The organism is Rhizobium sp. GR12 (genome assembly GCF_036596185.1).
Lineage (GTDB): Bacteria > Pseudomonadota > Alphaproteobacteria > Rhizobiales > Rhizobiaceae > Agrobacterium > Agrobacterium nepotum.
Genome location: NZ_JASXTH010000007.1, coordinates 173,015 through 229,401, shown reverse-complemented (window position 1 = coordinate 229,401; position 56,387 = coordinate 173,015). Strand labels below are relative to the sequence as shown.

Sequence of the window (56,387 nt, the reverse complement as noted above, 5' to 3'; positions counted from 1 at the left end):
CGAACGTTCCGCCTGCATGTTGTGCCGGGCAGACGCCGCCAATGCGGTGATCGCGGTCGACAATCTCGATGTCGCCTATGCCGACGGCCGGACGATGGAGACGATGTTTCCGGAAGAGTTTCTGGAGGAAAGACCTGTCCTCACCCTTGAGGACTTCATTTCCTCCAATATCCTTTTCCGCTCCACCTTCAACTTCGGCTATATGAAGCCGATGTTCCGGCGCGATTTCCTCAATTCGGAAGGCCTGCGCTTCCAGGAAGATATTCGCATCGGCGAAGATTATATCCTGCTGGCCTCGGCGCTTGCCGCCGGGGGTCTATGCGTCATCGAGCCGAAACCCGGCTACGTCTATAATATTCGAGAGGGCTCGATCTCGCGTGTGCTCGAAATTCATCATGTCGAAGCGATGATGCGGGCGGATCAGACGTTTCTGAGCCATTACACGCTGCTGCCCGCCGCCATGGATGCGCAGCAGGCAAGAAGCCGCAGCCTGCGGCTGGCACATAATTTCCTGACATTGGTGGAAGACATCAAGCGTCGCTCGATTATCGGCGCTCTGAAGACCACGATCAGAGATCCTGCCGTGCTGGGGCACTTAAGAATGCCCATCGCCGCACGGCTGAGGAGGTTGCGGAACGCGATGTTTGCGCCCGCAGCGGATACCGGGGTGAAAAGACAGATTTCGTAAAATCTGTGAGCGGACAAATCTGTAAGCGGACTGGGGAAAGATCAAATCTTGATGAAGGAGAACGCGATGGACCTGAACAAAACTGTCAGAAAAGCCGTCATTCCCGTAGCCGGCAACGGCACGCGGTTTTTGCCCGCCACCAAGGCGATGCCAAAGGAAATGCTGACGATCGTCGACCGCCCGGTCGTGCAATATGCCGTCGATGAAGCCATGCAGGCCGGCATCGAGCATATTATTTTCGTGACCAGCCGCAACAAGACCGCGATCGAAGACTATTTCGACAGCGCACCCGAGCTTATCAACACGCTGACGCGCTCCGGCAAGACGGTTCAGGTGTTGCAGCTTGAAAAGATGCTGCCTGTCGCCGGCACCGTCAGCTACACGCGCCAGCAGGTGCCGCTCGGTCTCGGCCATGCCGTCTGGTGTGCGCGCGAACTGGTGGGCAAGGAGCCCTTCGCGCTGCTTTTGCCAGACATGGTTTCCTATGGCGCGCGCGGCTGCATTGCCGGGTTGATGGAGCTTTACGATGAAGTCGGCGGCAATATTCTCGGTGTTGAGGAATGCCTGCCGGAAGAAGTGTCGTCCTATGGCGTCGTCGGCGTGGGTGAGAAGGTTCATCACGGCTTTGCGGTTACCGAAATGGTCGAGAAGCCGGAACCATCCAAGGCGCCTTCGAATTATTACCTGAACGGTCGTTATATTCTGCAGCCGGAAATCTTCGATATCCTCGCCAAGCAGGAGCGCGGCGCGGGCAATGAAATCCAGCTGACCGACGGTATGAAGCGGCTGGCGGAAAAACAGTCCTTCCATGCGCAGAAATACAGCGGACGCACATTCGACTGCGGCAGCAAGCAGGGCTTCATCGCCGCCAATGTTGCCTTCTCATTGATGCGTGCCGACATGGAGGCGCAGGTTCTCGCTTCCGTGAAGGAACTGGTTGCAAACCATGAAAGCCGCGTTCAGGCGGCCTGATTTTAATCGCGCCGCCGGGGAGGCGGTCGGCGCACCAATAACGGGGGGCGGGAAGTCGAGCGTGGCTCGGCTTCCCGCGTACCATTTTTTTCACAAGGTAGGTCCATGCACCACAAGACCTTTAAATCCAATATCGGCTTTCCGGATCCCGGCAAGGATGCCGACACGTTCATCGACCTCGACCGCCTCTGGGCCGCCGTGGTTCGCCGTGCCAATGTCATTGCCGCCTCGGTCATCGCCGCTGTGGTTCTGGCTGGCCTTTATCTGGTGCTTGCGACCCCCGTTTACACCGCGATGACGCAGGTGTTGCTGGATGAAAGCCTTTCCCGCTACGCGGAAGAGGAATCGCCGGTGCCCGCCGCCCAGATCGTTGACAACCGCATCGCCAGCGCCGTGGAAATCCTCAAATCCAAGGAAATGGCGCTGACCGTGGTCGACAAGGCCAAGCTCGACGAGAACGATATTATCGTCAATCCGTCGATGTCGCCGATCGAACTCGTAAAATCCTCCGTGCGCGGTATCGTTGATCTGATCCTGCCGGGGGATCCGCCGGCCTCCGAAGCGGCAATCCGCGCCGGACGCCGCGAAAAGGCCGCCGCCGTAATTCAGCAATCGCTGATAGTGGAGCGTGTCGGCCGCAGTTCGGTCATAGCCATCTCCACCCGCTCGACAGACCGGCAGCTTGCCGCGCAGATCGCCAAGACCTATGCGCACGCCTATCTCACCGAACAGCTGAACGCCAATTTCGACGCCAGCGAGCGCGCTTCCGTGTGGTTGCAGGAACGCATGACCGACCTTAATCAGCGTGCCCAGGCAGCCGAGCTGGCGGTGCAGAAATTCCGGTCGGACAACAATATCGTCTCCTCGCGCGGCGAGCTGATGTCGGAAAGCCAGTTGGCCGATCTCAACGGCCAGTTGATTGCAGCGCAGGCGGACGTCGCGACGGCTGCGGCCCGCTATGGCCAGTACAAGTCCATCATCGACCGTGGACCGGATGCGGCCGTTGACAATGCGGTCGTTTCCGCACGGGATGCCGATAATTCGGTTATTCAGGACCTTCGCAAACGCTACATTACAATCTCGGATCGATTGCAGGGCGTCGTGCAGCAATTCGGCGCCGATCACCCGCAGGCCGCCGCCCTGGAGGGCGAGAAGAAAGAGATCGCAAGGCAGATTTTCCAGGAATTGCAGCAGGTCACTGGCAGCCTGAGGAACGAATACGACGTCTCCAATTCCCGTGTGCAATCGCTGCGGGACAATATCGACCGCGTGGCTGGCCGCAATTCGCAGGCCAATATCACCATGGTGCAATTGCGCGAGCTTGAGCAGCGGGCAACCGCTCTGCGCACGCTTTACCAGTCCTATCTCGGTCGTTTCGAAGAGGCATCCCAGAAGCAGTCCCTGCCAATCGCCAAGGCTCGCATCATCTCCGAAGCGGGTCTGCCGACGGCACCTTCCAGCCCGAAAAAGACCATGACCATGGCGCTTTCGGTCATTCTCGGCCTGATGCTGGGCGGCGGCATCGCAGCGCTTCTCGAATTCCGGGATCGCTTTTTCCACACCGGCAACGATGTGCGCGACAATCTGCGCATGCGCTTTCTGGGTTACCTGCCCTTTATCGGAGAAAGGGGCGTGGAACCGGCAAAAACCGGCACCAGCGCCGCCACCCCCGTCAGCGAGAACACCACACTCGATGAAAGCGGCCAGGTTTCGTTCCAGAAAATGCTGCGCCTTGCCGTCGATAGCCCGCGCTCCAGCTTTGCGGAAACGCTTCGCAACGTGAAGCTGACAGCGGACGTCGTCATTCAGGAGCGCCAGTGCCGGGTCATCGGTGTCATTTCCTGCCTGCCGAACGAGGGCAAATCAGTCGTTGCGCTCAATCTGGCCGGTCTTATCGCCTCCACCGGCAAGCGCACGCTCGTGGTGGATGCCGACATCCGCAATCCCGGCCTCAGCCGCATGCTGACGACGCGGCAATCCGCAGGTCTCGTGGAGGTCGTCCTCGACGAGATACCGTGGACGCAGGCGGTAAAGGTCGATACGCGCACGAAGATGGGCATCCTGCCGGTTTCCACCAGCAACCAGTTCGCGCATTCGAGCGAGCTGCTGGCTTCCTCCGGCATGCGAAAATTCATCGAATCGGCGCGTGAAGCCTGCGACTACATCATCGTCGACCTTGCACCCGTCGTTCCCGTCATTGATGCGAAAGCCTTCGCGCCGCAGGTGGACGGTTTCGTCTTCGTGACGGAATGGGGCAAGACGCCGATCCAGATGGTGCAGAACCTGATGGCCAATGAACCGCAGATCGCCAACAAGACGCTGGGCATCGTGCTGAACAAGACCGATATGACGGAATTGCAGCGTTATGCCGGCCCCGGCGGTTCGGAACACTACCACGAGACGTTCGCGGCCTATTACGGCGACGCCAAACCGGCAGTAAAAGAAAACGCCTGAATGGTGTAACGGCCCGGTGAAAACCGGGCCGTTCTTTTTGCGGCACAAATTCCGACGTCCCGCCTATGGCATTGCCTGCAAAATTGCGCATTGATGGTGAAAAGCCCAATTGCCAGCAAGCAGGACCAATTTCATGCCATCACCCATCGCCTTTGTGTCAAGGATGAATGCGCAGGCGGAGGCCGTCTGGAAAGACGCACTTTGCGCTGCCATGCCGGAAGAGAAAATCCTCTCCTTTTCCGAACTGAGCGGCGAACAGAAACGGACGGTGGAATTCGCCATCGTCGCCAATCCCGATCCAGCCGACATTGCCGCATTGCCGGGTCTCACCTGGATTCACAGCCTGTGGGCGGGTGTCGAACGGCTCGTGCTGGAACTGGGGAGCAAGGCCCCGCCGATCGTCAGGCTGAAAGACCCGGAGCTTTCGCGCGTCATGGCGGAAGCCGTGCTGGCATGGACCTACTATCTGCAACGCGACATGCCGGCCTATCGCGAAAACCAGCAAAAAGCCCTCTGGCACGAGTTCGATTACCGCCATCCGCGCGAGATGACCATCGGCCTCCTCGGCCTTGGCGCACTCGGAACGGCCGCTGCGGAACGCCTGCTCCACGCGGGCTTCAACGTTGCGGGCTGGAGCCGCTCCGCCAAAGCCATCGAGGGGGTGGAAACGCTGACGGGCGACGACGGGCTGCAAGGATTACTCGAGAAAAGCGACATCCTCGTCTGCCTGGTGCCGCTCACCGATGCGACGCGCGGCCTTCTGAACGCCGGCCGTCTCGCCGCCATGAAAGAGGGCGCCGCCCTCATCAATTTCGCCCGTGGAGCCGTCATCGTCGCCGACGATCTAATCGCGGCGCTTCACTCCGGCCAGCTTTCGCATGCGGTTCTCGATGTCTTCGAACAGGAGCCGCTGCCTGCGGCTTCCGTATTCTGGCAACACCCGAAAGTCACCGTCCTGCCGCATATTTCCGCGCCGACAAGCCGGGAAAGTTCAGCGAAGATCGTGGCCGGCAATATCAGAACATGGCGCGAGACGGGCGTGCTGCCGGAAACGATCGATATGACGCGCGGCTACTGAACCGGCGGCCGCGTGTCGCAAATTTTACAAATTCAACGGCAGAGCCGGGCGATTGATTGATAATTGCCATCCTCAATACGCCAGAAACTGCCGCAAACGGAACGGCAACAAAGGAATTATTAACGCTCAATACGGGGGCTGACGGTGGCGGTGCCGTCTGCATCCGGGTCTCCGCCACACCGCGACCAGAGGGAACAAAAATGAAAATACTTTTGGGTGCCACAATTCTTTCCGCCGGCTTCGCCTTTTCAGGCGGCGCGGCCTATGCCGCCGAATGCGGAAACGTCACCATCGCCAGCATGAACTGGCAGTCCGCCGAAGTCGCGGCCAATCTCGACAAGCTCATTCTTGAAAAAGGCTATGGCTGCTCCGCCGAAATCGTCACCGGCGATACCGTACCGACATTGACCTCCATGGCCGAAAAGGGCCAGCCGGATATCGCGCCGGAAGCCTGGGTCAGCCTGCAACCGGAAATCGTCAAGCAGGGGCTGGAAGGCGGCAAGGTCGTCGCCGCCGCCAAGATCCTGTCGGACGGTGCCGTTCAGGGCTGGTGGATTCCGAAATATTTTGCCGACGCAAATCCCGGCATCAAGAGCATTCCGGACCTCTTCAAACATCCGGAACTTTTCCCCTCGCCTGAAGACAAGGCAAAGGGCGCCGTATTCAATGGCCCGCAGGGCTGGGGCGGCACGGTCGTCACCGCCCAGCTTTTCAAGGCATTTGGCGGTGAAAAGGCTGGCTTCACCCTCGTCGATACCGGCTCCGCCGCCGGTCTGGACGGCTCTATCGCCAAGGCATACGAGGCCAAGCAGCCATGGGTTGGCTATTACTGGGCACCCACCTCGCTGCTCGGAAAATATGAAATGGTGAAACTCGGCTTCGGCACCGAATATGATGCGGCCGAATGGAAGCGCTGCACCTCGGTTGCCGATTGTCCGGACCCCAAGCCCAATGCATGGCAGGTTGACGACGTGCAGACGCTGGTCAGCAAAAGCTTCGCCGACCGTGCCGGCCCGGCCATGGATTACCTGAACAAGCGCGCCTGGACCAACGCAACCGTCAACAAGCTGATTGCCTGGATGACCGACAATCAGGCGACCGGCGAAGATGGCGCCAAGCACTTCCTGAAGGAAAACGAAGCCCTCTGGTCGGGCTGGGTTTCTCCTGACGTCGCGCAAAAGGTCAAGGCCGCCCTGTAAGGAGGGGCGACATATCTGCCCGGCAGAAGGCGTCCGCCAATGGCGGCGCCAGGCCGGATCGACGCTGAACCCCGCTTGCGGTTTTTGCAGGTGATGAAGCGCCGGTTCAACAAGATAGGGCGTCCCGTCTGGCGTATAAGCAGATGTGCGGCGCTCTGGCGATTTTACTCCCGGAGTGCGGAGGATATCGATCCCCGCCTCCGGTTCGTCATGGAGAACAGGATATGGATTGGCTTTTTAAATTTCCGGCCATGAATGATGATGCCCTTCGCGCGCTCAAAAAAGTGATCGACGAGGGCTTCCGGGCATTTACCCGGACCTATGGCAGCGCGATAGAGGGGTTATTCACCCCCCTTCAGAGCTTCCTCATCTGGGCGGAAAGACTTTTGATCGGCGCACCCTGGCCGGTCGTTATTGTTATTGTCGGTGTGCTCGCCTGGTTTGCCAGCCGTAGCGCGACTATTGTTGCACTCTGTTGCGGTATTCTGTTTGCCATAGGCTGGTTCGGCATGTGGGAAGACACGATGAAGACGGTCTCGATGATCTTCGTCTGCGCCGTGTTATCCATCGTCGTCGGCCTGCCGATCGGCATCGCCATGGCGCGGTCCAACCGCCTGCAGAGTATCGTCAATCCCATTCTTGACGTCATGCAGACGATGCCGAGTTTCGTCTACCTCATTCCCGTTGTCATGCTGCTTGGCATCGGCCGTGTGCCGGGCGTCATCGCCGTCGTGATCTACGCCATTCCGCCGATGATCCGGCTTACCAATCTCGGCATCCGCATGGTCGATCGGGACGTTCTGGAGGCGGCCGACGCTTTTGGCTCCTCCAAGCGCCAGAAGCTGTTCAAGGTACAGCTGCCGCTTGCGCTTCCCACCATCATGGCGGGCATCAACCAGACAATCATGATGGCGCTCGCCATGGTCGTCATCGCCTCCATGATCGGCGTGCAGGGCCTCGGCCAGCCGGTTCTGAAGGCCATCGCCAACCAGTATTTCACGCTCGGCGTATTCAACGGCCTCGCAATCGTCGGCATCGCCATCATCTTCGACCGCATCAGCCAGGCCTATGGCCTTCGTCTGCAAAAACACCGGGAAGTGGCGCATGGCTAGTCAATCGATCGAAATCCGCAGCCTTTACAAGATTTTTGGCTCCAAGGCGGAAAACTACATCGACGCCGTAAAGGGCGGCATGTCCAAAACGGAACTGAACGCCAAGCACGGCCATGTGCTCGGCCTCAGCGACATCAACATCACCATGCCGGGTGGCCAAATCACCGTGATCATGGGCCTTTCCGGCTCCGGAAAATCGACGCTGATCCGCCACGTCAACCGACTGATCGACCCGACAGCGGGGGAAATCCTTTATGGCGGCACCGATGTCTGCCGCCTGAACGAAGCTGAACTTCTGGAATTCCGCCGCCACAAGACGGCGATGGTGTTCCAGAAATTCGGCCTGCTGCCGCACCGCAACGTGCTGCAAAATGTCGTCTACGGCCTTGAGGTTCAGGGCATAGACAAGGGCGAGCGGGAAGAAAAGGCCGATGTCTGGATCAAGCGTGTGGGGCTGGAAGGTTTTTCGAGCCATTATCCGAACCAGCTCTCCGGCGGCATGCAGCAGCGCGTGGGTCTTGCCCGGGCGCTGACCAACAATGCCGAAATCCTGCTGATGGACGAGGCCTATTCGGCGCTCGATCCACTCATCCGCGTCGACATGCAGACGGTGCTGCTTGAATTGCAGAAAGAGCTGAAGAAGACCGTCGTCTTCATCACGCATGATCTGGACGAGGCCCTGCGGCTTGGAGACAAGATCGCCATCCTGCGCGACGGCGAGATCATCCAACAGGGTACGGCCGCCGAAATCGTGATGAGCCCGGCGGACAGCTATATCGAAGCCTTCGTGGAAGAGGTCAATCGCGGCCGGGTCATTCGCCTCGGCGCCATCGTCCAGCCGGAGTTTTCCGGCCAGTCGCGTCTTCAGCTCGGTGCGGACATGACCGTCGAGGAAGGCTTGCGCGCACTCGTCAGGGAGGATGTCGGCAGCGCCGTCATTATCGGCGAAAACGGCAAGGCACTCGGTTCCGTCACCACGGATGCCATCATGCGCTGCCTCGTCAGGACCACGCCAGGTACGGAAAAAAAAATGGCCGAGGCCGGTTAGGCCAAGCCTTCGAGCCATTTGGCCATGCCCTTGGCGGCGGCCTTGCCGGTGGCAAAACAGGCAGTCAGCAGATAACCGCCGGTCGGCGCTTCCCAGTCCAGCATTTCCCCGGCAACAAATATGCCGGGGAGTTTTTCCAGCATATAGTTCTCATCAAGACTGTGCCAGTCAACGCCGCCGGCCGATGAAATCGCTTCGGCAATCGGTCTTGGCCGCAAAAGCGGTATCTCCGCATGTTTTATTCTTGCGGCGACAAAGTCATCGGGCATAGCCGATATATTGGGAAAGATTTCCCGCAGAAGTCCGACCTTGATGGCGGACAGGCCGGCGGCCTTGCGCATGCGGTTTGCGAAGCTCTCCTTGCGGCCAAGCTTTGCCAGATCCCGGCTCAAGCGCTCCACGGTGCGTCCCGGCGCCAGATCGATGGCAAGCGAGGCCTTGCCCGTCTCATCCAGCCGGTCGCGCAGTGCGGCGGAATGGGCGTAAACGATGCTGCCCTCTATGCCGTGTTTCGTTATTACGAACTCGCCCTGAAAGGCTCCGTCCGGGGAAATGGCGATGACGGATTTCAGGGCCTCACCCGCAAAACGCTGCCGGAAGACATCGCTCCAGTCGACGTCGAAACCGCAATTGGCAGGTTTGAAGGGATTAAGCACCACACCTTCAGCCGCAAGTGCGGGCACCCATGCGGCATCGGAACCCAAACGTGGCCAGCTTGCGCCGCCGAGCGCCAGGAGAACGGCATCGGCCTGGATGGCAACCTCGCCCTCCGGCGCGACGAAAACCAGCCGGTCGCCGGAAAAACCCACCCAGCGCTGGCGCGTCCTGATAACGACGCCCTGCGCTTCCAGCCGGGCGAGCCATGCCCGCAACAGCGGCGAGGCCTTCATGACGGTCGGAAACACCCGGCCCGATGTGCCGACGAAGGTCTCCTGCCCCAGCCCATGCGCCCAGTCGCGCAGCATGTCGGGCGTAAAATCATCAAGGGCTGCGCGCAGCCTCGGCTCCGCATTGCCAAATCGGTGGAGGAAATTTCCGTAATCTTCGGCATGGGTGATGTTGAGACCGGATTTGCCAGCCATCAGCAATTTGCGCGCGACAGTCGGCGTCGCCTCGAACACCGTCACGGCATGGCCTGCCGCCGACAGCATTTCAGCCGCCATCAGACCCGCCGGCCCGCCGCCGACAATCGCGACCTGCCTTGCCTTGCCCAAAACCCTCTCCATCGCCATCTTCGCCATCGTGGCCTTATACCGATTTCCGCGCGCGAATATATGCGATATTGAAACGCGCATGTTCACGCTCGACCGCCCCGTCACCTTTTCGCAGGATATCAAGAAAAGCCGCTTCATCGCCTTTGCAGCACCTGTGACAGGCGAGGAAGATGCGAAAAGCTTTCTCGCCACGCATTCCGACCCCGACGCGAACCACAATTGCTGGGCGTGGCGCGCAGGGCAGATCTATCGTTTCAGCGATGACGGTGAACCTTCCGGCACGGCGGGAAAACCGATCCTTCAGGCCATCGACGGTCAGGCGCTGGACAATGTCGCCGTTCTCGTCATCCGCTGGTTCGGCGGCATTCTGCTCGGCAGCGGCGGCCTCATCCGCGCCTATGGCGGCACAGCGGCGGCCTGCCTGCGGCTCGGCGAAACCTCCCCCGTCATCGCCTATGTCAGCGCGACGCTGAGCTGCCCGTTTTCCGATCTGGCACTGGTGAAATCGCGCCTCGCCGCCACGCAGAACCTGCGGGTAGATAGGGAAGATTTCACCAGCACCGGCGCCGATATGCTGCTTTCCGTTCCGGCTGAAGAGGCGGAGCGCCTGTCGCGGCTCATCAGCGACCTGACCAGCGGGCGCGTCAATCTTCATATTCCCGACTAAATAATATTGCGGGGGCACGCATCTGGCCCCATGCCTGATTTGTGCTAAGGAAGCACAATGTCATCTATGCTTTCGGACCCCGTCTATAATCCGCCACTCGACCCTTGGCTGACCATCGTGCACCGGGATGACGATCTGCTGGTGCTGGACAAGCCGAGCGGGCTTCTGTCGGTGCCGGGGCGCGATCCCGCACTCTCCGACAGCCTTTTGACGCGGGTGCAGAAACGCTTTCCAAAAGCGTTGATGATCAACCGGCTGGACAAGGATACGTCTGGTATCGTGCTGATGTCGATGAACCGCAAGGCGCATGCGGCGGTCGCCGCCCAGTTCGAAAACCGTCAGACGCGCAAATCCTATGTCGCCGTCGTCTGGGGAGAGGTCGAGGGTGAAGAGGGCGAGGTCGATCTACCGCTGGCGATCGATCCAGAAAACAAGCCCCGCCACCGGGTGGACCACGAACACGGCAAGCCGGCGCAAAGCCTGTGGCGGGTACTGGAAAGATCGCCGCTTCCCGCAACGCGGCTGGCACTTACCCCCCTCACCGGCCGCACCCATCAATTGCGGGTGCACATGAAGGCTCTTGGCCATCCGATCCTCGGTGATGAATTTTATGCCGAAGGCGAGGCGCTTGCCGCAGCGCCGCGCCTGATGTTGCATGCAGAAGAGGTTGGTTTTCGCCACCCGGATGGCCGCGACGTCACCTATACCGTGCCCTGCCCGTTCTGAGGCCTGCGATGAAAGAACAAGACGAAAGCTTCGTGGTGGATTTTGTGGGCGGTGCGGTCGGTCACCGTTTCCGCTCCGGCGAAGGTCGCGGGCAGGCTCTGCCAAAAGCCGCTGGCTTCACAAAAGGCCGCACGCCAAAAATCGTGGATGCTACGGCTGGGCTCGGTCGGGATGCCTTCCTGCTCGCATCCTTAGGGGCCGATGTGACGTTGATCGAACGTTCGCCCGGCATGCACGCTCATCTCGCGGACGGCATTCGCCGCGCATTGGAGGCGGGCGGAGCCTATGCCGAGGCCGCCTCACGCATGACGCTGCTGCAGGGCGATTCACGGCATCTGCTGAAAGAGCTTTCTCCCGAGGTGGTGATCATCGACCCGATGCATCCGCCGCGCCACAACACGGCGCTGGTGAAGAAGGAGATGCGGGTGCTGCGCGAACTTGTGGGCTCCGATCCGGACCAGATCGAACTGATGGAGGCGGCGCTTGAAAATGCGACGAAACGGGTGGTTCTGAAATGGCCGCTACGCGCTGACCCTATGCCCGGCATCCGGAAGCCATCCCACCAGATAACGGGCAAGAACACCCGTTACGACGTCTTCATGATCTTCGGAAAATCTTCCGATCTTGAGGAATGATCAGCGGAAGCTCGGCTTGCGCTGCGCGTTCATCAGAAGTTCGTGCTTCGATGCGAATTCGCCGAACAGTTTTCTGAGCCGGGCCTCCTCGGCCTTGTCCAACCGATAACGGTGGCAGAATTCCGCAACGCTCAGGATCGGCTTGGTTCTGTTCCCGTCTATGCTCTTGTTGTCGATGATCTGCATGGTACCCTCCGTGTAACCACGTAACATTTTGGGGGAAACGTGATGGTGGGCCGGCGGTTCCTTGTGAATTCGCGTGGATGAAAAAGAGCATCCCGCCGTACACGGCCTCATCAAGTTTTCTTGAAACTATCGAACGAAACGAAATCCTCCCCAAATTGTTTCTGCTGATGCAGACGAAGGAAGGGAGACCCATGTTCCGCAACAACCTATTTCTGAGCTCGACGATATTACTCGCTCTGATTGCAATACCGCTTGCCGGTGCGGCTCAGGCACAGACCGCCACAACTGCGGAGACGAAACGGGCCAATGCACCGGATCAGAAGCCGGCTTTCGAGGGGCAAACCCGCGCGCCGCAGGCCGCCACACAGCCAAACATTGAAAAGACAGTCATTGCCGAGGGCCTGCCACATCTCTGGTCTATGGAGTTCCTGCCAGACGGCCGCATGATCGTTGCGGCCAAGGAAGGCGGCATGCATATCGTTGCCGATGGCAAGGCCGGCCCTGCGATCGCAGGCGTGCCAGAAGTCGCGTCCGCCGGACAGGGCGGTCTTCTCGACATAGCGCTTGCGCCCGATTTCGAAACATCGCGTACCATCTTCTTCTCCTTTTCCGAACCGCGCGATGGCGGCAACGGCACCTCGGTGGCCTCGGCCAAACTGACCGAGGAAGGTGGCGCGGCCAAACTTGAAAATGTTTCGGTGATTTTCCGCCAGACGCCGACCTATGACGGCGATAAACATTTCGGTTCCCGTCTGGTCTTTGGGCCGAACAACGAGCTTTACGTCACCGTCGGCGAACGTTCGGATGCGACGCCGCGCGTGCAGGCGCAGGATTTGTCCAGCGGTCTCGGCAAGGTCTTCCGCATTGATGCGCAAGGAAAAGCCTTCGAAGGCAATCCTTTCGCCAGCCAGCAGAACGCCCTTCCCGAAATCTGGAGCTACGGCCACCGCAACTTGCAGGCGGCGGCGCTCGATGGTCAGGGAAGGCTCTGGACCGTGGAACACGGGCCGAAGGGCGGCGATGAGCTGAACTTGCCGAAAGCCGGCCTGAACTACGGCTGGCCAGTCATTACCTACGGCATTGAATATAGCGGCCGTGCCGTCGGTGAGGGTGTCACCGCGAAGGAAGGCATGGAACAGCCGGTCTACTACTGGGACCCCGTCATCGGCCCCTCCGGTATGGCCTATTATGACGGCGACCAGATTCCCGAATGGAAGGGCGCCTTTATCGTTGGCGGCCTGGTGAGCCAGGGCCTCGTCGTCCTGCACCTCGAGGGAGACAAGGTCGCAACTGAAAGCCGGCTCCCGCTTGAGGCGCGTATCCGCGACGTGAAGGTCGGGCCGGATGGCGCGCTTTACGCCGTGACCGAAGAGCGCGGCGGTGGGGAATCGCAAATTCTGCGGATCGCCAAGGCCGGCTAAGAGCAAGGATGATTGAAGAGACGGGCCGCCGGAACGAAGGCGGCCTGTTTTTCGTTTGCGCAGCATGAAACCTGCCGGAAAAAACGATGCCACAACCGCCTGCCCGCCTTCTCGCAAAAATCGGACTTACCTATGTTAGCGATCAGGAACCCGGAATAGCCCGCGAAAAGCGCGGACGTGGTTTCTGCTATCGGTTGCCGGGCGGCGAACTTCTGTCCGATGGCGTCGAACTGAAGCGCATCAAATCGCTCGGCATACCGCCCGCCTACAGAGACGTATGGATCTGCATCGACCCATCGGGGCATTTGCAGGCCACCGGCTTCGATGCGCGCGGGCGAAAGCAATATCGTTATCATCCCGACTGGCACGCGCTGCGGGGCGAAACCAAGTTCTTCCAGCTCAAAAGCTTCGGCAAGGCGCTGCCAGCGATCCGCCGCCGCGCCATCGCCGATATCGAAAAGCAGGATCATGGGCAGGAGATGACGCTGGCTGCCCTGACGTTGCTTCTCGACGCCGCCTATCTGCGCGTCGGCAACCGTTCCTATCTCGAAACCAATGGCACCTATGGCGCGACGACCTTGCTCAAACGGCATGTCTCTTTCGGCGAAACCATCGAGTTGCGGTTTGCCGCAAAGGGCGGGCAGAAGGTGAAGCGTAAGCTGCGCCACCCTCGCCTTCAAAAAATCCTCGAGGAAATCGCCGATCTGCCCGGCAAAGAACTGTTCGTCTGGCAGGATAGCGAAAATCGGGTGCATTCCGTCGATTCAAGCGATCTCAACGCCTATCTTTCCCGCATCGGCAGTGACGGCATTTCCGCCAAGACCTTCCGCACCTGGGGTGGAACGCTGGCGGCCTTCTGCCACGCGATGGAGCGCTTGGCGTCCGGCGAAAAACCCAGCATAAAAGGCATGTGCCAATCAGCAGCGACGGAGCTTTCCAACACGCCCGCCATCTGCCGCAAGAGCTATGTCCATCCCGCCGTTCTCGACATAGCGACGGAGGAGAAGGCGCGGAAAAAGCTCGACCGTATCTTGAAGGTCGGCGCAAAGCCCGTCTCCGGCCTCAGGGCGGATGAAAGACGGTTGCTTGCCTTCCTCCCCTGACGATCAGCGGCTTGTCGCCCACTCGCCAAGCTCCCGCTCTGCCTTTTCCAATGCGCTGTAGTTCAAAAGCTTGCGCAGGAAAGCCACCGTGACGGCGCGGGTTCTCAGATTATACCGCCCTTCGGCCTCGTCATCGCCGGCCGTCTGGTGCACGTTCAGCTTCTCATAGAGGCTTTGCAGGCGGTTCTGCACGCTGCGCAGCGACAGGTTGCGACGGCGCGCAATCGCCTTGTCAGTCAGGCCGAGCGCCACATCGATCAGGATTTCATATTCGGAATCGGTAAAGCCATGCGCCTTGCCGAGGCTCTTTTCCTGCAGTCCGCGCACTTCCCGATCGATCACGCATTGCGCCTCGATGAAGATGCTGCGTAGCGCCAGCCGCAACCGATCATCGGATGCCGATTTCAGCACGTAACCATACGCGGCCCCTTCAGGAACGATGCGGGAGACGCCACGCACATAGGCCTCGTCGGAATAGTTGGACCAGAACAGGATGCGGGTGTCCGGCCTCTCCTTCCAGATGGTGCGCGCCGCCTCGATGCCGTTGCGCTCGTTCATCTGCAAATCCATGACGATATGCGCGGCCCGGTTTTCCCGCGCCAGCTTTTCGCCGGTTCTGCCGTTTGCCGCCTCCAGCACATTGTCGCATTCCGGCAGGGCGGCTCTCACCGCCTCGTTCAGATAGGCGCGATGCAGCGCATCGTCCTCGACGATCAGCACATCCATGTCATAAATCCTCCCGCCGGTCGAAGGCGCTTTCCGGCAACGTCACGGTGATGCGGGTTCCAGCACCTTTGCCATTGCCGCCAATATCGAATCTGGCCGAAATCAGCCGCGCCCGCGTCTTCATATTACCAATGCCGAGGCCGCCGGAAGCGCCGCTTTCCCCGCCGCCGCTGCCATCGTCGCTGACCGTCACCCGCAAGCCGCCATCGATAGTCGAAAGTGTCACCGTAATGGTTTCGGGCTGGGCATGGCGAATAGCGTTGTTGACCGCCTCCTGCACGATGCGGAACAGCGAGATCGCCACCGTCTTGTCGAGCGTTTCGACCAGCCCGTCCGTCTCATCCGTCACCGACCAGTCGATCGCAGAGCCGCTATCGCGCACGGAACGGTCCACATAGGTTTCGATCGCCTGCACGACACCGAACAATTGCAGGATGGAGGGTTTTGCCTCCTCAATGATCTCGCGCAAATCCTGCATGCAATGCTGCAGGCTGCGCACCACCGGCTCCAGCATCTCGCCCGATACGTCGGATGTATGGCTCATGCGCTCGATACGCCGCGCAAGCCGCGTCAGATCCGCCAGCGTCTGGTCGTGCAAATCCATGCCGATCCGCTGCCGCTCCGCCTCCAGCGCCTCGGTCAGTTGCAGGGCGCCCAGCCGCAAACCCTCTTCACGGGCATTGGCGCGCGCCTCTTCAATGGCCGACCTCTTGGCCTGTTCGGCAGCGCGAATGGCGTAGAAATAAGGTGCCAACAAATCGGCAACCGCGCGGGCATTGCCAACATCTTCCATCGTGTAAGCATTCGACTGGTGCGAGGAGCAACTCAAAGCACCGATAATGTCGCCATGCACCTTCATCGGCACATGCAGGCGGCTATGCAGGTCCAGTTCGATGATGGGGCTGGAAAATGCCCCTTCGAAATGAAAGCGCGGATCGGCGCAGGCATCGCCGCTTAGGAGATACTCAACCTCGCCGGAGAGCACGGAACGGATCGGGCTGCCGGTTAAAAGCGCCGGCGGCTGTCTGCTCCAGGCGCTTGCCAGACCGCTTTCATAGGCGATGTGAAATTTGTCATCCAGCTGCTTGATGCAGACATCCAGGTGGACGTGCGGAATGATATGGGTGATCTCGGTCGCCACCGCCTGAATGATGGCGTTGAATTCGAGCTGCCCGGCAAGCAGCCGCGAAATGCCCATATAGTGGTGGAAAAGAGCGCTTTTCGGCGTATCCAGCATGTGCGGACACCCTCCCAAGCGTCTGCCTTGTCGACTTGTACGGAGCAAACCAGAAGCATCAGTCCGCCGTGTCAGCCATTCTGCGCCCGGCGGTGCCGTTTCGTCCTGCGGGTTCCCGCAACCTTTCTGCGGAAACCCGCAGTAAGATTGCCGTGATCCGCCTGTACAAGCCAAATCTTCTTGGTCATTCTCGCTTCTACTGGGGAAAGGAGCTCCAGTGCAAAGGAATTCCGCCTGCCGCCGAGGAGATTTGCGGGAAAGCGGGTTCCGAGCTCAAAAAGGGCAAGCCACCAGGGAGGAAAATCAATGGCTTTCAGAAAGATGCTTCTGGCATCGGTCGCTGTCGCATGCGCAGCTTTGCCGATCACAGCTCACGCCGACACGTCGGCTAAAAAAATCGCGCTTTCGAATAATTACGCGGGCAATTCCTGGCGTCAGGCAATGCTGACGAGCTGGGACAAGATCACCAAGCAGGCAGTCGCCGACAAGCAGGTTGCCAGCGCCGACGCCTTCACGACAGCCGAAAATCAGGCGACCGAACAGGCGGCGCAAATCCAGAACCTTATTCTTCAGGGTTATGACGCCATCGTCATCAACGCCGCCTCGCCCACCGCCCTTAACGGCGCGGTGAAGGAAGCCTGTGACGCCGGTATCATTGTCGTGTCCTTCGATGGTATCGTGACGGAACCCTGCGCATGGCGTATTGCGGTCGACTTCAAGGCCATGGGTGCAAGCCAGATCGACTATCTGGCGAAGGCCATGCCGAAGGGCGGCAATCTGCTCGAAATCCGTGGCCTCGCAGGCGTTTCGGTGGATGATGAAATCCATGCCGGCATCGCTGCCGGTGTCGCCAAGAACCCGCAGTTCAAGATCGTCGGCTCGGTCAACGGCGACTGGGCGCAGGACGTCGCGCAGCGTGCCGTCGCCGGCATTCTGCCAAGCCTTCCCGAAGTCGCTGCCGTGGTGACACAGGGCGGTGACGGTTATGGCGCGGCACAGGCTTTCGCCGCTGCCAAACGTCCGACACCAACAATCGTCATGGGCAACCGCGAAGACGAACTGCAATGGTGGAAACAGCAGAAGGATGCGGGCGGCTACGAGACCATGTCGGTTTCCATCGCCCCCGGCGTCTCCACGCTCGCTTTCTGGGTGGCGCAGCAAATCCTCGACGGCAAGGATGTCAAAAAGGATCTGACCGTTCCTTTCCTGCGCATCGACCAGGGCAATCTTGAGGAAAATCTCAAGAACACCCAGAAGGGCGGCGTCGCGAATGTGGAATATTCACAGGAAGACGCTCAGAAGGCCATCGCATCGGCCAAATAGGCCGGATCGGCTTAGAGCCTGAATATTGCGGCGCTCCCAGAACGGGCGCCGCAATAGCCACCGATATTATCCTATTTTCAGATCACTGGCGTATCGTTCATGAATGACATCATCGAGGCGGAAGAAGTCGTCGCCGCGCGCGGCGTGAAGGTCGTTTTCGGCGCGGTGAAAGCGCTTGATGGGGCCGATCTCGTCATCCGCGTGGGGGAGTGTCTCGGGCTCGTGGGCCACAATGGCGCGGGAAAATCCACCATCGTCAACGTCATCAATGGCGGACTGACACCGCATGAAGGTTCCATTTCCTATCGCGGCGACCAGAACCGTCACGGCATCGCTGCGGCGCGTGCCGGCGGCGTACGCTGCGTGTTTCAGGAATTGTCGCTCTGCCCGAACCTGACGATCAGCGAAAACGTCCGCATCATGCATGCCGCAATCACCGGGCGGAACTGGCGCGGTCGCGCGCTCACCATGATCCGGCAGACGCTGGACGAGATTTTCCCCGGCCACGGCATCGATTGCGAACTGACGATCGCCGAACTTTCCATCGCCGAGCGGCAGATGGTGGAAATCGCCATCAATTTCTGTCGGACACCGGACGCGCCGAGATTGGTCATCCTCGATGAGCCGACCTCCTCGCTCGATGCCGGTCTTGCCGAACAATTGATGGATTATGTCCGCCGTTTCGTGCGTACGGGCGGCTCCGTTCTGCTGATCTCCCATATTCTCGGCGAAATTCTTTCGACAGCCACCCGCATCGTCGTCATGAAGGACGGCCGTGTGGTCGCCGACCGGACGGCGGGAGAGTTCACGACGCGCACGCTGGTGGAAGCCATGGGCAGCGTCGTCAAGGAACAGGACAGGCAGAAAGGCGAAAACCGCAAGGCGGGAGAGAAGGTGCTTTCCATGCCTGCGCGCAGAGGCAAAGGCCTCCCCTTCGAAGCGTTTCGCGGCGAGATCATCGGCCTTGCCGGTCTCGGCGGCCACGGCCAGACCGAAGCCCTCCTCGATCTTTATCTTGCCCGCAACAGCAGCTGGCTACCCACGCGCAAGACGGATATCGCCTTCGTGGCGGGCGACCGCAGTCTGAACGGCACCTTTCAGCTTTGGAGCATCCTGAAGAACCTTTCCATCGCCTCGCTGCGGGATATTTCATCCGCAGGCATGGTGGACAGGGGCAAGGAAACCGAGCTTGGCGCGCAGTGGAAAAAGCGCATCGAAATTCGCACACCCGACATGGGTAATAAAATTCTTTCGCTCTCGGGCGGCAACCAGCAGAAGGTGCTTTTCGCCCGCGCGCTCGCCACCACGGCCAGCACCGTGCTGATGGACGACCCGATGCGCGGCGTCGATATCGGCACCAAACAGGAGGTCTACGATATCTTGAGAACCGAAGCCTCCCACGGCCGCACCTTCATCTGGTACTCCACCGAGATGGACGAAATCCGCCTGTGCGACCGGGTTTATGTGTTCCGCGACGGCGCCATTCAGGCGGAACTGGTGGGCGAGGAAATCACCGAGCAGAATGTGCTGGCCGCCTCCTTTTCCGGAGAAGCCCACGCATGAAACTCTCCGCCAGCGCCCTTCGCCTCATCATTCCCGCCGCCTCGCTCGCCTTCCTGCTCGCCGCCGTCTTCTATATGCAGCCGCGCGCCATAAGCTATACCGGCCTCAACCTGCTGTTTAATCTGGCGGTGCCGATCGCACTCGCAACCATCGCGCAGATGCTGATCATGTCCGTCAACGATCTCGATCTGTCGATGGGCACCTTCGTCAGTTTCTGTGCCTGTGTCACCGCCACTTTCCTGCAAAGCACGCCGCTTCTCGGCATCGCGATTTTTGCCGGCGCGATCGCGGTTTATGCGGTGCTTGGCGCCGTCATCCACATCCGCGCCCTGCCCTCCATCGTCGTCACACTTGGCATGAGTTTCGTCTGGGGCGGCCTTGCCGTCCTCATCCTCCCCTCGCCTGGCGGACAGGCACCGGCCTTCATCCGGGCGCTGATGACGGCAAAGCCGCCGCTCGTGCCGATCGCCATCATCGCCAGTATCCTGATTGCGGTGGTCGCCCATTATATTGTCATGCGCTCCTCCTTCGGCGTGCTGATGCGCGGCGTCGGCGGCAACTTCCGCTCCGTCGAGCGCTCCGGCTGGTCGGTTATCGGCATACGCGCCGCCACCTTTGCGCTTGCCGGGTTCTTCGCCGTGCTGTCTGGCATCGCACTTGTCGGGCTGACGACATCGGCTGATGCCAATATCGCGCTTCGCTACACGCTGCTGTCGATTGCAGGTGTCATTTTAGGCGGCGGCGAATTCGTCGGCGGCCGGGTTTCGCCCATCGGTGCCGTCATCGGCGCACTGACGCTGACCCTTGCCGGCTCGTTCCTGTCCTTCATGCGCATTTCGCCGGACTGGCAGATCGGCGCACAGGGCGCGATCCTCATCATAGTGCTCGCCCTGCGCCTCCTGCTCAACCGTCTCGAAAAGCGGGAGAAAAACCAATGAACGGGCTTTCGTCTCTCTCGAAAAAACCATGGATCTGGTCTTTTGCCGCAACGGCTGCGGTCTGGATCGTCACCGTCATGTTCACCGGCGGCGCAAGCTCCTTCGGCCTGTCGCACGCGGCTCTTACCTTCGCGGCCTTTTCCGTGATCGTCGGCATCGGCCAGATGTTCGTCATCACGCTCGGGCCGGGTAATATCGACCTCTGCGTTCCCGCAACGATGACGCTTTCCGGCACGTTGGCCTTGAAATTCATGGATGTGTCCGATGGCCTCATCCTGCCCGGACTGCTGATCGCCATCCTGATCGGCATCGCCATCGGTATCGCAACTACACGCTGATCAAGCTCCTGCGCATCCCTCCGATCATCGCGACGCTGTCCATGAGCTTCATCGTGCAATCCATCGCCATCTGGTCCAACCGCGGCCTACGCATCAAGCCGCCGGAAACATTGGCCACTTTCGCCACCTCCAGCTCTCTAGGCATACCGAACGTGGCGCTCGTCGCGCTGCCGCTCTCGGTCATCGCCTGGTTGCTGCTAGATCGCACCTTTTACGGACGCTGGATTTCCGCCATCGGCCAGAGCACCTTCGCTGCCCGCATGACCGGTATTCCGGTGGATGGAACACGTTTCATCACCTATGTGCTTTGCGCGGTGCTGGCGGCCATCGCCGGTTATCTGCTCGCCAGCTTCTCCGGCGGCGCAGCACTCAATATGGGATCGGAATATCTGCTGATGTCCATCGCCGTTGTTGTGATCGGCGGTACGGCGGTGGCGGGCGGTGATTCCAACGTGCCCGGCATCTGGGGCGCCTCGCTCTTCATGTTCCTGGTGGTCTCGATGCTGAACACCTATGGTTTCGGCGCGGGCATCCGTCTCATCCTCACCGGCCTCATCATCATTTCCGTCATTCTTCTGGCAAGCGGCCCCAAGGCCACGCGCTGAACCCCGAACGACAAGCCCTCAAGCGGACCACGCTCATGACCACAGACAAGACATCCCCTTTCGAAATTCACGATGATCGCTTCCGTCTTCTGATCGTCGGCAATGCGGAACTGGAAGAGCTTTATTCCGGTTGCCGCTGGGCCGAAGGCCCGGTGTGGTTTGCCGACCTGAACTGCCTGCTGTTCAGCGATATTCCCAATGAGCGCATGCTGCGCTGGGTGCCGGATGGCGGGGTTTCGGTATTCCGCCAGCCCTCCAACTTCGCCAACGGCAATACCCGCGACCGGCAGGGACGACTGGTTTCCTGCGAACATGGCGGCCGCCGCGTCACCCGTACCGAGGTCGATGGCTCGATCACGGTTCTTGCTGACAGCTACGACGGCAAGCGGCTGAACTCGCCCAATGACGTGGTGGTCAAATCCGACGGCAGCGTCTGGTTCACCGACCCCACCTACGGTATTCTTTCCGATTACGAGGGATACAAGGCAGAGCCTGAACAGAAGACGCGCAATGTCTACCGGCTCGATCCCGCAACCGGTGAAATCAAGATCGCCATTGATGACTTCGTGCAGCCAAACGGCCTGGCTTTTTCGCCTGATGAAACCAAGCTCTATGTTGCCGACAGCTCCTACAGCCATGATGTATCCCGCCCGCGCCACATCCGCGTCTTCGACGTGGTGGACGGCGTGAGGCTTACCAACGGTCGGGAATTCTGCAATCTCGACAACGGCCTGCCGGACGGATTCCGTCTGGACACGGCGGGCAACCTGTGGACCAGTGCCGGCGATGGCGTTCACTGCTTTTCGCCTGATGGTACGCTGCTCGGCAAGATCAAGGTGCCGCAGACGGTCGCAAACCTCACCTTCGGCGGCCCGAAAAAGAACCGCCTGTTCATCACCGCGACGAAATCGCTCTATTCGGTCTACGTCGCCGCAACCGGTGCGCAGACACCGTGAGGCGCTGAAAAACCGGAGGACATCAGGCGGACGGGAACTGGCAAGACGGCTTCGCTGCGCTATAAAAGCGGGATGAACGATGATTCCAGCCCCTTCCTGACCGACGACATGGCCCTGGATGGTGAAACGCAGGCCAGCGAACCCACCAGCCGGATGCTGTCATGGGCGCGCAATTCCGCTCTCTACCGGCTGGAACAGCGCATGATGACGGAAAAGCAGCTGCGTGACGCAGTCACGCGCAAGGCGCGGGAAAAATTCGAGGCAATCAGCCCGGCACAGGCAAAGGCGCTCGGCGAGTTCGCCGTGACCTTCGCCTATGGCATCAAGGCCCTTGATGACACGGCCTACGCGGAAATTGCCGTGCGAAGCGGCCAACGCAGCGGCAAGTCGAAACGCGGACTTGCGCAAAAACTTCAGATCAAGGGCATCGATCGGGAAACGGCCGCAGTCGCGCTTGAGGAAACCAACGATCTGGTGGCGGCCGTCATCTTCGCACGCAAGCGCGCCTTCGGCCCGTTTCGCCGTGTCGAACTCGATGAAAAACGCAAGTCGAAGGAATTTTCCGCCTTCGCCCGCAACGGTTTCGGTTTCGAGATCGGCGCGAAGGTCATGGCGATGACAGTGGAAGAGGCGGAAGAGATCGTCTCGGAAGCACCGCTTTAAGGGTTACTGCGGCACGGGATGCTTTTTCAGATAGGCGATCAGATCGGCAATATCCGTTTCGCTCCACAGCCCGAAAAAGCGCATCGAGGTTCCCGGCATCGCCTTCTTCGGACTGGCGATGAATTTTTGCAGCTCCTCCTCCGACCAGACTCGGCCAGCCGCGCCGGCATCCCTAAGCGCCTGCGAATAATGGCCGTAATCGGCCACTCCGGCCATCGGCCTGCCGACCACACCCATCAGATGCGGTCCCATGCGAGTGCGCGGTGTGTCGATACTGTGACAGGTGGAGCAACGGCTGAAAACCTTCTCGCCGTGAGCCGAATCACCTTCGGCAAAGGCCGTGACGGCGAGACAGAGGAAAAAAGCCAGTAAAGCCGGGAGGATTCTGAATGTGGCGGTCGTCATGATCCGCATACTACAACGCCCTCCTCGTCTGACAACGAAGAGGGCGTTTTTTGACATGCGACAGAATGCCCTGAGCTATGCTCCGGGCGCTTCACCGATCAGTTCATGGCCGTGAGCGTCACGGAGGTGCCGGTGGCGGCAAGGTTGAGGCCGACCTGACCCGTCACGCTGACCGTCTGAAGCTGGATGGAACCGGAGGTGCCGCCAACGAGGACGTTGGTGCCGACGCCGAGACCGACAGTCACTTCAGCCGTTGCGCCCTGATAAAGGCCGCCGAGCGAACCGCGATGGTAACCCGCTGTCGGGGCAAAAACGGCCCAGACCAGACGGCCCTGCGTGGTGAAACCAAGATCAACGCCCATCTTGCGGATCGCGCCGGTGTAATGGTCGGTGCGGCGCGCGCCGAGGGTGGACTGGAACGTGCAGTCCAGTTCCTTGGCCGAGCCGATAACGTAACCGACACCGCCGCCGATATCGCAGCTCAGATAGCCGATCTTGACGCCGTTGCGGTCGTCCTGCTCCTGGGGAGCCGGTTCATATCTCGCAAGGTCGGCAGCGAGTGCGGACACGGTACCGCCGAGGCCCATCGTCAATGCGGCAAAAGTTACGGCAACAGCCTTTTTCATCTTATTTTCTCCTGTTTCATTCCTACCCGCAGCAGCCCTTCTTGCCCTCTCCGGATATTGAATTCCGCACTGTTAACGTTTGTTCCCCAAAATCGATCCAAAACAACTGAATTGGATGCAAGGAAAGCAAAACAGTTAACAATGTCTACTGGCGGTAGGATGCCATTAAGACATTGTTAGGGCGGGAAACGCTTGAGAAATTGCCGTCGAAGACGAGCACTTCCAAGCGTTGTTTTACGGCAACATCAAAGCGGCAGGGCGACGGGAAAGCCGGTGGCGGCATGGGTGATGACATCCATGCGAACGCCATAAATCCGCTCCAGCGTTTCCGGCGTCATGATCTCCTGCGGTGTTCCCCTTGCGATCAGGTGGCCGGAATGAAGTGCGACGATCTCATCGCAGAAGCGTGCCGCCATGTTGACATCGTGCAGTACGACGATGACGCCGAGACCCTTTTCGCGCGACAGTCTCTGCACCAGCGAAAGCACCTCGAGCTGGTGCGCCATGTCGAGCGCCGATATGGGTTCGTCCAGCAGCAGGCTTTCGGCGTTCTGGGCAACCAGCATGGCCAACCACACACGTTGGCGCTCGCCGCCGGAAAGCGTGTCCACCAGCCGGTCCCTGAAGGCCACGGTATCGGTCAGCTCGATCGCCTCATCCACCTTCTCCTGATCCGCCTTGGTGAACTGGCCAAGCGCGCCGTGCCAGGGGTAACGGCCAAGCGCCACCAGTTCCTTGGCCAGCATGCCGGAGGCCGCCGGCGTATATTGCGGCAGATACGCGAGCTTCCGCGCGAATTCACGATTGCTCCAGCTCCCGAGCGCCTTTCCCTCGAACGAGACCCTGCCCGTCGTCGGCTCCTGGATGCGCGCGAGAATCTTGAGCAGCGTCGATTTTCCCGAACCGTTATGTCCGATCAGGCCGATGGTCTTGCCGGTTGCAAAACTTGCCGTCAGCGGATGCAGCAACGTCCTGCCCGGCACTTCCATCGTTACGCCGTCCAGAGAAAAAAGCGGAATATCGTCGTAATCGACGGCAAGTGCGGCCTCACCCATGGTTCTCATCTCCGTAAATCGTTCAAATAAATCATTATCGCCTGCCTGCAAGCCAGATCAGATAAGGCGCACCGGCAAGAGCCGCGAAAAGTCCGAGCGGGAGTTCATAGGGAAATGTCACGGTTCGCGCCCCGAGATCGGAAAGCGCCATCAGCACCGCACCGAACAGAAACGAAGCGTACAGATGGTCACGCGGCGTGGTGAAACCGGCGCGAAGCGCAATATGCGGCGCCATCAGCCCGACGAAACTCAACGGACCGACCAGCAGCGAGGCGGCACCAGTGGCAATGCCGGCCACCGCAATGACGGCGATGCGCGCCGCGCCGAGCGGCAGGCCAAGGGAGAGCGGCACATCCCGGCCGAGCGGCAGGATCGTCAGCCAGCGCGTCACCGACAAAGCGGCAGCCAAGAGCACGACGGAGAGCACCGCCAGAAAGATCGCCGAAGCGGGCGTTGCGGTTGAACCCGAACCGCTGAGCCAGGAAAGAATTTGCCAGGCCCGCTGGTCACCGATGGCAAGCAGCGCCGAAAGCACCGCCGAGCAGAGCGAACTGATGGCGATGCCCGCGAGCAATATTTTTTCCGGCGCCAGATGCCGGCGCACCGAAAAGAACAGAACGAGGATCATCACGGCCGCCGAGCCGATGCCGGCGCCGCAAAACAGCTCGAACAGGCCTGCGGCCGGAAAAAGCGTGATGGCGGCGGCAAAACCGAGGCCCGCGCCACCGCTGACGCCGATTACTTCCGGGCTTGCCATGGGATTGCCGGTGAGACGCTGGAGAAGTGCGCCAGCCATCGCCAAAAGACCGCCGGCAGCGCAAGCTGCCATCAGCCGCGGCCAACGGAAGGGCAAAAGGCTCTGCAGGTCGCCAGCTTTCAGCACCGTCCAGCCCTCCGGTCCCTTGCCGATGGCGAGTGCGGCAAAAACCAGTCCGGCCATGATGACAAGCACAGGCAAAAGGGCCGCAAGCCGGCGTCTTGTCGCAAGGTCCACACCTTCGGTGCGATGCACATCCGTCGGTCGGATTTTCGGAAGCAGCCACAGAAGCAGCGGTCCGCCGATCAGGGCCGTTACCGCACCCGTTGGAAAAACTTCGGCTGTCGTCGCCGCCAGAAGCTGCACGAGACCGTCACAGAACCAGAGCAGCAGACCTCCCAGAAGCGGCGAAACGAACAGCACGGAGGATGCCCGCCGCACGCCGAGCGCCCGGGCAAGTGCCGGTGCGGCAAGGCCGATAAAGCTGACGAGACCGACCGCTGCGGCAACGAAGGCCGCCAGCATGACCGCAACGGCAGCAACCGCCAGCCTGATCGAAAACAGCGATACGCCAAGCGAACGCGCACCGGAATCACCAAGGCCGAGAACCGTGAGTGGTCTTATCAGCAACCCGGTCAGAACGAGACCCGCGAGAAGTTGGGTGGCAAGCAGAAAAGCGTTCGACCAGTCCTGCTGGCTGAGCGAGCCGCCATTCCAGACGATGAGCGACATCAGATATTCGCCCTGCGCAAGCGTCAGCGCGGCGGAGACGGAGGCGGCAGTGATACCGACCAAAAGCCCTGATACCACCATGGTCACCGGTTCGAAGGACCGCCGCCAGCCGAGAAGGAACACGACGCCAGCCGCTGCGGCGCCGCCTGCCAGAGCGACCAATGCGCGATTGCCATCCAGCACCGAGGGAAAGAACAGTGTCGCGATGACGATTGCCAGCTGGGCACCGGCGGAGATGCCGAGCGTGGAGGGATCGGCAATCGGATTGCGCAGCAATTGCTGGAAAAGCGCACCCGACAATCCCAGCATCGCGCCCGCCAGAATGGCGACAGCCACACGCGGCATCAGGCTGAATGCGAAAATGACCTGATCCATCGACATGGTCGCGGCATCGAACGGCAGGCCCGGCCACGCGCCGAGAGGCAGTCGCATCAGCCCGGCATGCAGGGAAAGCCCGCAGGCCAGAAGAAAGACGAGCCCGAAGACAAACTGGAGAGGCCGCGCCGTCACAATGCTTCCCCCCGCGTTGTCAGAGCCTCGGTCAGAAGCCGCGCGAAACGCATGGCTGCGGTGATGCCGCCATAGGGGCTGATATTACCGACCGTGACCACGCGATTTTCTCGTACGGCCGGAAGCGTGCGCCAGATGGCGCTGTTGCGCAGGCTTTCACGAGCCTCCACCGGAATATCGGAGACGATGACGATGCGCGCATCGGGCGAACGGCCGAGGTTTTCGAGCGGAACCGGGGCTGCGAAGGTGAATTGTGAATGGTCGATCCAGGCGTTGCTCAGGCCCAGCCGGCCGAGAACATCACCGAACATGCTGTCTTCACCGAAAGCGCGGAAATGCCGGGCGTCGCCAATGTTGATGATATAGGTCGGCCTTTCTGCAAAGGCTTCAAGGCGCGTCCGCATGGCTTGCAGCGCATGGTTCGCCGCATCCAGAACCTTTCGCGCCTCCTCAGTCCTGCCAAGCTTTTCGCCAAGAGCGGCGACAGCGGCAAGAGCCTTTTCAAACGGCGGCTCCCCCGGCACGTAGAAAGGCAGCGAAAACACCGGCGCTATTGTTTCGAGCCGGCCGGTGTAACGCGTGTAGAAAGGCGAAATGAGAATGAGGTCGGGCCGTGTCAATTGCAGAAGCTCGAAATTCGGGGCGCCCCTCAGACCAAGATCGGCGACGGTTTCAGGGATATCAGGCTCGACGGCACCTTTCCTGAACTGGATAAGCTCGGTCGCGGCAACAGGCATGACGCCGAGCGCCACGGATGTTTCCAGCATGGCCCAGTCGATCGCGGCAATACGCGGCGTCACCGCAGCTCGCGCCGGTCTCGCGACAATCGAAGCGGCGAGCAGCCCCAGAAATTCCCGCCGCCCCCGAACGGGGCACATCAATCGATCCCTGCGCTTCATGCCCCTGCTGCTTTACTTGATGCGGCGTATCACCGGTGGTCCATAACCGTAATAGCATCCGAAAGTGGAGCAACTAGAAATATATTCTTTGTCAGTCAAGTTTTAGACGAGAGGGCGACGCACCGGGAGCGAAAAACCCGCCGCCATCCGTTTGGCTGATAGGTGGTGATACAGCCAGTGCCGAACTGATGTTGATCTTCCCGCCATGCGGCACCGCGTAGTGTGACACTTTCATGACAAGCTTTCAGGTTGATGTCAGTTAAATGACGCATTTGCCATCGACCGGCCTCGCGGCAGCCTGAATACACACGTTTCGGAACGTTTCCTGCTACCGCCGGCACATACGGATCTGGTGGAACCGACAGTGGCACTTTTTACCGCGAAAGCGACAGGAAACGAAACATATCGGCCGGAAATCGGCAGCGTGCCGCTCAGCCTGCTGACGGCTATCTATCTGCTGTTTTTTACAAACCAGACATTCTGGTCCAAGGTCCACACCTATTTTTCCGCCTATCCGGTCGCCATCGTCGCGCTCTATGTCGCCATGGCGGCGCTCTTCGGCGCCTTGATCACGACTTTTTCTGCCAAATACCTCATCAAGCCGTTTCTGATCTTCCTGATATTCGCTGCGGCAGCGGCCTCCTGGTTCATCGACCGCTATGGCATCGTCATCGACAGCGACATGATCCGCAACGCCGTGGAGACGACGCCGGCGGAAGCGGGCAATCTGATGACCCCTGGCCTCTTGTGGCATCTGGTCATCTACGGGCTGGTGCCCTCGCTCGTCATCGTCGCTGTCCGGGTCAGGCATCGGCCGATCCTCGAAAAGCTGCTGTGGAACACCATCAGCATCCTGATCTGCCTCACCATCGTCGGCATTATCAGCTTCACGAATTCCAAGACGTTCACCACCGCCCTCCGGCAGCACAAGGACATCGTCAAAAGCGTCAATCCATTGTCGCCGATCTTGTCCGCCGTTCACTATTTGACGCAGGCCGAAAAGGAAGTCGCCATACAGGTTAGCCCGATCGGTAAGGATGCAAAGGTTCTTGCTGCGCTGGGCGACGTCCACAAGCCGCGCATCACCGTCATCGTGGCCGGAGAAACCGCCCGCGCTGCGAACTTTTCCCTCAACGGCTATGGGCGCGACACCAATCCTGAATTGGCCAAGCGCAACGTGATCTATTTCCCGAGCACGACCAGCTGCGGCACCGCGACGGCGATTTCCATTCCCTGCATGTTCTCGAAATTCCCGCGTTCGCAGTACAGCCACAACAAGGCGCTCGCCAACGAGAATGTAATGGATGTTCTCGTCCATGCGGGTATCGGCGCGACATGGCTGGACAACAATACCGGCAGCAAGAACGTTGCCGACCGCATTCCCTATTTCGACCTGCCTTCCGCCAATGACACCCGCTTCTGCACCGGTGGAGAATGCCGCGACGACATCTTCTTCGACAAGCTCGACGCCTGGCTCGACGACGTCAAGAAAGACAGTGTCATCGTGCTGCACCAGATGGGCAGCCACGGACCGACCTATTATCTTCGCTACACCGACGAGTTCCGGAAATTCACACCGGACTGCCGGACCGCCGAACTTGGCAATTGCACGGACGCCGAGATCGTCAACTCCTACGACAACACGCTTCTCTACACCGATCATTTCCTGTCCACGGTGATCGACAAGCTGAAGGCGCGCTCGGACAAGCTGGCGACGGGAATGATCTACGCCTCGGACCATGGCGAATCGCTTGGCGAAAACGGCGTCTACCTGCATGGTGCGCCCTACCTGCTCGCGCCCGACCAGCAGACCCATGTACCGTTCCTCGTCTGGTTCGACGACGATTTCGCCAAATCCATGGGGTTGGACCGCGCCTGCCTCACGAAAAGCGCCGCGCAGGGCGGACGCTCCCACGATAATTATTTCCACAGCATCCTTGGAATGATGAACGTCTCCACTTCCGTCTACGACGCCTCGCTGGACGTGTTCGGTGGCTGCACCCAGCGCCAGAATAGCTGAACAGACAGTGCTTGACGCTTATCCCGCGAAAGCGATACGCAGGACGATGCGATAGAGGAGCTGTCTTGCGGGTTCTGCTTGTTGAAGACGATCAGGTGCTGGGAGAGGCGCTGCGGGACCATGTCGCCGCAGTCGGCCACGCTGTGGACTGGTTCAAGACGCTGGATGACGCCACGGCAGCGACACTGACCATGGCTTACGGCCTGATCCTGCTCGACATGCGGTTGCCGGATGGCGAGGGCATCACCCTTTTACAAGCCCTGCGCAACCGGGATGACTCGACACCCGTCATCATTCTGACTGCGCACGATCAGGTCTCCGACCGGATTGCCGGGCTGAATGCGGGCGCCGACGACTATCTGGTCAAGCCATTCGATCTCAACGAACTTTCGGCGCGCATGCTGGCGGTCTCGCGGCGTTACGAGGGTCGCTCCGCTCCCGTCATTCGCCTGCCGGGCCTCGAAATCAACCAGGTGGCGCGCAATATCATCGTTGACGGAAAGGCGCAGACGCTCAGCGCCAGAGAATGGGCCGTGCTTGAAAAACTGGTCGAGCATCCCGGTGCCGTCGTCTCGAAATCGCAATTGCACGACACGCTTTACGAATTCGGCGCTGAAATAGAGAGCAATACGGTCGAGGTCTATATCAGCCGGCTGCGCAAGAAAATCGGCCATGACCGCGTCGAGACCGTGCGCGGCGTCGGCTACACCATCAAATAGGCAGAATGGCAGGTAGGCAGACATGGCCAGACCGACAAGCATGACCCGCAAGCTGGTCACGGCGCTGACCAGCGTTGTCGCCATATCCTGGCTCATCGCCTGCGGGCTTGGCGTCATGGTGATGCAGGACGAGTTCGCCGAGATTTTCGACGCCGGTGTTGAGGAAACCGCTGAAAGGCTGCTGCCGCTGCTGGTGGACGATCTCAGGGAAAACAACACAGGTCCCGCCTCGCAGAAACTCAACCAGTCGGCACATGCGGCAGAATATCTGACCTATCAGGTTCGCGACCGGGAAGGGCAAGTCGTGTTGCATTCGCACGACAGTTCGACCGAGCCTTTCGAGGTCTCGCTCGATCCCGGCTTTTCCGAAACGGCGACACAGCGCATCTTTACGGTCGCCACACCGGACGGAAATTATTTCCTTCAGGTCGCAGACGCCTTCGCCAACCGGCGTGAGGCGATCGAAGAAGCGGGCACGGCACTTTTGCTCCCCGTTCTCCTTCTCATCCCCGCCAGCATCTTCGCCGTCATCGTCGTAGTGCGAAAAACCCTGCAACCGATCCAGACCTTGCGCGACGAAATCGGAAAGAAGGATGGCGGCAATCTCGCCCCGCTGGAAACCCTGCCATTTCCGGCCGAACTCCATCCCATCGCCCGCTCGGTCAATCTGCTGCTGAGACGGCTGAGATCGACAATCGAGGCGGAGCGGGAGTTTACCGCCAACAGTGCCCATGAATTGCGCACGCCGATTGCCGGCGCGCTGGCGCAGGCGCAACGGCTGCATGCCGATATTCCGCCCGAATTCGCACCGCGTGTGGAAAATATCGAAAAATCCCTGCTGCATCTCGGCCATCTTGCCGAAAAACTGCTTCAGATGTCGCGTGCCGAAGCACGGATCGGGGTAACCGATACGGTAAACGACCTGATCCCCGTTCTCGAACTCGTCATCGACGACATGAGCAGAACGGCAATCGGCACGTCCCGTCTCCGTTTCACCAATCGCTGCGAAGGCGGGCTGCACTGCAAGATGGGCACGGATGCCTTCGGCATCATCGTCCGCAACCTTCTTGAAAACGCGCTGATCCACAGCCCGGCGGAAAGCCCGGTGCAGATACTGGCCGAAGAGAACGGCACGATCCGCGTCGTCAATTCCGGCGTGGCAATCGACAAGGCGCTGCTTCCCAAACTGACGACACGTTTTGTCAGAGGCCCGTCCAAGGCGGATGGCACCGGGCTTGGCCTCGCCATCGTCAAAAGCCTGATGGAGCAGATTGGCGGCGAGCTCGTGCTTTCCTCTCCCGCCCCCGGCAGACAAGATGGTTTCGAGGCCCGCATCGTCCTTCCGATCGACGCCGCCTGAAAGCGCTGAAAACGAAAAGCCCCGCCAGAGGACGGGGCTTTCATCGGTATAGATCACGGCCGCTTAATCCTCGTGGATATGGCTGTGATCACGCGTATCGCGCATCTTCACATAGACCACCAGCGACAGCGCGATCATGATCGTCACATACCAGAAGAACCAGTTTTCGTGGCCGATCTGCTTGAACTTCAAGGCAACGAATTCAGCCGTTCCACCGAAAATGGTGTTCGCCAGCGCATAGGGCAGAGCAACACCGAGCGCCCGGATATGGGCGGGGAACATTTCCGCCTTCACCACCGCATTGATGGAGGTGTAACCCGTGACGATCAACAGGCCGACTAGAACGAGAGCGAAAGCCTTGATCGGGTCGGTCGTCGTCGCCAGCGTGGTGAAGATGAGATAGGTGAACAGCGTTCCGAGAATGCCGAAGCCAACCATCAACGGCTTGCGACCCACCTTGTCCGATAGCGCACCGGCGATCGGCTGGCACAACATGAAGACGAAGAGTGCTGCCGTGGTGATTTCGGTCGCACTTTCCTTGCTGAAGCCGGAGGTGTTGACGAGGAACTTCTGCAGATAGGTCGTATAGGCGTAAAAGGCGAGCGTGCCGCCTGAAGTCAGCGCCATGACCATCAACGCTTCCCTCGGATAGTGCTTGAACAGCGCCCATCCACTGGATTTCGGCTTGTCCGCTCCGCCTGCCTTGGCGTTTTCGAAGGACTGCGTCTCGGCAAGGCCACGGCGGATATAAAACACCGCAATTGCAAGAATGCCGCCGATGAAGAAGGGGATACGCCAGCCCCAGGAACCGAGCTGTTCCGGCGACAGGACGCGCTGCAGAACGAGCAACACCGCCAGCGCCAGAAGCTGACCGGAAATCAGCGTCACATACTGGAAGCTGGAGAAAAAGCCACGGCGGCTCTTGCCGGCCATTTCGCTGAGATAGGTCGCGCTGGCGCCATATTCGCCGCCGACGCTGATGCCTTGCAGAAGGCGGGCGAAAACCAGAATGGCCGGCGCGGCAATACCGATCGTCTCATGGCCGGGCGTGACGGCGATCATCAGCGAGCCGAGGCACATCAGCGTGACGGACAATGTCAGGCCGGCCTTGCGGCCCTTGCGGTCGGCATAGGTTCCCATGAACCACGCTCCGATGGGCCGCATCAGAAATCCGACGGCGAACACGGCCGCCGCGCTCAGCAACTCGGCTGTCTGGTTTCCGGAGGGGAAAAACACCGGTGCAAAATAAAGCGTAAACGCCGAATAGACGTACCAGTCGTACCATTCGACGAGGTTGCCCGCCGATCCGCCGATAATGGATTTCAAACGGGTTTTCTGATCCGGTGCCGTGGCAGGACCATTTGCCATAATATTCACGGGTAAACTCCAATTCATCTTCGTCAGGAGATGGAAGGGCGAACGGAAGGTGTGATAATTTGTCGCTCTCAGAGGGGGTATATACCCGTCATATTGCGATGCGCAAGTTTACACCGCATCGCAGCATGATGATGAACACCCTGGTTCCCGATCTTCCGCGCCGGACCGTTACAATCCATCTTGTAACCCACCCATGCTCGAACTAAAAAATATCAATGATTTACGATATATCCGACGTCCAGATCGAAAAGCTTCTCATTCCCGCTGCCCGTGCGGGCGAAGCGCTGGCGCGGCTAGACGAGCGGATAGACCGTTCGCCGATGAAGCATGGTTTCATCGGGAGGCAGGATTTTACCGATGCGATTTCATCCATGTGGGTGGATGGCGAACTAGTCCATTTGGAAGATCTCGTCCTGCATGACGCCCACATGGATGTGCGGGCGCCCACCCATGAAATGACGGCGGCGCACCGGATTCTCCGTTCGAGACGGCTGATTTTTTCCAATGCGCCGGGCTGGGCCTTCACGGCGCCCGGGCTTACGCGCCTGCGGGGCAGGACGACAATAGCGGCCGACGAGACGGCATTCAGCAAGGAAACTGTGGAGCGTTCCCACAACGGGGAAGCGGACACAGAAGGGGAGACCCCGCTGGATGGAGCCTTTTCCGAACTGGACGCGCTTCTGGCGCGAAGCTCCGCCACGCTGGAGGCGATCACCGCCGGCACCACGCTGCCGCCGATGACACTTCGGGACGAAGGCCATCCGATGGTCAACGATCCCGACTGGGATGAGGAGGAAAGGCTGAAAGAATGGCGGCAGGTCCATGGCCGCACGGAAGAACTGCCGACGATCCTGCGGACCGCAATCCTGCTGGATGCCTGGAACATGATCGAGGTTCTGCAGCGCAGCCCCTGGCTCGGCAGGCTTCTGGCCGCCGCTTTTCTGCGCGACGGGGCTGTCGCTCCCGATCACCTGCCGGCGCTCAGCACCGGTCTTCGCGCGGTTCCACGCGAGCGCCGGCACGCCAGAAACCAGACGCAGCGCCTCCTGGCTCTTCTGGATAGTTTTTACGAAGCGGCACTCGCCAGCATGAAGGAACATGACAGGCTGACCCACGCCAGAGAGCGCATGCTGCGCAAACTGGCCGGACGGCGCTCTTCCTCGCGTCTGCCCGAACTGGTGGAACTGGTGGTTGCCCGGCCAGTGGTCTCGGCAGCGATGATCGTCAAGGAACTCGGCACCACGCCGCAAGGCGCGATCGGGCTTGCCAATCAGCTGGAATTGCGGGAGGTCACCGGCCGTGGCCGTTTCCGCGCCTGGGGCATGCTTTAGCGCAAATCGCTCTGCCATAATCCACTAAAACCTCAAAAAATCGTACTTTTTTGACCCCTTTCACGACTGAAAAATGCCGCGATCACGAAACTTAACAAAATTTAACTATTGCGTAGGTGGGTGAAGCAGCTATGTTCCCGCTGCGTTGCAGCAACGATTTTTTCTCCGGCAACGCGGCCGCATTCGGCTCTGGCAACTTTTTTTGCCACCCGCATTAAAGTGTCCACCATGAGGGAGATGCAAAAATGACAATTTCAGTCTCACAACCCGATTCTGATCACGAAACAGATGCTCCTTTCGCCCGAAAGGTTTTGACGGCACGCAATCTCGCCGGATATTCGGTCGAACAGCTTGCCATTACCTGCGGCCTGACGGCCAGCGAAATACGCGCCCTGGAAGACGGCACGGACAGCGATCCGTCGCGCATCAGGCGCGTTGCCGCCGCCCTGCATATTCCTGTCGAAACCGTTATCTGATCGTTCGGAACGATCCGAGCCAAATCTCAGCGCCGCCGGGACGATGTTCACGGCAACATCCGGGCGGCGCGCGTACTGGCTGAACGCCGCCACACCCTCCGGAACATTTTCCACACCGCTCTCTTAACATTTCCGTTATCCCGCACCACATGATGTCCGCACGGGTCATGTTCGGCATGTGGCCCGTTTTCGCGAGAGCAGCAACAACCTCCGGAATCCTGCCATGACACTCACTCTCGACACCGAAGAACCGGTTTCTTCAGCATTGGATGAATTGTGGCCGGCGGAGAAAACGGAAATTCTCGACTGGCTCGTCACCGGCACGAAGGACGAGCGTTTTATCGATGAGATATTCGTGGAACTTTGCGCCAGGCTGCGGGAGGCAGGAATTTCCGTCGCACGGGGCGTGCTCGCCTTCCGCATCCGCCATCCGCAATGGCTTGGCGCGCGGATATTGTGGAAAGCCGGCATGTCGTCCGCCGAGATCGCCACCTATGGCTATGGATCGGAGAACACACCCGAATATCTGAACAGCCCCATCAGCGACATCCACCAGGGCGCCACCGAGATCCGACACCGGCTGAACGGCGACGACATCGATCAGCCCGGTTATACGATCTATGAGGAACTGCGCGCCGAAGGGCTGACGGATTATTTCGCATGGCCGATCGAACACACGTTCGGCAGACGCCATGTCGCCACTTTTTCCAGCGACCGGCCAGGTGGCTTTTCAGAAGCGGAAGTCCTCACCCTGAAAAATCTGCTGCCGGCCCTGGCGCTGGTCAGCGAGATACGCCTGAAAAACCGTATGACGCGCACCCTGCTGGAAACCTACGTAGGTCCGCATGCGGGCGAAAAAATCCTCAATGGTGCAACGACGCGCGGCAGCGGCATAACGGTGGGTGCGGCGATCCTGATCTGCGATCTGCGTAACTTCACCCATATTTCCGACCTCTGGCCGCGCGATGACGTCATCGAGCTTCTGAACGGTTATTTCGACGCCATGTGCGACCCGATCGAGGAATTCGGCGGCGAAATCCTGAAATTCATGGGCGACGGGCTGCTGGCGATTTTCCCGCTCAGCGATCCGCAGGCCTGTGAAAACCTCATGAAAGCCATTGCCAGCGCGCAAAAAAGCCTCGTTGCCCTCAATGAAATCAATTGCCAGAAGGGTCACGACCCTCTGGGTTACGGCATCGGCGTTCATGTCGGCGATGTCATGTACGGCAATATCGGCTCAAAAACCCGCCTCGATTTCACCGTCATCGGCCCCGCTGTGAACATCGCGTCACGGCTTGAAACGCTGACCAAGGAGACCGGCCGCAGCGTGCTGTTTTCCGAAGAATTCGTCCGTATGGCCGGATACGAGGACAGACTGGAAAATCTGGGTCCATGGCTGCTGCGCGGCCTCGAAACCCCGGTCGAGGTTTATGCGCTTCCCCAACATTCGGCCGAGACGCCCTCCATCGACTGATCACCCGCAGAGACTTGGCACCCTGCCCCGACGCTTTTTCTACGCAGCGGCCAACCGTGCTGCATGGTCTTCCCGAGGGAATGATTTCGGCCGTCCCGACCATCGTCAAAACGCTTGACACACCTCCGATGTCGATCTAGCAAAATAGAACATATATTCCATATCGAAACATTGTTTGCGTTCATATTCTGTCTTTCCGGGAGTGAAAGACGGGTGTGAGAAACCGGAGGAAAGATGGTTACGAAATTGGCACTGCTCGGCGCTGGACGGATCGGCAAGGTCCACGCCAAGGCGATCACCACCGACAGCCGTGCGAAGCTGGTGGCCGTTGTGGACGCCGTGGCCGGTGCTGCGGAAGCAATCGCCCGCGAAGCACAGTGCAAGGTCAGCACGATCGACGAGGTTCTGGCCGACAAGACGATCGACGCCGTCATCATCTGCACGCCGACCAACACCCATGCCGACCTGATCGAACGTTTCGCCCGTGCCGGCAAGGCCATCTTCTGCGAAAAGCCCGTCGATCTGGATGTGACCCGGGCGGAAGCCTGCGCCAAGGTGGTCGAGGAAACCGGCGCAAAGGTGATGCTCGGTTTCAACCGACGTTTCGATCCGCATTTCCAGGCCGTGCACAAGGCAATCGAGGACGGCCGCATCGGCAAGGTGGAAATGGTAACCATCACCAGCCGCGATCCCGGCCCGCCGCCGGCCGAATATATCAAGGTTTCCGGCGGTATTTTCCGCGACATGACTATTCATGATTTCGATATGGCGCGTTTCCTGCTCGGCGAGGAAGTGGACAGCGTGTTCGCCACCGGTTCCGTTCTCGTCAATCCGGAGATCGGCACTCTCGGCGATTTCGACAGTGCCAGCATCATTCTCACGACGAAAAGCGGCAGGCAGGCGATCATTTCGAATTCGCGGCGCGCGACCTATGGTTACGACCAGCGTATCGAAGTGCACGGTTCGCTCGGTTCGGCAGCGGCCGAAAACCAGCGGCCGGTCTCTATCGAAATCGCCAATGCCGAAGGCTACGCCCGCCCGCCGCTGCATGATTTCTTCATGACGCGTTACACGGCGGCCTATGCGGCAGAAATTGCGGCTTTCATCGATTGCATCGAAAACAATGTCGCACCGGCGCCCTCCATCAAGGATGGGCTGATCGCATTGAAACTGGCCGACGCCGCGCTCAAATCCGTGGCCTCGAAGTCAGCGGTGACGATCGGCTGACGTTACAGAAATCAGTCCGTAACCGGACATCCTGTCCGCCCCGCGCTAACGCATGGCGGACAGGAAAACAGGTATTTCCGAACCTTTCGCCCGCATCAACATCACTCTCAAGCCTCACCGGGGAGAGGTCACCTTCGCACTTGCATGGCAGCTATTCGGAAAATAAGGTTGTCTGACAAGATGCGGCTGTAACATATGGTTGCTATCCACCTTATTCGCGCCGAATCCTCTTTTGTCGCCAACAGCCGGACAGCGGTTTATTTATGCCATCACCCAAGACCGGTTATCTTTATGCCTTTGTCGCCTTCACGATCTTTGCGGCGCAGGATGGCATATCGAAACATCTGGGCAGCGCCTATCCGCCCGTCTTCGTCGCCATGCTTCGGTACTGGGCCTTCGCCGTCTTCGTTTTGCTGATGGCCGCAAAATCCTCGGGCGGCATCCGGGGCGCCGTCATGGCCAACCGTCCCTGGCTGCAAATCGGCCGTGGCGTCCTTCTTGCCGTACAGATCGTTTTTTCCATCTTCTCCTTCGCCGTTGTCGGGCTGGCGCACAGCCATTCCATCCTCGCCTCCGCACCGCTGATCGTTGCAGCACTTTCCGTACCCTTGCTTGGTGAACATGTGGGCTGGCGACGCTGGTGCGCCATTTTCGTCGGTTTCATCGGCGTTCTCGTCATCCTGAAGCCGGATGGCGAGGGTTTCGACAACACCCTGATGATCACTTTCGTCGCCGCTTTCATGCTGGCGCTTTACAGCGTCCTGACCCGCCTCGGCAGCAAGAGCGATTCAGCGATGACGAGCTTCTTTTATACCGGCGTCGCCGGTGCCGCAGCGCTGACGCTGATTGGCCCGTTCTACTGGGTGAGCCTCGCCCCCCAGGATTGGGGCTGGATGCTGGCGCTGTGCATTACCGGCATGAGCGGCCATTATTGCCTGATCAAGGCGTTCGAACTGGCGGATGCGGCCTCCGTACAGCCGTTTTCCTATTACCAGCTCGTGCTCGTCTCCATCATCGGCGTCACCGTCTATGGCGAGATCGTAACATCCAATATGGTCCTGGGCGCTGTAATCGTGATTGCCGCCGGCCTCTTCACCATCTGGCGCGAACATGTGGTCGTGCGGAAGGAACGCCGAAAGGCTGACTAGGCCCATCCTTCAGGCCCGTTGAACGCTCTCTCAGGGGAGAGCCGCCTCGCAGCGCAGCAGCATCCCGAACAGGTCGCGCGGCTCATCCGGATCGGCCAGCAGATCCAGCTCCGTATAGAGCCCGGTGGCAGCCAGTTTCGAGCGCACATAACGCAGCGCCGAAAAATCCTCGGTCGCGAAACCGACGCTGTCGAACAAGGTTATCTGCCTGTCGTTTACCCGCCCCTGCTTTTCACCTGATATGACCTGCCAAAGCTCGGTAACGGGATAGTCCGCCGGTAGTTGCTGGATTTCGCCTTCAATGCGCGTCTGCGGCGGATATTCGACGAAAATATCCGACCGCAACAAAATGTCCCGGTGCAATTCCGTCTTGCCGGGGCAATCGCCCCCAACGGCGTTGATGTGAATGCCGGGACCGACCATGTTGTCGGTCAGTATCGTCGCATATTGCTTGTCGGCCGTGACGGTGGTGACGATATCCACACCTTCCACCGCCCCTTGCGCGCTGTCGCAAATCTCGATGGCAAAACCCTGCCCGGCGAGATTGCGGGCGCATTTTTCGCTGGCGGATCGGTCAATATCGAAAAGCCGCACCGTGTCGATGCCGAGAATGGCCTTGAAGGCGCGCGCCTGAAATTCGCTCTGTGCGCCATTGCCGATGATGGCCATCGAGCGGGAATTTTTCCGGGCGAGATGTTTTGCCGCAACGGCCGAGGTGGCCGCCGTGCGTAGCGCCGTCAGGATCGTCATCTCGGTCAGAAGCAGCGGATAACCGTTGCCGACATCGGAAAGCACACCGAATGCCGTTACCGTCTGGCGGCCCTCCTTCATGTTTTTCGGATGCCCGTTGACATATTTGAAGCCATAAAGCGTCCCATCGCTGGTCGGCATCAGCTCGATGACACCCTCCTTCGAATGCGACGCAATGCGCGGGGTCTTGTCGAAGCTTTCCCAGCGGCGGAAATCCTCCTCCACCACGTCGGCAAGCTCGCGCAGAAACGTATCGATCCCCACCCGGAGCACAAGTTTCATCATGTGATCGACGCTGACGAAAGGTACGATATTGAGGTTCGGTATTACCGTCATCGGATCATTCCTTTCAGCCGGCCCGCGTTGGGCGGTCCATAACCCGCTTACCCATCAGGCTGGCGGCGAGATCGACCATCAGGGTCGCCGTCCTGCCGCGCTCGTCGAGAAACGGGTTCAGTTCCACCAGATCGAGGCTGCACACCAGCTCGCTATCATGCAGCATTTCCATCACCAGATGCGCCTCACGGAACGTCGCACCGCCCGGAACCGTAGTGCCGACCGCAGGCGCGATCGACGGTTCAAGGAAATCGACATCGAGACTGACATGCAACAGGCCGTTTACCGCCTGAACCCGCGCCAGGAATGCGCGCAGCAGAACCGCGACACCGTGTTCGTCTATCGAGCGCATATCGTGAACGGTGATGCCGCTGTCTTCCAGTGCGGCCCTCTCGGCCGGATCGACGCTGCGGATACCGATCATGCCGATATTTTCTTCAGGAACCGTATGGGACAAAGGCGGGAAATAACCCGCAAATCCGTCGCGGCCGCTGAAATAGGCGACCGGCGTGCCATGCAGGTTGCCGCTGCGCGTCGTTTCCAGCGTGTGGTAGTCGGTATGGGCATCGAGCCAGAGCACGAAAAACGGTCGGCCGCTCTCCGCCACCCGGCGCGCCATGCCGGCGACGGTTCCGGCCGAAATCGCGTGGTCGCCGCCGAGAAAGATCGGCACGGCGGCGGCACTTTCGCGATAGGCGGCCTCCGTCAGCGCCTCGGTCCAGGCCACAGTCTCGGCCAGGTGGTGCACCGCCGGATTGGGATGGCAGAATTCCCTGAGCGGCGCCGGCGTCACATTGCCGATATCGACCACCCTATGGCCCAGATCTTCCAGAGCGCGCGCGAGACCGGCAATGCGATACGCACTCGGCCCCATTTCACACCCCAATTGCCCGGCGCCGATTTGCAGCGGCGCACCGATCAACCTGATATCCATTCCATCCCTCGCTTTTCCCAACCGAATAGCCTCACTAGATCACAGAGACATGGCGGAATGAACATCAAATATTGGCAATATTATTGAAATAGGCTATCAATTTGATTAAATCTATTTATCAGAATGGCTATCAATGGATATTCTCGACGAACGGCTGGTGACCCTTTTGCGGCATAACGGCAGACGCAGCATTTCCGATCTGGCAATCGAGACGGAAACCTCGCGTGCGACGGTGCGGTCGCATATCGAAAAAATGGAAAACGACGGCACCATCATCGGTTACACCGTCATCCTGCGTGCCGATGCGGTGGAAGCGGCGATCCGCGGCATCATGATGATCGAGATTGAAGGCCATGTGACGGACCGGGTCATCCGCACGCTCGGCGGTTTCCCGGAAATATCCGAAATCCATACCACCAACGGCCGCTGGGACCTGATCGTGGAACTCAACGCCGCGACACTCAGCGATTTCGACGCCGTTCTGCGCCGCATCCGCCTTGTGCCCGGCATCACCGGCAGCGAGACCAGCCTGCTCCTGTCCACGCCCCGATCTACCCGCGCCAGACTTTAGCCAGAGCGACCAAGGACAAAAGAACGGCTAAAACGCATTTTTCTGCTTTTTCGACTTGCGCCCAAAGATAAATCATCTATATGACGACCCACCAAAGCGAACGCAGCCATGCGCTCAAGGCCTTTGGGGAATAGTTCAATGGTAGAACGACGGACTCTGACTCCGTTAATCTTGGTTCGAGTCCAGGTTCCCCAGCCAATCTCTTCTCACATTAAATCAAGTGGTTATGCGGAACCGAATGTCGAGATATCCGGCATTTCACATTCTGTCGTGCAATGCTTTCTCTCGGGTGCTTCGTTTGCGCATCACGGCGGCTGGTCCGGGATGATCCACCAGAATAGTTGTACGAGGTCGTTCCAGAGCCTGACGGTGTCATCGATCATCGATGTCACTTCTGAATAGGCGTAAATGGCCAGGAGCGTGAGAGCCGCCAGCAGCAGCCATGGCCAAATCGGTCGTTTTGGCTGTGTGGCATGCTGGTCTTTTTCATCGAGGTTCAATCGCAGTCTCCCGGTTCGTTTCGAGACTATGACAAAAAGCGGTACGACCACAATGACACGCGCTTTTTCCACGAGCGCTACTCCTGGTACGAATATAACGGCTGGGAAATTGTCGGCTACCCCGCAAGCGGTCAGTGGTAAACTGAATTGTTGATGAGTGCAGGCCTGCTCACGAAGTGAGGCCTGCCGTTCTTGCAAGCCGGCCTATTCCCGATAAACAACAGCGCCGCCGGTCAGGCCGGCCCCCGCGGCGGTCAGTAGCAGCGTCTCCCCCTCAGCGAAGCGCCGTTCGGCATTGGCAACGGAAAGCGAAAGCGGAATGGTCGCGGCAGACGAGTTGCCGAAGGTCTCCACCGTGCGCAGCGTCTTTTGCCGGTCGATGCCGAGATTGCCGCAGACCGCGTCGAACATGCGGGCATTGGCCTGATGCGGCACGAAACGGTCGATATTGGCCGCTTTAATTCCGGCCTGTTGCAGTACCCGCTCCGAAGTCTGCGTCATCATGGCCACGGCGCGGGAGAAAACTTCGCGTCCGTCCCGCATCGTCATCAGGGTATCTTCGGCAGGCGTATCAGCGGAAAAAGGCTGACTACTGCCGCCCGCCGCCATCTGGATCAGGTCATAACCGCTGCCATCGGAAACGAGATCGGCCGACAGCAGGCCGCGCTGCGCATTCTGACATGGCGCGAGCACAACGGCACCGGCAGCATCGGCGAACAAAACCGCACTTGCCCTTTCCGCAGGATTGATACGGCGGCTCAGAATATTTGCGGCGACAACCAACACGGCACGGCCCTGGGTGCGGACAAAGCCGTCTGCAAGGGTAAGCGCATAAAGAAAACCGGAGCAGGCCCCGGCGAGATCGATCGCGCCCGATCGCGTCAGGCCCAGCCTGTGAGCCAATAACGGGCCGGAAGGCGGCAGAAGATGGTCCGGTGTCGAGGTTGCCAGCAATGTCAGCGCAATATCGTCGGAGTTGATTTTCGCATCTTCCAGCGCCATGCGGCCGGCTCTTTCCGCCAGACCGCTCAAGGTCTCGCCTTCTTCAGCCCAATAACGTGTGCGGATACCGGTCCGTCGTTCGATCCAGCCAGCCTCCAACCCAAGACGCATCTCTATCTCGGCATTGCCGACGCATCGCGCAGGAACTGCATGCCCGAAACCGGCCATGCGGGAAGAACGTGTCTGCATTGTATTGTCAGGCCTTTCGAGGATGGTTTGGGATCCCGCCCGCGCGCGATTTTGCCGGAGCGGCTTCGGTCACGATCGAGGCCACTTCGTCGATGGCGTCGAAGGCGCGCGCCAAATCTTGCGCCGTCGCACAATAGGGCGGCATCAGATAAAGCACGTTGCCGAGCGGGCGGATGACGAACCCCCGCTCACGGAACAGTTGCCGCATGCGCGGCCCCGCGTCGGCGAGATAACCACCGGAGGGCACCACAAGATCAAGCGCCGCGATGGTTCCCAATTGGCGGATGTTGGCGAAACGTCCGTCACCGTCGAACCGACCCAGGTTCGTATTCAGCGCGTCTTGCAAATGCCCGATGCGCAGCATCACAGGTTCGTCGCGCCAGACCTGCAGATTGGCGACGGCAGCCGCACAGGCGATTGGATTGGCGGTGTAGGAACTCGAATGGAAAAAGGTCTTGCGGCGATCGGTTGAAAAATGCGCATCGAATATCTCGCCGCTGCAAAGCGTAGCCGCCAACGACAGCGAACCGCCGGTAAGCCCCTTGGACGTGCAGAGAATATCCGGTGAAATTCCGGCCTGTTCACAGGCGAACATGGTTCCCGTCCGGCCCCAGCCCGTCATCACCTCATCGGCGATCAGCAGGCAATCGTGGCGCTCGGCGATCTGTTTCAGCCCGGCCAGAACATCTGCGCCGTAAATCTTCATGCCACCGGCGCCGAGTATCAACGGCTCGATCAGCAGGGCAGCGACCCGGCCAGAACGGCAGAAACTCTCGAACATATCGAGCGTCTGCTGCTCGCGGCCATGTTCCGGAAAAGCAAGCCGGTCGACGCCGAAAAGCAGGGGTTCGTAAGCGACATTGAACACACCACGTTCGCCGGTCGACATGGTGCCGATCGTGTCGCCGTGGTAGCCATGCTCCATGACCACGATGCGGTCGCGCTTTTCACCGCGATTGTGAAAATAACCAAGCGCCATCTTCAGCGCCACTTCCACCGAGGTCGAGCCGCTGTCGGAATAAAATACGTGGCTCAGCCCGGCGGGCGCGAGTTCGATCAGCCCTTTGGCCAGCGTCTCGGCCGGTTCGTGGGAAAATTCGGCGAAGATGATCTGGTCGAAGGTCTCGGTCGCGGCGCGGATGGCCGCCATGATTGCCGGGTGCCGGTGGCCGTGGGTGATGACCCACCAGGATGAAACGGCATCGAACAGCCGCTCGCCATTCTCATCCACCAAAAAGGCGCCCTCCGCCGAGACAATGCGTTTCATCGGCGGTTCCAGCCCGTGCTGGGTGAAGGGATGCCAGATGGGCGAACGGTTCATGCCGACACCTCCAGAAAATCAGCGAGATCGAAGTGTTGAGCGAATGCATGGTGGAGCGCCTCGGCGGTCATCTCCGGCAGGTGAGGCAACCGGCCAAGCGAACGAACCCCACCAATACCAGTAATGACGCGCTGATTTTCCTGGTTCTCATCTCCTATGAAAACCACGCCCTGCACTGGAATGGCCCTTAGCCGCAGCGCCTCCAGCGACAGCAGCGTGTGGTTGATGGTGCCGAGCGAAGTTCTGGCGCACAGGATGAGCGGAATCCGCCAGCGGGCGAAGATATCGGCAAACAGCAATGTGTCGGTCAGTGGCACCAGAAGACCGCCCGCGCCTTCGATCACCAGCGGCCCGTCCGTTTCCGGCGGAAGCAGAAACTCAGGCTCGATCGTCACATTTTCAAGGCGGGCCGAAAGGTGCGGTGATACCGGCATTTTCAGGCGATAGGCTTCCGGCAGGATGCGCGCGCGCGGCACGCGGCCCAGCCGCTCCACCGCCTCGCTGTCGGTCTCTTCCTCCAGCCCGGATTGCACGGGCTTCCAGTAATAAGCCTGCAAAGCGTGGGTGAGTGCTGCGGAAAAAACCGTCTTGCCAATGCCCGTATCGGTGCCGGAAACGACGAAGCGCAGGCTCATTTCTCCTCCTCCATAGCGAGGGCGAGCAACCCGATCATGTCGGAGATCTGGCTTTCATCCACATTGAGCGTGAGGGATATGCGCAGGCGCGCCGTGCCTTCCGGCACCGTCGGCGGGCGGATCGCGCGCACGTCGAAACCGCCGTCCCGCATACGCGCGGCAATCCTTAGCGCACGGGCATTGTCGCCGATCATGACAGGCAATATCTGCGAGCCGCTGGGCATCACTCCAAGGCGAGAACGCAATTGTTCGCCGGCGAAGTTTATCAGTTCTTCCAGCCGCGTGCGTCGCCAGGGTTCATCGGCGATCATCCGCAGGGCCTCCCGCACGGCTGCCGCCATCAACGGGGACGGCGCAGTCGAATAGATGAAGCCGCGAGCGCGGTTGGTGAGGTAATCGGCAAGAACCGCAGGCAGGCTTAAAAGCGCGCCGGAGAGGCCGAGCGCCTTGCCGCAGGTGTGCAGTGCAACCACATTGCCCCGGCCTTCCAGTTCCGCAGCAAAGCCACGCCCGCCCTCTCCGAACACCCCAGTAGCATGCGCCTCGTCAACGACGAGGAAGCCGCCGTATCGTCCGGCAAGACCGGCAAGGGCTGCAACCGGCGCCCGGTCTCCATCCATGGAATAGAGGCTCTCCACCGCGATCCACGGGCGACCTTTGCCGCCCGCCTGCCGCCAGCGGTTTATTTCCCGTTCGAATGCCTCGACTTGATTATGTGGCACGGCCACCGCCTTCGCCTTGCCGGCGGCAATGCCGTCATGGACGCTGGCATGGATCAGCGCATCGTGAAGGACGAGGTCGTCCCGCAACGGCAGTACGGAAAAAAGCGCGACATTGGCTGCAAATCCGCTGCCGAAATAGATCGTCTTTTCCGCCCCGAAAAATGCCGCCGCTTCCGCTTCAAGTGCCTCATGTTCCGGATGATTGCCGCGCAGCAGTCGTGAGCCGCCGGCACCGACAGGCACGCCGCTTTCGATTGCGGCGGCAATCGCCGTCTTCAGCCGGGGCGCATCGGCAAGTCCGAGATAGTCGTTGGAGGTGAAGTCGACACCCTGCCGGGGGGCAAGCGCCCGCAGCCTTGACTTGCGATGCAGGCCGGCAAGCTTTACCTTATAAGGGGAGAGCGCCGACGAATTCACCGGGTCTCTCCTGCTTCCACCGTTTGCAGCTCCATTGGCTTCAGGCCCAGCCGCCGGAACAGCGCCGTATCATGATCCTCGCCCGGATTATCCGCTGTCAGCAGCGTCTCGCCGACGAAGATGGAATTCGCCCCGGCCAGAAAACAGAGTGCCTGCGTCTCGTCGCTCATTTCCGTGCGTCCGGCGGAAAGGCGCACATGCGAGCGCGGCATCAGGATACGCGCGAGGGCAATGGTGCGGACGAAATCGATTGGGTCGACCGGATCGGCCTTGGCGAGCTTCGAGCCGGGGATCGGGATCAGCATGTTGATCGGCACACTTTCCGGCGGAACCGGCAGATTGGCGAGCGTTACCAGCATCGAAATCCTGTCATCGACCGTTTCTCCCATGCCGAGAATGCCGCCGGCACAGACTTTCATGCCGGCATCACGAACATTGGCGAGCGTTTCCAGCCGATCCTCGAAGGTGCGGGTGGTGATGACCTGCGAATAAAATCGCTCCGACGTATCGACGTTATGATTGTAATAATCGAGCCCGGCATCGGCCAGCCGTTCGGACTGTTCCGGCGTCAGCATGCCGAGCGTCATGCAGGTCTCCATGCCGAGCGCCTTGACGCCTTCGACCATGGCCACCACCGCCTCCATGTCGCGCTCCTTTGGATTGCGCCATGCCGCTCCCATGCAATAACGCGTCGCGCCGCCTTTCTTCGCCTTGCGCGCTTCGGCCAGCACCCGCTCAACCTCCATCAGCTTGGACGCCTTCAGACCGGTCGGATTACGGGCGGATTGGCTGCAATAACCGCAATCCTCCGGGCAACCGCCGGTCTTGATGGATAAGAGGCGGCTCATCTGGATGGCGTTGGCATCGAAATGGCGACGATGCACCCGCTGGGCGCGAAACAACAGATCGTTAAACGGCAAATTATAGATAATTTTCGCTTCCTCCAGCGATGAATCCGTTTCGACTATAGGAGATTTCGCCGGATTTGACTCTATTTGCGTGACAATCTGATCCATTTGGCAGCCTTCCGGTTAGAATAAATAGATAGAACTTCTTTTTATCTATTTTTTTTAACGCACCTTTTGCAAGAGCTTTTTTCGGAAAATTGCCGGGTGTCGGATCGAAGAGAATATGCGGGACCAGATCGCAGGATTTTGAAGGGCGATTAAGCGGAGGAGAAAAACACCCCGCAGAAAAGATCGGAATCGCCCCCATGGCGCAAAAAGCCGGCAATTGCTAAGGGTGAAACATGATTAAGCTTCGCCCCTCCACCAGCCGCGACACGACCCGCATCCTTGAAATCTGGAGCAAGGCTGTCGACGCCACCCATGATTTTCTGCTTCCGGCGGATCGAACCGCTATCGGGGATGAAGTTGCAGCATTTCTTCCGCAGGCACCTATGACGCTCGCTGTGGAGGGGTCGGATCGGCCCCTTGGTTTCATGTTGCTACATGAAGGGCATATGGAAACGCTTTTCATCGATCCGGACCAGCATGGCAAAGGGATCGGGACGGCCCTCGTGCAGGCGGCGCTCGCCTTACATGCAGCGTTGACCACCGACGTCAACGAACAGAACGCGCAGGCCCTCGGCTTTTATCGCCGGCTCGGCTTCGAGCCGACGGGACGCTCCGACCTTGACGGGCAGGGACGGCCCTATCCGCTCATTCATCTTCGATTTTGCGCAATGAAAAAATGAGCCGCCGGACCGGGTTATCGGGCTCGGTTGATGGTTATGAGCGATATCCATTGACAAATGTCGGGACTGCGGCTCTTCTACAGCGCATGAGTGGGATGTTGCGAACATCGAAATTGATGGCACTGTTGTTTAGACTGGTGATGATATTGTCACTGGCAGGCTACAGCGTTTCCACTGTCAATGCCGCAATGCATGGTCCCAACGCTGCGGAAATGCAGCACACCCAGTCCGCCATGACGATGGATCACGGTTCGATGACGGACCATGGCGGCTCGGCCATGACATCCGGTGATCACCACAACATGGATGCGGCAGAACACGAGAGCGGCGTTAAAAAGCCTGTCAAACAGGAATGCTGCAACGATTTTTGTCTCGGCATGGCGGTGCTGATTTCGCATGACGCCCTTGGTGGACCCGTCGTCAATTCCATCCGTTCCTTCCTCGACGACAGCAAGACCGTGGGCCAGACCCCGCTGCTTCACCGTCCACCGAATATCTGAACAGGCAAAGCCCGCCTCTCGGGCAATGATCGTGCGTGAGCGGCTTTAGCGCCGTCGCGCCGTTGCATCTCCTGTTCGGAAATTACCATGAACCCTATCTACATCGTGGTTGCAGCGCCCCTTTTTCTGGGCGGCTGCACAGCCACATCCTCGATGAACGAGGCCGCCTCGTATGAAGACGCGGCAAACCCGTCGCTCGGCGTCGCCCCTCTGCGCTATCAGACACCGGTCGCAGGTTATACGCACCGCGCCCCGGTGGACCCGAAGCCCTGGCGTAACCAGAACGATGCGCAGGCTCCGAAAGGAGACGCATCATGACGATAAGCGCATTCAAACTCGCGGCCGTCCTTTCCTTCCCGGTCATTCTCGGCGGCTGCGTCACCGCTGCCGACTACACGTCGAAGAACGCTGGCTTCACCACCATCTCGGCCAGAACATCCGAAGCGACCGGAAAGCAGACGGTCTGGATACAGAACCGGGCCGAGGCGCAGGCAACCGCAACCCGCGTCAAATCGCTGATGTCAGCGAAAACCGTCGATGTCGAGACGGCGGTTCAGGTCGCGCTGCTCAACAACAAGGGCCTTCAGGCGGCCTATGCCGATCTGGGAGAATCGGCCGCAACCGCCTGGCAATCGACCATGCTGGTCAATCCGAGAGTCGGTATCGGGCTGACGGGGATCGGTACGCCGGGTCTCAGGGCCTACAAGGCAATCGAGGGCGTGATCGTCACCAATATTCTGGCGTTGGCCACCCTCAGACAGAATGTCGAGATTGCCGATACCGGCTTCCGCAAGGCTCAGCTCGCAGCCGCGCTGAAGACGTTGCAATTGGCGGCGGATACCCGTCGCGCCTGGATCACGGCTGTCGCCGCATGGGAAAATGTCGGCCAGCTGGCTCAGGCGCAGACTGCGGCGGATGCCGCCTCGGAACTTGCCAAGAAGCTTGGAGAGGCGGGTTCGCTGAACAAGGAAGGCCAGGCCCGCGAACAGGTCTTTTATGCCGAGCTGACGGGCCAGATCGCCAAGGCGCGGCTTGAGGCCCGCCTTGCGAAGGAGGAACTGACAAGGCTGATGGGACTGTGGGGAGGGGACATCGAATACAGCATCCCCAACCGCCTGCCGCAGCTTCCGAAGGATCTCGCCAAACGCGACATGATCGAGGCCGAGACGCTGCAAAACCGCGTGGACTTGCAGATGGCGAAGCTCGATCTGGAATCCACGGCCCGGTCGTTCAAGCTCACCGAGGCCACCCGTTATGTCACCGATCTCGAACTCCGCTCCGGTTTCGAGACCGAACGCGAACTTGAAGACGGTGAAAAACACAAACAGACAACGGGCAATGCCGAACTGGAATTCGTCATTCCGATCTTCGATTCCGGTCGGGCGAGAATGCGGGAATCCGAACTCGCCTATATGCGTGCGGCAAACCTGCTGGCGGAAAAGGCGGTCAATGTCCGCTCGGAGGCCCGCTCGGCCTATCAGGCCTATCGCTCGAACTACGACATCGCCCGGCACTATCGCAACAGCGTGGTGCCGCTGCGCACGAAGATCGAGGAGGAGTCGCTGCTCACCTATAACGGCATGCTCACCAACACCTTCGAACTGCTCGTCGACAGCCGGGAAAAGGTCAATTCGAACCTGCTCGCCATCAATGCGAAACGCGACTTCTGGCTCGCGGAAGCCGGCCTTGCCCCTGCCATTTACGGCGGCGGCGCAGGTACGGCAGGGGCAGAAGCCAAAGTTGCCGCCGCTAGCGGCGGCGGTGGCGGACATTGAGAAAGGAAATGACCATGTTCAATAGAAGAAACTTTCTGGGCGTCGGCGCCGCGATGGTCTCTACGGCGGCCTGGGCAAAGACATCGAATAGCAGCCTGCCGGAAGCGGCCATGATGGAAACGGCCGCGACCCAGGCGCCCGTCAAGCCCACCACCGGGCCAGATTACAACCCGGTCGTCACCCTCAACGGCTGGACCCTGCCCTTCCGGATGAATAACGGCGTCAAGGAATTCCATCTTGTCGCCGAGCCGGTGGAGCGCGAAATGGCGGAGGGCATGACCGCCCGCCTCTGGGGCTATAACGGCCAGTCGCCCGGCCCGACGATCGAGGCCGTCGAAGGCGACCGGGTGCGCATTTTCGTGACCAACAAGCTGCCGGAACATACGACGATCCACTGGCACGGCATGATCCTGCCATCCGGCATGGACGGCGTCGGCGGCCTGTCGCAGCCACATATCCCGGTTGGCAAGACCTTCGTTTACGAGTTCGATCTCGTGAAATCGGGCACCTTCATGTACCACCCGCATTCGGACGAAATGGTGCAGATGGCGATGGGCATGATGGGTTTCTTCGTGATCCATCCGAAGGACCCGACATTCATGCCGGTTGATCGGGACTTCGTGTTCCTGATCAACGCCTTTGACATCAGCCCCGGCTCCTACGTGCCGAAAATCATGACGATGACGGATTTCAATCTGTGGTCATGGAACAGCCGGGTGTTTCCGGGCATCGATCCGCTGGTGGTCTCCAAGGACGACCGGGTCCGCGTGCGTGTTGGCAACCTGACCATGACCAACCATCCGATCCACATGCACGGTTATGATTTCGAAGTGACCTGCACCGATGGCGGCTGGGTGCGCCCGGAAGCCCGCTGGCCGGAGGTCAGCATCGACATTCCCGTCGGAGCGATGCGGGCCTACGAATTCGACGCCAAATATGTCGGTGACTGGGCGATCCATTGCCACAAGTCGCACCATACGATGAATGCGATGGGGCACGACGTCCCGACCTTCATCGGCGTCGACAAGAAGACCGTCACTGAAAAAATCCGCAAGGTCCAGCCGGAATATATGCCGATGGGCACCGCCGGCATGGCCGATATGGGCGCGATGGAAATGGAAATCCCGGAGAACACCGTTCCCATGATGACCGGATGGGGGCCGCACGGTCCCATCGAAATGGGCGGCATGTTCTCCGTGGTGAAGGTTCGCGAGGGCATCTCCGCGGGCGATTACACCGATCCCGGTTGGTACGAAAATCCTCAGGGAACCCAGGCCTGGGAATGGACCGGCGACGTGCCGGATACCGAAAAGACCAATGACCCAAAAACACAGATCACGCCAAAACCGATGAAACACGGCTGATTGTGCAGACCATAACCCCACAGAACCAAGGAAACCACGCAATGACCAGACTGAAACTTGCGCTGCTTCTCACCGCTCTCGCCACGCCCGCCTTCGCATCGGGCACCCATGGCGGCGGCCATGATGCGATGGCCATCGGCGAACCCGGCGACAAATCCAAGGTTACCCAGACAATTCAGGTGACCATGAAGGAAACGCCTGATGGCAAGATGCTGTTCACGCCCGCCAAGTTCGAATTCAAGAAGGGCAAGACCGTACGCTTTGCAGTGAAGAATGTCGGCGAACTGGACCATGAATTCATTCTCGACGAACAGAGCGCCAATCTGGAGCACAAGGCCGCGATGGAAAAGGCCCCGGAGATGGAACATGACAATCCGAATGCGATCAGCCTTGCCCCCGGCGAAAGCGGGGAAATCATCTGGAAATTCACCAATGACGGCATGTTCGAATTCGCATGCCTGAAACCCGGGCATTACGAGGCCGGCATGCGTGGCGATCTCAAAGTCTCGGCAAAATAACCCATCAAAAAGGAATCTGACCATGAAGACGATCGTTAAAATCTCCGTTGCAGCAGCGCTCCTGCTTGCCGCTCCCTTCGGCGCATTCGCACAGGAATTCACCAAGGGCACGGTGAAGAAGGTCGACGCCACGGCCAAGAAAGTCACCATCATCCATGAGGAACTGAAGAACCTCGATATGCCGGCCATGACGATGGTGTTCCGCGTCAAGGACGACGCGCTGCTCGCCAAGCTCAGGGAAGGCGCGAACATCGAGTTCGTCGCCGAACGTGCGGACGGCAAGCTGGTCGTCGCCCAGGTGAAGTAAGGCATATCAACCCGCGCACGCCCGTGACTGACCGGACAGGCACGGGCGTGCGCGATTAAACGTGTGGCGATCGAACCCGCACAATTTGTTGCCCTCGGACAATTCTGGACCGGGTCGGGAATAAGGTGATCGCAAAGCGTTCCCATACCAAATTATTTTCTACAAAATAGATAGAAAAAGAACGACCTGTCTTTCTTGAAACACTTCTCATGCCTAGTTTAGCTGTCACCATCGGTCGCGCTTGAGGAGGATCGATGGTGAGTGAAATCCTGCATCGACCCGGCAATCCGCGCGGCTGCGTTGGATACCGGAGCAATATCGGTCCGGCTGAATTGGAGAAAAGGTGACACGATACGTTATCATTGGCGCAGGCGCGGTCGGCGCGAGCCTTGCCGCACAGTTCGAGCTTTCCGGCATCGAATACGCCTTGATCGGACGCGGCGCGCAAATCGCTTCCATCATCAAACATGGCTTGAGCTATCAGCGCCCCTCGGGCACGCGGCAGATAAGGCTGAACGCCTTCGATGTATCCGATCCGCCGGAACTGACGCTCGATGATATCCTGCTACTGACCGTCAAGACCCAGGATGCGGCAGCCACGCTGGCAGACTGGTCATGGCGTCAGGTATCGGGCGCAGAGGGCGCGACGGCAGCCCGATTACCGCTGGTTACCTTTCAGAACGGTCTGGCGACGGAAGCGCTGGCGCTCAGGACCTTCGCCAATGTCTATGCTGCCAGCATTCTGACCCCTGCACGGTTTACGCAAACGGGCGCGGTTGCGGCCGCTGGCAATCCGCAGGTCGGCGTGATCACCATAGGACGTTTCCCGGCCGGCTCCGACGCTACGGCAATTGAGATCGCCGCAGACCTTGCCCGCGCCGACTATCTTGCGGAAACCAGCAACGATATCCGCCGCTGGAAATCGGCAAAACTGCTTCACAACGTCCGCAATGCGCTGGATCTGTTCGACGGAGAGGACGACCAGAGGGCATCGATCGGCGAAGCGCTGGTCCATGAAGCCCGTCAGGCCCTTGAGGCAGCCGGATACAATCTCGCCTCCCCTTCCGAGCGTACCATCGACATTTCAGGCTGGAATATTGCTCAAAACAGCGGCATCGAGCCCGGCCAGCAATCGACCTGGCAAAGCTTTGCCCGAGGCGCTTCCAGCGAGGTCGATTTTCTCAACGGGGAAATCGTGCTGCTCGGGCGTCTGCACAATATCGCGACACCATATAACGAGGCTATCCAGTCTCTTGCCGGCAGGCTTGCACAGCGGGGCGGTTTCGCGAAGGCGGCACCGCTCGACGCGATCCGGTCTCTCGCCGGACAATTCCAGGATCGCGACAAGACCGGTCTTGCCGCCGCACAATGATGCGCACGGCCTGTTCCTCACATGAAACCCACAAGACTGAAGCGATAAAATGCGAGAAGCCATTCCAGATCAGATTATCACCGCCGCCGGTGCGCTATTTTACAACGAAGGTATCCGGGCAGTCGGGATCGACCGCATCATCGAAGAAGCAAAGGTCGCAAAAGCTACTCTCTATCGACATTTTCCGTCCAAGGATCACCTCGTTGCAGCCTATCTCCAGGATCGCCACGACCGCGTCATTCGCTCGCTGCGGGATGTTCTGGCCGCGACGATTGATCCGAGGGACCAGATCCGGGTGATTTTCGAGCGGCTTTACGAGAAAGCGGACAGCCCCGAATTCAGAGGCTGCGCCTTTGCACTCGCGGTCGCCGAACATGGTGATTCCGAACGGGTCGTCACCGTGGCGAGAGCCCATAAACGGATGGTGCGGGACATCTTCGAGGCTGTCATGTTGAAGGCCGGGGTCCGGCTGGATCAGGCCGCCTCCCATCTTTCGCTTCTTTATGAGGGCGCGCTTGCCACGGTTGCGGTCGGGCGCGATCCCCATGCCGTTCTCATCGCCCGGGATTGCGCGCTCTCTGTGTTCGATCTCGCAACCGGCCAGACATCCTCAGGAGACAAGGCATGACAAAGACCATCGACTATTTCTTCGGCATCGGCTCCCCCTGGTCCTTCCTCGGGCTGGAGCCTTTCGCCGCCCTTGCCGGTGAACAGAACGCCACGATCCGGCCCTATCTCATCCCGCTGATCGAGGATAATGGCGCGATCTATTCGCGCAACCGCCCGGAGGCGAGGCGCGCCTACTGGACCAAGGATTTGAAGCGCTGGGCTGCCCTGCGCGGCAAATCGCTGAACTTTGATAACCGTGCCGCCCTTTCCGATCCCACGCCGGCCGGTTTCATGATCATTGCCGCCATCGATGCGGGCAAGGACTGGCTGAAGCTGACCAAGGCGCTCCAGGAGGCCTTCTGGGAAGGCGGCGAAGACATCGGCAATGCCAAAATCCGCCGCGCAATCGCTGACGGGGCCGGTTTCGATGGCACGGCGCTGGACGAACGTGGTGGAAGCGACGACGTCGCCGCCATCTGGAAAGCCAATTACGAGGCAGCGAAGACGGCAGGCGTGTTCGGGCTTCCAACATTCCGTTACGAAGGCGAGCTTTATTGGGGGCAGGACAGCTTGCCCTTCCTGGAACGCCATCTCAAGGGCGAAAAACTGGTCGCCTGATCCCTGCCGGAACCGGGCGCTCCTTGCCATCAGGCTGCGCCCAGTTTTCGACTGTCTCCAGACTGTTTTGCGGAGTTTCTCATGTTTCTTCCTCTCAACCGGCGTCGCACAGATAGATCCGGAGCCGGGCGATGAGCGCGCTGTCTTCCGTTCTCTCCGACGCATTGCGTAGCCGTTTTGGCGAGCGTTTTTCCACCGCGCAGGCATTGCGGGAACAGCACGGCCGTGGCGAATCCCACCATACGCCTGCTATCCCCGACGCCGTCGTTTTTGCCGAAAGCACTGACGATGTGGCGGAAACCGTGCGGCTTTGCGCGGCTGAAGGTGTTCCCGTCATCGCCTTCGGCACCGGCACCTCGCTCGAAGGCCATCTGACGGCGGTGCGTGGCGGTGTCTCCGTCGATCTGTCGCGCATGTCGAAAATCGTCCGCATCAGCGCCGAGGATCTCGATTGCACAGTGGAGGCGGGCGTCACACGCGAGCAACTGAATACGCACCTGCGCGACATGGGTCTGTTCTTTCCGATCGATCCGGGTGCCAACGCCTCGATCGGCGGCATGGCCGCAACGCGCGCTTCCGGCACCAATGCCGTGCGCTACGGTACCATGCGTGAAAACGTCCTGTCGCTGACGGTCGTTTTGCCGACTGGTCAGGTGATCCGCACCGGTGGACGAGCACGCAAGTCATCGGCAGGTTACGATCTGACGCGACTGTTCGTCGGCTCGGAAGGAACGCTTGGCATCATCACGGAAGTGACGTTGCGACTTTACGGGATTCCGGAAACCATCTCGGCAGCACTCTGCTCCTTTGAAAACGTCGAACAGGCGGTTGCTGCAGCCATCACGGTGGTGCAGCTCGGCATTCCCATCGCCAGAATGGAGTTGATGGACCGTGGCCTGATCCAAGCCGTCAACGCCTATTCCAATCTTTCCCTCAAAGTCGAAGACACGCTCGCCTTCGAATTCCACGGTTCGCCGGCCGGCGTGCAGGAGCAGGTCGAAATGGTCGCCGCCATAGTGGAAGACAATGGCGGCCGGGATTTCGAATGGGCGAATGCGCCGGAAGACCGTAACCGCCTGTGGAAGGCGCGTCACAACGCGTTTTATGCCGTGGTTTTCCAGCGCCCGAACGCTAAAGGCTGGTCCTCCGATGTATGTGTGCCGGTCTCCGAGTTGAGCGGCTGCATCGTCAGGACCCGTGAATTGCTGCGCGACTGCAGCGTGCCCGCCGCCATTCTCGGCCATGTGGGCGATGGCAACTATCATGTGGTCTTCGCTGTCGAT

At 59.7% G+C, this 56,387-nt stretch carries 55 protein-coding genes, 1 tRNA gene and 1 pseudogene (2 of these 57 running past the window's edge); 39 read left to right on the top strand and 18 right to left on the bottom strand.

All coding sequences use genetic code 11. The features are described 5' to 3' along the window. The 7 genes from QSK43_RS14375 to QSK43_RS14345 form a co-directional block, all read left to right on the top strand. Positions 1–688, top strand: partial view of a glycosyltransferase family 2 protein gene (locus QSK43_RS14375; RefSeq protein ID WP_332303991.1) — the 3' portion only. 332 nt of this gene lie to the left of the window's left edge; only the last 688 of its 1,020 coding nucleotides appear in the window; its start codon lies off the left edge, out of view; its stop codon occupies positions 686–688. A 66-nt stretch (positions 689–754) separates the two neighbouring features. Next, positions 755–1,660: a UTP--glucose-1-phosphate uridylyltransferase gene (locus tag QSK43_RS14370; protein ID WP_332303990.1), complete on the top strand. Its 906-nt coding sequence runs from the start codon at positions 755–757 to the stop codon at positions 1,658–1,660. Positions 1,661–1,765: 105 nt separating this feature from the next. Continuing rightward, the gene (locus QSK43_RS14365) at positions 1,766–4,114 is read left to right on the top strand and encodes a polysaccharide biosynthesis tyrosine autokinase (RefSeq protein WP_332303989.1); all 2,349 of its coding nucleotides are present in this window, start codon (positions 1,766–1,768) and stop codon (positions 4,112–4,114) included. Between the two features lie 133 nt (positions 4,115–4,247). After that, positions 4,248–5,192, top strand: a complete 945-nt coding sequence (locus QSK43_RS14360; protein ID WP_332303988.1) for a 2-hydroxyacid dehydrogenase — start codon at positions 4,248–4,250, stop codon at positions 5,190–5,192. Between the two features lie 200 nt (positions 5,193–5,392). Continuing rightward, the gene (locus tag QSK43_RS14355) at positions 5,393–6,391 is read left to right on the top strand and encodes an ABC transporter substrate-binding protein (protein ID WP_045016482.1); all 999 of its coding nucleotides are present in this window, start codon (positions 5,393–5,395) and stop codon (positions 6,389–6,391) included. A gap of 224 nt (positions 6,392–6,615) precedes the next feature. Next, positions 6,616–7,503 (top strand): ABC transporter permease, encoded by an 888-nt coding sequence (locus QSK43_RS14350; protein WP_045016480.1) that lies wholly within the window; start codon positions 6,616–6,618, stop codon positions 7,501–7,503. After that, the gene (locus QSK43_RS14345) at positions 7,496–8,551 is read left to right on the top strand and encodes a quaternary amine ABC transporter ATP-binding protein (RefSeq protein WP_332303987.1); all 1,056 of its coding nucleotides are present in this window, start codon (positions 7,496–7,498) and stop codon (positions 8,549–8,551) included. The genes QSK43_RS14350 and QSK43_RS14345 overlap by 8 nt, the downstream gene beginning before the upstream one ends. On the opposite strand, the gene QSK43_RS14340 is transcribed toward QSK43_RS14345, so the two are convergent. Continuing rightward, positions 8,548–9,777 carry a TIGR03862 family flavoprotein gene (locus QSK43_RS14340; protein WP_332303986.1) on the bottom strand — a complete coding sequence of 410 codons (1,230 nt, stop codon included), beginning with the start codon at positions 9,775–9,777 and terminating at the stop codon, positions 8,548–8,550. The two genes, QSK43_RS14345 and QSK43_RS14340, sit on opposite strands and share 4 nt — an antisense overlap. 67 nt (positions 9,778–9,844) lie before the next feature. On the opposite strand from QSK43_RS14340, the gene QSK43_RS14335 reads away from it, so the two are divergent. Genes QSK43_RS14335 through QSK43_RS14325 form a run of 3 tightly spaced genes read left to right on the top strand, consistent with a single transcriptional unit; the run spans position 9,845 to position 11,793 of the window. Further along, a complete protein-coding gene (locus tag QSK43_RS14335; RefSeq protein WP_332303985.1) occupies positions 9,845–10,432 on the top strand; it encodes an IMPACT family protein in 588 nt (195 codons plus the stop codon). Between the two features lie 57 nt (positions 10,433–10,489). Then, positions 10,490–11,158: a pseudouridine synthase gene (locus QSK43_RS14330; RefSeq protein ID WP_332303984.1), complete on the top strand. Its 669-nt coding sequence runs from the start codon at positions 10,490–10,492 to the stop codon at positions 11,156–11,158. Between the two features lie 8 nt (positions 11,159–11,166). Then, positions 11,167–11,793, top strand: a complete 627-nt coding sequence (locus QSK43_RS14325; protein WP_332303983.1) for a class I SAM-dependent methyltransferase — start codon at positions 11,167–11,169, stop codon at positions 11,791–11,793. Here the strand turns inward: QSK43_RS14325 and QSK43_RS14320 are convergent, their stop codons facing one another. Further along, positions 11,794–11,979: a hypothetical protein gene (locus tag QSK43_RS14320; protein WP_045016469.1), complete on the bottom strand. Its 186-nt coding sequence runs from the start codon at positions 11,977–11,979 to the stop codon at positions 11,794–11,796. A 191-nt stretch (positions 11,980–12,170) separates the two neighbouring features. Between QSK43_RS14320 and QSK43_RS14315 the strand changes: the two genes are divergently transcribed. Further along, complete coding sequence (locus tag QSK43_RS14315; RefSeq protein ID WP_332303982.1) at positions 12,171–13,400, top strand: PQQ-dependent sugar dehydrogenase; 1,230 nt, start codon at positions 12,171–12,173, stop codon at positions 13,398–13,400. Positions 13,401–13,486: 86 nt separating this feature from the next. Then, the gene (locus QSK43_RS14310; RefSeq protein ID WP_332303981.1) at positions 13,487–14,503 is read left to right on the top strand and encodes a DNA topoisomerase IB; all 1,017 of its coding nucleotides are present in this window, start codon (positions 13,487–13,489) and stop codon (positions 14,501–14,503) included. Positions 14,504–14,506: 3 nt separating this feature from the next. On the opposite strand, the gene QSK43_RS14305 is transcribed toward QSK43_RS14310, so the two are convergent. Both QSK43_RS14305 and QSK43_RS14300 read right to left on the bottom strand, forming a co-directional pair. Beyond that, on the bottom strand, positions 14,507–15,229 hold the full coding sequence (locus QSK43_RS14305; RefSeq protein ID WP_332303980.1) for a response regulator transcription factor: 723 nt from the start codon (positions 15,227–15,229) through the stop codon (positions 14,507–14,509). Position 15,230: 1 nt separating this feature from the next. Beyond that, entirely contained in the window at positions 15,231–16,466 is a 1,236-nt protein-coding gene (locus QSK43_RS14300) for a GAF domain-containing sensor histidine kinase (RefSeq protein WP_332303979.1), read from the bottom strand. A 306-nt stretch (positions 16,467–16,772) separates the two neighbouring features. Between QSK43_RS14300 and QSK43_RS14295 the strand changes: the two genes are divergently transcribed. The 6 genes and pseudogenes from QSK43_RS14295 to recX all read left to right on the top strand — a co-directional run bounded on the left by QSK43_RS14295 (position 16,773) and on the right by recX (position 22,852). Beyond that, complete coding sequence (locus tag QSK43_RS14295; protein ID WP_332303978.1) at positions 16,773–17,789, top strand: ABC transporter substrate-binding protein; 1,017 nt, start codon at positions 16,773–16,775, stop codon at positions 17,787–17,789. Between the two features lie 99 nt (positions 17,790–17,888). Next, positions 17,889–19,352: a sugar ABC transporter ATP-binding protein gene (locus QSK43_RS14290; protein ID WP_332303977.1), complete on the top strand. Its 1,464-nt coding sequence runs from the start codon at positions 17,889–17,891 to the stop codon at positions 19,350–19,352. After that, the gene (locus QSK43_RS14285; protein WP_332303976.1) at positions 19,349–20,290 is read left to right on the top strand and encodes an ABC transporter permease; all 942 of its coding nucleotides are present in this window, start codon (positions 19,349–19,351) and stop codon (positions 20,288–20,290) included. Before QSK43_RS14290 ends, QSK43_RS14285 begins: the two co-directional genes overlap by 4 nt. Next, a pseudogene (locus QSK43_RS14280) lies at positions 20,287–21,233 on the top strand (ABC transporter permease). Before QSK43_RS14285 ends, QSK43_RS14280 begins: the two are co-directional and overlap by 4 nt. A 35-nt stretch (positions 21,234–21,268) precedes the next feature. Further along, a complete protein-coding gene (locus QSK43_RS14275) occupies positions 21,269–22,189 on the top strand; it encodes an SMP-30/gluconolactonase/LRE family protein (protein WP_332303975.1) in 921 nt (306 codons plus the stop codon). A 72-nt stretch (positions 22,190–22,261) separates the two neighbouring features. Further along, entirely contained in the window at positions 22,262–22,852 is a 591-nt protein-coding gene (recX, locus tag QSK43_RS14270; RefSeq protein WP_332303974.1) for a recombination regulator RecX, read from the top strand. Positions 22,853–22,855: 3 nt separating this feature from the next. On the opposite strand, the gene QSK43_RS14265 is transcribed toward recX, so the two are convergent. The 5 genes from QSK43_RS14265 to QSK43_RS14245 form a co-directional block, all read right to left on the bottom strand. Beyond that, positions 22,856–23,266 (bottom strand): c-type cytochrome, encoded by a 411-nt coding sequence (locus tag QSK43_RS14265; protein ID WP_332303973.1) that lies wholly within the window; start codon positions 23,264–23,266, stop codon positions 22,856–22,858. Positions 23,267–23,355: 89 nt separating this feature from the next. Continuing rightward, complete coding sequence (locus QSK43_RS14260) at positions 23,356–23,883, bottom strand: DUF992 domain-containing protein (RefSeq protein WP_045016450.1); 528 nt, start codon at positions 23,881–23,883, stop codon at positions 23,356–23,358. A gap of 245 nt (positions 23,884–24,128) precedes the next feature. Continuing rightward, complete coding sequence (locus tag QSK43_RS14255; protein ID WP_045016447.1) at positions 24,129–24,938, bottom strand: ATP-binding cassette domain-containing protein; 810 nt, start codon at positions 24,936–24,938, stop codon at positions 24,129–24,131. 34 nt (positions 24,939–24,972) lie between these two features. Then, positions 24,973–26,937, bottom strand: coding sequence for a Fe(3+)-hydroxamate ABC transporter permease FhuB (gene fhuB, locus QSK43_RS14250; RefSeq protein ID WP_332303972.1), 1,965 nt, complete (start codon positions 26,935–26,937; stop codon positions 24,973–24,975). Beyond that, on the bottom strand, positions 26,934–27,836 hold the full coding sequence (locus QSK43_RS14245; RefSeq protein WP_332303971.1) for an iron-siderophore ABC transporter substrate-binding protein: 903 nt from the start codon (positions 27,834–27,836) through the stop codon (positions 26,934–26,936). The genes fhuB and QSK43_RS14245 overlap by 4 nt, the downstream gene beginning before the upstream one ends. A gap of 352 nt (positions 27,837–28,188) precedes the next feature. On the opposite strand from QSK43_RS14245, the gene QSK43_RS14240 reads away from it, so the two are divergent. The 3 genes from QSK43_RS14240 (at position 28,189) to QSK43_RS14230 (ending at position 31,935) form a co-directional block, all read left to right on the top strand. Continuing rightward, positions 28,189–29,856 carry a phosphoethanolamine transferase gene (locus tag QSK43_RS14240; RefSeq protein ID WP_332303970.1) on the top strand — a complete coding sequence of 556 codons (1,668 nt, stop codon included), beginning with the start codon at positions 28,189–28,191 and terminating at the stop codon, positions 29,854–29,856. Positions 29,857–29,921: 65 nt separating this feature from the next. Then, on the top strand, positions 29,922–30,575 hold the full coding sequence (locus QSK43_RS14235) for a response regulator transcription factor (RefSeq protein WP_332303969.1): 654 nt from the start codon (positions 29,922–29,924) through the stop codon (positions 30,573–30,575). A gap of 22 nt (positions 30,576–30,597) precedes the next feature. Next, a complete protein-coding gene (locus QSK43_RS14230) occupies positions 30,598–31,935 on the top strand; it encodes a sensor histidine kinase (RefSeq protein WP_332303968.1) in 1,338 nt (445 codons plus the stop codon). 63 nt (positions 31,936–31,998) lie between these two features. On the opposite strand, the gene QSK43_RS14225 is transcribed toward QSK43_RS14230, so the two are convergent. Beyond that, a complete protein-coding gene (locus QSK43_RS14225) occupies positions 31,999–33,303 on the bottom strand; it encodes an MFS transporter (RefSeq protein WP_045016441.1) in 1,305 nt (434 codons plus the stop codon). A 224-nt stretch (positions 33,304–33,527) separates the two neighbouring features. Here QSK43_RS14225 and QSK43_RS14220 point away from each other — a divergent pair, with 224 nt between their 5' ends. The 5 genes from QSK43_RS14220 to QSK43_RS14200 all read left to right on the top strand — a co-directional run bounded on the left by QSK43_RS14220 (position 33,528) and on the right by QSK43_RS14200 (position 38,968). Then, positions 33,528–34,643, top strand: coding sequence for an RHE_PE00001 family protein (locus tag QSK43_RS14220; protein WP_332303967.1), 1,116 nt, complete (start codon positions 33,528–33,530; stop codon positions 34,641–34,643). Between the two features lie 245 nt (positions 34,644–34,888). After that, on the top strand, positions 34,889–35,119 hold the full coding sequence (locus QSK43_RS14215) for a helix-turn-helix domain-containing protein (RefSeq protein WP_045016438.1): 231 nt from the start codon (positions 34,889–34,891) through the stop codon (positions 35,117–35,119). A gap of 223 nt (positions 35,120–35,342) precedes the next feature. After that, positions 35,343–36,593, top strand: a complete 1,251-nt coding sequence (locus QSK43_RS14210; RefSeq protein ID WP_332303966.1) for an adenylate/guanylate cyclase domain-containing protein — start codon at positions 35,343–35,345, stop codon at positions 36,591–36,593. Positions 36,594–36,827: 234 nt separating this feature from the next. Further along, the gene (gene iolG, locus QSK43_RS14205) at positions 36,828–37,820 is read left to right on the top strand and encodes an inositol 2-dehydrogenase (protein ID WP_332303965.1); all 993 of its coding nucleotides are present in this window, start codon (positions 36,828–36,830) and stop codon (positions 37,818–37,820) included. A 263-nt stretch (positions 37,821–38,083) separates the two neighbouring features. Beyond that, positions 38,084–38,968, top strand: coding sequence for a DMT family transporter (locus tag QSK43_RS14200; protein WP_332303964.1), 885 nt, complete (start codon positions 38,084–38,086; stop codon positions 38,966–38,968). A gap of 30 nt (positions 38,969–38,998) precedes the next feature. Here QSK43_RS14200 and QSK43_RS14195 read toward each other — a convergent pair whose 3' ends face one another. Together QSK43_RS14195 and rocF are read right to left on the bottom strand one after the other, a co-directional pair. Beyond that, positions 38,999–40,054 (bottom strand): ornithine cyclodeaminase, encoded by a 1,056-nt coding sequence (locus QSK43_RS14195; RefSeq protein ID WP_332303963.1) that lies wholly within the window; start codon positions 40,052–40,054, stop codon positions 38,999–39,001. A 13-nt stretch (positions 40,055–40,067) separates the two neighbouring features. Beyond that, complete coding sequence (rocF, locus tag QSK43_RS14190) at positions 40,068–40,988, bottom strand: arginase (RefSeq protein ID WP_332303962.1); 921 nt, start codon at positions 40,986–40,988, stop codon at positions 40,068–40,070. Between the two features lie 133 nt (positions 40,989–41,121). Here rocF and QSK43_RS14185 point away from each other — a divergent pair, with 133 nt between their 5' ends. Further along, complete coding sequence (locus QSK43_RS14185; RefSeq protein ID WP_045016426.1) at positions 41,122–41,559, top strand: Lrp/AsnC family transcriptional regulator; 438 nt, start codon at positions 41,122–41,124, stop codon at positions 41,557–41,559. A 124-nt stretch (positions 41,560–41,683) separates the two neighbouring features. Further along, a tRNA-Gln gene (locus QSK43_RS14180) sits at positions 41,684–41,757 on the top strand. A gap of 107 nt (positions 41,758–41,864) precedes the next feature. Here the strand turns inward: QSK43_RS14180 and QSK43_RS14175 are convergent. From QSK43_RS14175 to bioB, 6 genes are all read right to left on the bottom strand, one after another. Further along, complete coding sequence (locus tag QSK43_RS14175) at positions 41,865–42,059, bottom strand: hypothetical protein (RefSeq protein ID WP_045016424.1); 195 nt, start codon at positions 42,057–42,059, stop codon at positions 41,865–41,867. A 204-nt stretch (positions 42,060–42,263) separates the two neighbouring features. Further along, positions 42,264–43,250 carry a beta-ketoacyl-ACP synthase III gene (locus QSK43_RS14170; protein ID WP_332303961.1) on the bottom strand — a complete coding sequence of 329 codons (987 nt, stop codon included), beginning with the start codon at positions 43,248–43,250 and terminating at the stop codon, positions 42,264–42,266. Between the two features lie 7 nt (positions 43,251–43,257). Beyond that, a complete protein-coding gene (locus QSK43_RS14165) occupies positions 43,258–44,571 on the bottom strand; it encodes an adenosylmethionine--8-amino-7-oxononanoate transaminase (RefSeq protein WP_332303960.1) in 1,314 nt (437 codons plus the stop codon). Further along, on the bottom strand, positions 44,568–45,206 hold the full coding sequence (gene bioD, locus QSK43_RS14160) for a dethiobiotin synthase (protein ID WP_332303959.1): 639 nt from the start codon (positions 45,204–45,206) through the stop codon (positions 44,568–44,570). Before bioD ends, QSK43_RS14165 begins: the two co-directional genes overlap by 4 nt. Further along, positions 45,203–46,345, bottom strand: a complete 1,143-nt coding sequence (locus QSK43_RS14155; RefSeq protein WP_332303958.1) for an 8-amino-7-oxononanoate synthase — start codon at positions 46,343–46,345, stop codon at positions 45,203–45,205. The genes bioD and QSK43_RS14155 overlap by 4 nt, the downstream gene beginning before the upstream one ends. Then, positions 46,342–47,361, bottom strand: coding sequence for a biotin synthase BioB (gene bioB / locus QSK43_RS14150; protein WP_332303957.1), 1,020 nt, complete (start codon positions 47,359–47,361; stop codon positions 46,342–46,344). The genes QSK43_RS14155 and bioB overlap by 4 nt, the downstream gene beginning before the upstream one ends. A gap of 233 nt (positions 47,362–47,594) precedes the next feature. Here bioB and QSK43_RS14145 point away from each other — a divergent pair, with 233 nt between their 5' ends. The 11 genes from QSK43_RS14145 to QSK43_RS14095 all read left to right on the top strand — a co-directional run. After that, positions 47,595–48,041 (top strand): acetyltransferase, encoded by a 447-nt coding sequence (locus tag QSK43_RS14145; protein ID WP_332303956.1) that lies wholly within the window; start codon positions 47,595–47,597, stop codon positions 48,039–48,041. An 86-nt stretch (positions 48,042–48,127) separates the two neighbouring features. After that, positions 48,128–48,541 carry a hypothetical protein gene (locus tag QSK43_RS14140; RefSeq protein ID WP_332303955.1) on the top strand — a complete coding sequence of 138 codons (414 nt, stop codon included), beginning with the start codon at positions 48,128–48,130 and terminating at the stop codon, positions 48,539–48,541. Positions 48,542–48,628: 87 nt separating this feature from the next. Then, the gene (locus QSK43_RS14135; protein ID WP_332303954.1) at positions 48,629–48,859 is read left to right on the top strand and encodes a hypothetical protein; all 231 of its coding nucleotides are present in this window, start codon (positions 48,629–48,631) and stop codon (positions 48,857–48,859) included. Then, positions 48,856–50,316 (top strand): TolC family protein, encoded by a 1,461-nt coding sequence (locus tag QSK43_RS14130; RefSeq protein WP_332303953.1) that lies wholly within the window; start codon positions 48,856–48,858, stop codon positions 50,314–50,316. Before QSK43_RS14135 ends, QSK43_RS14130 begins: the two co-directional genes overlap by 4 nt. Before the next feature lie 14 nt (positions 50,317–50,330). Then, positions 50,331–51,680: a multicopper oxidase family protein gene (locus QSK43_RS14125; RefSeq protein ID WP_332303952.1), complete on the top strand. Its 1,350-nt coding sequence runs from the start codon at positions 50,331–50,333 to the stop codon at positions 51,678–51,680. A 41-nt stretch (positions 51,681–51,721) separates the two neighbouring features. Next, the gene (locus QSK43_RS14120; protein ID WP_332303951.1) at positions 51,722–52,198 is read left to right on the top strand and encodes a cupredoxin domain-containing protein; all 477 of its coding nucleotides are present in this window, start codon (positions 51,722–51,724) and stop codon (positions 52,196–52,198) included. Between the two features lie 22 nt (positions 52,199–52,220). Further along, the gene (locus tag QSK43_RS14115) at positions 52,221–52,505 is read left to right on the top strand and encodes a copper-binding protein (RefSeq protein WP_332303950.1); all 285 of its coding nucleotides are present in this window, start codon (positions 52,221–52,223) and stop codon (positions 52,503–52,505) included. Positions 52,506–52,848: 343 nt separating this feature from the next. Next, positions 52,849–53,877, top strand: a complete 1,029-nt coding sequence (locus QSK43_RS14110; RefSeq protein ID WP_332303949.1) for a ketopantoate reductase family protein — start codon at positions 52,849–52,851, stop codon at positions 53,875–53,877. A gap of 49 nt (positions 53,878–53,926) precedes the next feature. Continuing rightward, complete coding sequence (locus QSK43_RS14105) at positions 53,927–54,505, top strand: TetR/AcrR family transcriptional regulator (RefSeq protein WP_332303948.1); 579 nt, start codon at positions 53,927–53,929, stop codon at positions 54,503–54,505. Next, positions 54,502–55,104 (top strand): 2-hydroxychromene-2-carboxylate isomerase, encoded by a 603-nt coding sequence (locus tag QSK43_RS14100; RefSeq protein WP_332303947.1) that lies wholly within the window; start codon positions 54,502–54,504, stop codon positions 55,102–55,104. Before QSK43_RS14105 ends, QSK43_RS14100 begins: the two co-directional genes overlap by 4 nt. A 131-nt stretch (positions 55,105–55,235) precedes the next feature. Next, on the top strand, positions 55,236–56,387 hold the 5' portion of the coding sequence (locus QSK43_RS14095; protein WP_332303946.1) for an FAD-binding oxidoreductase. Its footprint extends 255 nt past the window's final position; only the first 1,152 of its 1,407 coding nucleotides appear in the window; it begins with the start codon at positions 55,236–55,238; its stop codon lies off the right edge, out of view.

What these genes read in the sequence shown, in the direction of transcription:
- QSK43_RS14215 (WP_045016438.1), top strand. Translation starts at nt 34,889, where the DNA reads ATGACAATTTCAGTCTCACAACCCGATTCTGATCACGAAACAGATGCT.
- QSK43_RS14105 (WP_332303948.1), top strand. Translation starts at nt 53,927, where the DNA reads ATGCGAGAAGCCATTCCAGATCAGATTATCACCGCCGCCGGTGCGCTA.
- QSK43_RS14245 (WP_332303971.1), bottom strand. Translation starts at nt 27,836, where the DNA reads ATGAAGCGCAGGGATCGATTGATGTGCCCCGTTCGGGGGCGGCGGGAA.
- QSK43_RS14125 (WP_332303952.1), top strand. Translation starts at nt 50,331, where the DNA reads ATGTTCAATAGAAGAAACTTTCTGGGCGTCGGCGCCGCGATGGTCTCT.
- QSK43_RS14260 (WP_045016450.1), bottom strand. Translation starts at nt 23,883, where the DNA reads ATGAAAAAGGCTGTTGCCGTAACTTTTGCCGCATTGACGATGGGCCTC.
- recX (WP_332303974.1), top strand. Translation starts at nt 22,262, where the DNA reads ATGAACGATGATTCCAGCCCCTTCCTGACCGACGACATGGCCCTGGAT.
- QSK43_RS14350 (WP_045016480.1), top strand. Translation starts at nt 6,616, where the DNA reads ATGGATTGGCTTTTTAAATTTCCGGCCATGAATGATGATGCCCTTCGC.
- QSK43_RS14295 (WP_332303978.1), top strand. Translation starts at nt 16,773, where the DNA reads ATGGCTTTCAGAAAGATGCTTCTGGCATCGGTCGCTGTCGCATGCGCA.
- QSK43_RS14275 (WP_332303975.1), top strand. Translation starts at nt 21,269, where the DNA reads ATGACCACAGACAAGACATCCCCTTTCGAAATTCACGATGATCGCTTC.
- QSK43_RS14100 (WP_332303947.1), top strand. Translation starts at nt 54,502, where the DNA reads ATGACAAAGACCATCGACTATTTCTTCGGCATCGGCTCCCCCTGGTCC.
- QSK43_RS14135 (WP_332303954.1), top strand. Translation starts at nt 48,629, where the DNA reads ATGAACCCTATCTACATCGTGGTTGCAGCGCCCCTTTTTCTGGGCGGC.
- QSK43_RS14355 (WP_045016482.1), top strand. Translation starts at nt 5,393, where the DNA reads ATGAAAATACTTTTGGGTGCCACAATTCTTTCCGCCGGCTTCGCCTTT.
- QSK43_RS14220 (WP_332303967.1), top strand. Translation starts at nt 33,528, where the DNA reads ATGATTTACGATATATCCGACGTCCAGATCGAAAAGCTTCTCATTCCC.
- QSK43_RS14335 (WP_332303985.1), top strand. Translation starts at nt 9,845, where the DNA reads ATGTTCACGCTCGACCGCCCCGTCACCTTTTCGCAGGATATCAAGAAA.
- QSK43_RS14305 (WP_332303980.1), bottom strand. Translation starts at nt 15,229, where the DNA reads ATGGATGTGCTGATCGTCGAGGACGATGCGCTGCATCGCGCCTATCTG.
- QSK43_RS14255 (WP_045016447.1), bottom strand. Translation starts at nt 24,938, where the DNA reads ATGGGTGAGGCCGCACTTGCCGTCGATTACGACGATATTCCGCTTTTT.
- QSK43_RS14120 (WP_332303951.1), top strand. Translation starts at nt 51,722, where the DNA reads ATGACCAGACTGAAACTTGCGCTGCTTCTCACCGCTCTCGCCACGCCC.
- QSK43_RS14165 (WP_332303960.1), bottom strand. Translation starts at nt 44,571, where the DNA reads ATGAACCGTTCGCCCATCTGGCATCCCTTCACCCAGCACGGGCTGGAA.
- QSK43_RS14230 (WP_332303968.1), top strand. Translation starts at nt 30,598, where the DNA reads ATGGCCAGACCGACAAGCATGACCCGCAAGCTGGTCACGGCGCTGACC.
- QSK43_RS14290 (WP_332303977.1), top strand. Translation starts at nt 17,889, where the DNA reads ATGAATGACATCATCGAGGCGGAAGAAGTCGTCGCCGCGCGCGGCGTG.
- bioD (WP_332303959.1), bottom strand. Translation starts at nt 45,206, where the DNA reads ATGAGCCTGCGCTTCGTCGTTTCCGGCACCGATACGGGCATTGGCAAG.
- QSK43_RS14365 (WP_332303989.1), top strand. Translation starts at nt 1,766, where the DNA reads ATGCACCACAAGACCTTTAAATCCAATATCGGCTTTCCGGATCCCGGC.
- QSK43_RS14360 (WP_332303988.1), top strand. Translation starts at nt 4,248, where the DNA reads ATGCCATCACCCATCGCCTTTGTGTCAAGGATGAATGCGCAGGCGGAG.
- rocF (WP_332303962.1), bottom strand. Translation starts at nt 40,988, where the DNA reads ATGGATATCAGGTTGATCGGTGCGCCGCTGCAAATCGGCGCCGGGCAA.
- QSK43_RS14325 (WP_332303983.1), top strand. Translation starts at nt 11,167, where the DNA reads ATGAAAGAACAAGACGAAAGCTTCGTGGTGGATTTTGTGGGCGGTGCG.
- QSK43_RS14300 (WP_332303979.1), bottom strand. Translation starts at nt 16,466, where the DNA reads ATGCTGGATACGCCGAAAAGCGCTCTTTTCCACCACTATATGGGCATT.
- QSK43_RS14345 (WP_332303987.1), top strand. Translation starts at nt 7,496, where the DNA reads ATGGCTAGTCAATCGATCGAAATCCGCAGCCTTTACAAGATTTTTGGC.
- QSK43_RS14170 (WP_332303961.1), bottom strand. Translation starts at nt 43,250, where the DNA reads ATGCAGACACGTTCTTCCCGCATGGCCGGTTTCGGGCATGCAGTTCCT.
- QSK43_RS14370 (WP_332303990.1), top strand. Translation starts at nt 755, where the DNA reads ATGGACCTGAACAAAACTGTCAGAAAAGCCGTCATTCCCGTAGCCGGC.
- QSK43_RS14315 (WP_332303982.1), top strand. Translation starts at nt 12,171, where the DNA reads ATGTTCCGCAACAACCTATTTCTGAGCTCGACGATATTACTCGCTCTG.
- QSK43_RS14265 (WP_332303973.1), bottom strand. Translation starts at nt 23,266, where the DNA reads ATGCGGATCATGACGACCGCCACATTCAGAATCCTCCCGGCTTTACTG.
- QSK43_RS14330 (WP_332303984.1), top strand. Translation starts at nt 10,490, where the DNA reads ATGTCATCTATGCTTTCGGACCCCGTCTATAATCCGCCACTCGACCCT.
- iolG (WP_332303965.1), top strand. Translation starts at nt 36,828, where the DNA reads ATGGTTACGAAATTGGCACTGCTCGGCGCTGGACGGATCGGCAAGGTC.
- QSK43_RS14320 (WP_045016469.1), bottom strand. Translation starts at nt 11,979, where the DNA reads ATGCAGATCATCGACAACAAGAGCATAGACGGGAACAGAACCAAGCCG.
- QSK43_RS14210 (WP_332303966.1), top strand. Translation starts at nt 35,343, where the DNA reads ATGACACTCACTCTCGACACCGAAGAACCGGTTTCTTCAGCATTGGAT.
- QSK43_RS14145 (WP_332303956.1), top strand. Translation starts at nt 47,595, where the DNA reads ATGATTAAGCTTCGCCCCTCCACCAGCCGCGACACGACCCGCATCCTT.
- QSK43_RS14115 (WP_332303950.1), top strand. Translation starts at nt 52,221, where the DNA reads ATGAAGACGATCGTTAAAATCTCCGTTGCAGCAGCGCTCCTGCTTGCC.
- QSK43_RS14130 (WP_332303953.1), top strand. Translation starts at nt 48,856, where the DNA reads ATGACGATAAGCGCATTCAAACTCGCGGCCGTCCTTTCCTTCCCGGTC.
- QSK43_RS14285 (WP_332303976.1), top strand. Translation starts at nt 19,349, where the DNA reads ATGAAACTCTCCGCCAGCGCCCTTCGCCTCATCATTCCCGCCGCCTCG.
- QSK43_RS14185 (WP_045016426.1), top strand. Translation starts at nt 41,122, where the DNA reads ATGGATATTCTCGACGAACGGCTGGTGACCCTTTTGCGGCATAACGGC.
- QSK43_RS14200 (WP_332303964.1), top strand. Translation starts at nt 38,084, where the DNA reads ATGCCATCACCCAAGACCGGTTATCTTTATGCCTTTGTCGCCTTCACG.
- QSK43_RS14195 (WP_332303963.1), bottom strand. Translation starts at nt 40,054, where the DNA reads ATGACGGTAATACCGAACCTCAATATCGTACCTTTCGTCAGCGTCGAT.
- QSK43_RS14225 (WP_045016441.1), bottom strand. Translation starts at nt 33,303, where the DNA reads ATGGCAAATGGTCCTGCCACGGCACCGGATCAGAAAACCCGTTTGAAA.
- QSK43_RS14310 (WP_332303981.1), top strand. Translation starts at nt 13,487, where the DNA reads ATGCCACAACCGCCTGCCCGCCTTCTCGCAAAAATCGGACTTACCTAT.
- bioB (WP_332303957.1), bottom strand. Translation starts at nt 47,361, where the DNA reads ATGGATCAGATTGTCACGCAAATAGAGTCAAATCCGGCGAAATCTCCT.
- QSK43_RS14140 (WP_332303955.1), top strand. Translation starts at nt 48,128, where the DNA reads ATGAGTGGGATGTTGCGAACATCGAAATTGATGGCACTGTTGTTTAGA.
- QSK43_RS14340 (WP_332303986.1), bottom strand. Translation starts at nt 9,777, where the DNA reads ATGGAGAGGGTTTTGGGCAAGGCAAGGCAGGTCGCGATTGTCGGCGGC.